Raw genomic sequence first — 57176 nt, forward strand, 5'->3', positions numbered from 1 at the left:
CGGCCATCGTCGACATCGCGCCGCAGGTCGGCATCCGCGAGACGCGCCGCATCCAAGGGCTCTATGCCTTGAGCGGCGAAGACATCCTCTCGTCGGCGCGCTTTGACGATGCCATCGGCATCAATGCCTGGCCGATGGAGCTGCATGCGGATGGCCGGATCGACTGGCAATTTCCGCACAACGTGGATGCGGCTGAAGGCCGCGCCTACAACGACCTGCCCTGGCGCATGCTGGTGCCGCAAGGTGTCGCCAACCTGCTAGTGGCCGGCCGCTGCGCCTCGATGACGCACGAAGGCCAGTCGGCCGCGCGAGCCAGCGGCGGCTGCTTTGTGATGGGCCAGGCAGCGGGTACGGCGGCGGCCATGCCGGGCGCCGGGCAGGCTTTTTCCGATACCGACGTGAAACAGCTGCAGCAGTTGCTCACGCGGGACGGCGTGTATTTCGATAACGACCTTTAAGCGGCGATCTTTAACCCCAGAGACTGGATATCCATCATGGACATGACGCCCCCACCCACCCCCGGTCAGCCCGCTGTACCCAACGGCGCTGCACGCAAGGCGTTTTACGACGCCATCTCCGCGCACAACATGACGCCGCTGTGGGAAGTGCTGCATGCGCTGGTGCCGCAGTCGCCCAGCACGCCTTGCCAGCCAGCGCTGTGGAAGTACGCCGACGTACGCCCTTTCCTGATGAAGTCGGGCGAACTGATCACCGCCGAAGAAGCGGTTCGCCGCGTACTGATCCTGGAGAACCCCGGCTTGCGCGGGCAGTCGTGCATCACGCAGTCGCTGTACGCAGGTCTGCAGGTCATCATGTCGGGTGAAGTAGCGCCGAGCCACCGCCACACGCAAAGCGCGCTGCGCTTCGTGGTGGAGGGCCATGGCGCCTTTACCGCTGTGGACGGCGAACGCACGCAGATGAAACCAGGCGACTTCATCATCACCCCAAGCTGGACCTGGCATGACCACGGCCACGAAGGCCGCGTGGAGTCCGATACACCGGTGGTCTGGCTGGACGGCCTGGATATCCCCATGCTGCGCTTTTTCGATGCCGGTTTCGCCGAAAACGGCACGGCCAAGCAGCAGGAAGTCACCAAGCCCCAAGGCATCAGCACCCACCGCTACGGCGCCAACATGCTGCCCATGCGCTATGACGCCCCGTTCGGCGAAACCTCACCGATCTTCAGCTATCCCTACGACCGCACGCGCGAGACCCTGCACCAGCTGGAAACCCATGGCGACACAGACGCCTGGGACGGCGTCAAGCTGCGCTATGTGAACCCGGCCACCGGCGGCTCGCCCATGCCCACCATGGCGACCTTCATGCAGCGCCTGCCGGCGGGCTTTGCAGGCAAGCCCTGGCGCCAGACTGACGGCGCCGTGTTCAGCGTGGTTGAGGGGTCGGGTTCCGTCATCATTGAGCGCGATGGGCACACCTCGACTTTTGAGTTTGGCCCGCGCGACCATTTTGTGATTCCGTCGTGGCACACTGCGCAATTGCGTTCCGCGCAAGGTTGTGTGCTGTTCAGTTTTTCAGACCGCCCGGTGCATCTGGCACTGGGCATACACAGAGAAGAAAGGTTGTCATGAGTTTTGTCATCACCCCACCGGCCGCGGTGTCCGTCCCTGTTGTCGGCACCAAAGACCGGTTTCCGGTCAACCGCATTTACTGCGTGGGCCGCAACTACGAAGAACACGCCAAGGAAATGGGCTTTACCGGCCGTGAGCCACCCTTCTTTTTCCTCAAGCCCGCGAATGCCGCTGTCGTGGTGGACGCCGGCGCCACAGGCACCATCCCCTACCCATCGCTCACCAAAAACCTGCACCATGAAATCGAGCTGGTAGTGGCCATTGGCACTGGCGGTAAAAACATCAAGGCGGCCGATGCGCAAAAGCACATCTACGGTTATGCCGTAGGCCTGGACATGACGCGCCGTGACCTGCAAGGCGAGATGAAAAAGCAGGGCCGCCCCTGGTGCATTGGCAAGGCCTATGACCACTCCGCGCCCATCGGCCCCATCACACCCGCCGCGCAGGCCGGCGACGTGACCAACGCCGAACTTTATATTCAGGTGAACGGCAAGGACCGCCAGCGCAGCAATGTCTCCAAGCTGATCTGGAACATTGCCGAAACCATTGAACACCTGTCGGCAGCATGGGAGCTGCAACCGGGCGACCTGATCTATACCGGCACGCCTGAAGGCGTCGCGGCCGTGGTCTCGGGCGACACCATGGTCGGCGGTGTGGCGGGGCTGGAAACACTCACCGTCAAAGTCATCTGAACACGGGGTTGGCAAGCGCATGTCACGGCGGGGCAGCTGCGCGATAACCGCGCAACTGCTTTAATCACCGCGCAAATCCCCCGTCTTACCCGGGGTAACCCGCCTGACTGCTTGCCTCCTCAATTCTGATAATCGGCTTACCCGGTTTTTGGGAGCTCCCAAATGCCAAGACCTGCTTTTTGGAGAGCCTTCTTGAAAATCCTGCAGTCCCTTGCGAAATTCTGCGCTGTGCTGGCGGGAGTTCTGCTCACGGTGATCACGCTCATGACCTGTGCCAGCCTGATCGGGCGCAACCTGCTGGGCGCGACCCTCGTCGGCGACTTCGAACTCACCGGTGTGGTCACCGGGGCCGCGATCGCGCTATTCATGCCCCTTTGCCAGATCAAACGCGGCAACATCATCGTCGACTTCTTCACCGCCAAACTGGGCGAAACCTCGAACGACAGGCTGGACCGTTTCGGTGCGTTGCTGTTGGGCCTGGTGTTTGCCCTGTTGGCCTGGCGCACGGTGCTGGGCGGCCTCAATTCCTACAACACGCACTCTGAAACCCAGATCCTGGGCTTTCCCGAATGGACGGTGTATGCCGCCATGGTTCCGCCCTTTGTGCTGACCTGCGTGATCGGTTTGTACCAATCCGCGTTCGGCTTCGGCGACACCCATGCACCGCACAATCCGCTGGACGAGCTGGAGGCACACGTATGAGCTCCATCACGCTCGCCCTGGTTATTTTCGGCATCATGCTGGCCTTCATGGCCGTGCGCGTGCCTATCGCAGTTGCCATGTTTGCCGCGGGCGCCATCGGTTACGTGATGCAGACCGGCTGGGGGCCGTTTTCCAGCTTCCTCAACACCCAGGCCTTCGCGCGCTTTGCCAGCTACGACCTGTCGGTGATTCCGCTCTTCATCCTGATGGGGCATTTCGCGACGCAGGGCGGTATCAGCCGCGCGCTATTCGGATTCGCGGCGGGTGTAATGGGTCGATTCAAAGGCGGTCTGGCCATGGCGTCCATCCTGGCTTGTGCGGCATTCGGCGCCATCTGCGGCTCCTCGGTGGCCACGGCCGCCACCATCACCGGCGTGGCACTGCCAGAGATGAAGCGCCACGGTTATTCAGGCCGGCTTGCCACGGGCACTCTGGCAGCCGGCGGCACCCTGGGCATCCTGATCCCCCCATCGGTGCCGCTGGTGATTTACGCCATCCTCACCGAGCAGAATATCGCCAAGCTGTTTGCGGCGGCCATGGTGCCGGGCATCATCGCGATGTTCGGCTACATGGTGGCCATTGCCATCTACGTGCGGCTGGTGCCCGGACAGGCGCCCGAGGTAGACAACGACAGGCCGCCGATGACGCTGGCCTCCGCGTTGGGCATACTGCCCATCGCCATCATCTTCCTGATTGTCTTCGGCGGTATTTACGGCGGCCTGTTCACGCCGACTGAAGGCGCCGCGGTGGGTGCCGCCGCCACTTTCGTAGCCGCCTTGCTCAAGCGCGAGATCACCTGGGCCAAATTCAAGCTGTGCTTTTATGCCACGGCGGAAAGCTCGGCCATGATCTTCCTGATCTTTATAGGTGCCGACCTCATGAACTCCGCCCTGGCCCTGACGCAGGTGCCTAACCAGCTCGCCGGCGTGGTTGGCGGCTGGGGACTGTCGCCGCTGATGGTTGTCACGGCCATCCTGCTGTTCTATGTCGTGCTGGGCGCGGTGATGGACGAGCTGTCCATGCTGCTGTTGACGATTCCTATCTTTTTCCCGATGGTGATGGGCCTGGATTTCGGCATGGCCAAGGAATCCACCGCGATCTGGTTCGGCATCATGGTGCTGATGACGGTCGGCTTTGGCATGCTGGCGCCGCCGGTGGGACTGAACGTCTATGTGGTCAATGGCCTGGCCAAAGACGTGCCTATCAGCGAAAGCTACAAAGGTGTCATGCCATTCCTCATCAGCGACACCATCCGCACCACCTTGCTGCTGCTGTTCCCGGGCATATCGCTGTGGCTGGTGAAATACATCAGCTAGGGTCTATGGCTAGGGCTTTCACCGCTTCTCAAACCCATCCGCTTGCCTTAAGTTAGTCAAATTGTTTATAGGAGACACGCCATGATTCAGCGACGAACCCTTCTCAAGACCAGCGCCGCCGCAGCCTTGGGCGCACCGGCGCTGTCGGGCCTGGCCCAGCAGGCCGTGACACTGAAGTTCCATACTTTCATGTCGCCCTCGTCCAATGTCTGGCTGGCCATGCACAAGCCCTGGATGGACAAGGTCGAAAAGGAATCCGGCGGCCGTATCAAGTTTGAAGGCTATCCGGCCATGCAGCTGGGCGGCACGCCGGTGCAGCTCTACGACCAGGCCAAGGACGGCGTGGTTGACGTGGTGTGGACATTGCCTGGCAACACGGCCGGCCGCTTCCCGCGCATCGAGGTGTTTGAATTGCCCTTCATGATGTCCAACGCCGAAGCAACTTCCAAGGCATTTTGGGAATACGTACAGACGGTTGCACCGGACGAATTCAAGGACACCCAGGTGCTGGCGCTGCAGGTGCACGGTCCCGGCGTGATCCACACGGTCGACAAGCCCGTCAAGTCGATTGCCGACATGCGCGGCCTCAAGCTGCGCGCGCCAACCCGCCAGGTCACCAAGCTCATGGGCGTGCTGGGCGCCACGCCTGTGGGCATGCCGCTGCCGCAGATTCCCGATGCACTGAGCAAGGGCACCATCACAGGCTGCGTGATTCCGTGGGAAGTGGTGCCTTCGGTAAAGGTCAACGAGCTCACCAAGTTCCATGCCGAGTTCGACCCCGCCGGCGGCAGCCTTTACACCACCACCTTTGTGATGGCCATGAACAAGGCGAAATACAACTCGCTCGCGCCCGACCTCAAGAAGGTCATCGACAACAACTCCGGCATGGCCACCTCGGCCTGGCTGGGCAAGGTGCAGCAGGGCAACGACGTTCCCGGCCGCAAGACCGCCAGCGACCGCGGCAACACGATCTACACCGTGAGCGCGGCCGAAGCCCAGGAATTCCGCCGCAAATCACGCACGGTGGAGGTCGAGTGGGTGGAAGACATGAACAAGAAGGGCTTTGACGGCAAGAAACTGCTGGACACGGCACGTAGCCTGATCGAAAAGCACACCAAGACAACGAAAGCCTGATCAACAGGCCGCGCCAGATGCGCATCCATGAAACCGGGCTTATGTCCGGTTTTTTTATGCTTCACCTATGTTCTTGTGCCTTTTCGGCCTTCAGCCCAATGAATACGGGCGCAACCAGCTCCTGATTTGATAGCGCGCCGCACCCAGGCAAAACCTGCACGACAGCCGGGTTACTGCAACTGCGGCGTCACTCATGGCGCGCCTGCATAAGAATCCACCCGGCACCCGTATGACGGGTGAGTCCGGTCCATCATTCCGTTTACCCCAAGGAAGTTCTTTCATGTCACGCATTTTGAAAACCCTGGCTGCCACCGTCCTGGCATCAAGCCTGAGCGCTTCTTTCACCCTGCCCGCTTTTGCGGCCGGCCCCATGGCCAAGACCCAGGCGCCCGGCTACTACCGCGTCATGCTGGGCGATTTTGAAGTCACCGCCCTGTCGGACGGTACCGTCAAGCTGCCCGTGAAAGACCTGCTCACCAACACAACGCCGGCGAAAGTCGGCGCGGCACTGAAGCGTTCATTTTTACCTGACGCAGTCGAGACATCAGTCAATGCCTACCTCATCAACACCGGCAGCAAGCTGGTGCTGATCGACACGGGTGCGTCCGGCCTCTTCGGCCCGACACTGGGCAGCCTGCACGCCAACCTCAAAGCCGCCGGCTACCAGCCCGAGCAGGTCGACGAGATTTACATCACCCACATGCACCCCGACCACGTGGGTGGCCTGGTGGTGAACGGCGCCATGGCGTTTCCGAATGCCGTGGTGCGTGTGGACAAGGCGGACGCCGACTTCTGGCTGGATGAAGCCAAAATGAACGCAGCGCCCAAGGAATCCCAGGGCTTTTTCCAGGGCGCCATGGCGTCCATCAAGCCCTATGCCTCGGCCGGCAAGCTCAAGACCTTTGAAGGCGCGACCGAGCTCGTGCCTGGCGTGAAGGCGCAACCCACGCACGGCCACACCGCCGGCCACAACGTCTACGTGGTGGAAAGCAAGGGCGAAAAGCTGATGCTATGGGGCGACCTGATGCATGTGGCGGCAGTCCAGTTCGACAACCCGGAGGTCACCATCAAGTTTGACTCTGAGTCGCCCCCAGCCGCCAAAGAGCGCGCCAAAGCCTACGCCGATGCCGCGAAAAACGGCTATCTGGTCGGCGCGGCGCATATCGCCTTCCCCGGCCTGGGCCACGTGCGCAAGGGCGCGGGCAAGGCTTACACCTGGGTACCAGTGAATTACTCGTCGCTGAAATAAGAAAATAAACAAAATACGCGTTAAGCCCAATAAAAACGGGCGCGAGCAGCTACTTTTTTGATAGCACGGCAGCAAGCCTGCCGTGCGCCCCGGCAGGCCTGGGCGGGCGCAAAGCCGCTACACTCATCCGATGCAACGTCCGCCCCTGAATCACTGCCGCGTCTGCGGAACCGCCGTGGCTTACCGCTTGCCGGATGACGGTGATACGAAAGAGCGGGCCGTCTGCCCGGCCTGCCACACGGTTCACTACGAAAACCCGCTCAATGTTGTCGGCACCGTGCCCAGCTGGGGCGAGGACGGCGCGCAAGTGCTGCTCTGCAAACGCAATATCGAGCCGCGCCGGGGCAAGTGGACCTTGCCCGCCGGCTTCATGGAACTGGGCGAAACCACTTCGCAGGGCGCAGCCCGTGAAACCGATGAGGAAGCCGGCGCCCAATACGAGATGCTGGGCCTTTTTACGGTCATGAACGTGGTGCGCGTCGGGCAGGTGCACATGTATTACCGGGCTCGGCTTTTGAGCACCGAATTCAATCCAGGCCATGAGACCATGGAGGCCAAACTGTTCACCGAGGCCGAAATTCCCTGGGACGAAATTGCATTCAAGACGGTCAAGCAGACACTGGAGCAGTACTTCGAAGACCGCCGCAAGGGTGCTTACGGCATCCATTCGTTTGATATCGAATGAAGGCCTTCAAGCCCTTGCCGGCCGTTACATTCTGCAGGCAGGGCGCCCGGTAGAATTTCTCTGTATCCGGCTGGTTCTCACCGCGGATTTCCCGCCCCTTCATCGGCCTTCCGGCAGTCTCTTTTTCTAACCTCTTCCCCGGATTTCATGTTCAATACCGCAATTTTTTTCCGCATTGCCGACGATTTTGTGCTTCCTCCGCTGGACGTGCTTGAGGAAATTTTCCAGTCACACCGTTTCGTTCCCTGCGGCGCAACAGAGCCTGAATCCAGTGGCTGGGTGCCGCCGCGCGGTAACAAAAGCACCGTACTGCTCGAAAGCGTGGGCCGCCAGTTAATCGCTCGCCTCTGCACCGAGCGCCGCCCCGTGCCTTCGTCCGCCATCAAGGCCGCGGTGGAAGAACGCATCGAGAAATACAAGGAAGAAACCGGCCGTGAGCGTGTGGGCGCCAAGATCAAGAAGGAGTTCAAGCAGGAAGTCATGCTGGACCTGCTGCCGCGCGCCTTCACCAAACGCTCGACCACCACCCTCTGGATCGACGTGGTCAACAAATTCCTGGTGGTTGACTCCGGCAACCTCACGGGCGCTGACAAGATCGTGAGTTACCTCGTGGAAGCGTTGAGCGAAGTGCCGGGTGCCCTGCCCGGCCTGAAAGCCAGCCCCATCCAGACGCAGATGTCGGCCGCTGCTGCCATGTCGCATTGGCTGTCGACGCGCGAAGCGCCCTACAACTTCACGGTAGACCGCGACTGCGAGCTCAAGACGCCGGACGACCAGAAATCCACGGTGCGCTACTCGCGCCACACGCTGGAGATCGACGAAGTGGCCCAGCACATTGCCGCCGGCAAACTGCCCACACAGCTGGCGATGACGTGGAACGAGCGCGTGTCTTTTGTGCTGACGGAAACCGCGCAGCTGAAAAAACTCAAGCTGCTCGATGTGGTGCTGGACGGCGTTCAGGAAAGCGGCAAGGACGACGACGGCTTTGACAGCGATGCGGCCATCATTACCGGCGAGCTGTCTTCGCTGATTCCGGACATGCTGGAGGCATTGGGTGGGGAACTCGCTGAGGGAGAAGTCACACCGCACCCGGCCACCTCGCCTGCTGCCGACCCGGTGCCAGAACCCGCGTAGCAAATACGGAGACAGGTCATGCCCCAACACATCGGTATCGTCGGCTGCTCCGCCGAAGGCGCTGCGCTCTGTTATCAAACCATTTGTGTGGAAGGCGCCAAGGCCCTGGGGCCACATGCCCATCCTGAAGTGTCGATGCATACGCCGTCGCTTTCCGACTACATGGCACGCATTTACCACAATGACTGGAATGGCGTGGGCGACATCATGCTCGCCTCCGCGCACAAGCTCGCAAAGGCCGGAGCTGACTTTCTTATCTGCCCGGACAACACCATTCACCAGGCTTTTGCTTATGTGCAGGAACGATCCCCCCTGCCCTGGCTTCATATTGCGGAAGTCGTTGCCGAAGAAGCGGCCAGGCGCGGGTTCCGGCGCATCGGCATCACCGGCACACGATGGCTCATCGATAGCGAGGTCTATCCCAACAAGCTCGCGGCGCGCGGACTGGAATACCTGCGGCCCGAGGATACGGAGCGCGACGAAATCAATCGCATCATCATGGACGAGCTGGTGTGCGGTGTCTTCAAGCCGGAAGCGATCGGGTATTTTCAGAAAGTCATTGACCGGATGAAAAGCAACGGCTGTGATGCCGTCGTCCTGGGCTGCACGGAAATTCCCCTGATCATGAGCGATTCCAATTCGCCCCTGCCGGCTCTGGACTCCACACGCCTGTTGGCGCGTGCGGCGCTTGTCAGGGCGACACAGGGCCGCGCGGCTTTCGCCTGATTGAAAAGATTCAGTGCTGGCCCGGCGTAGCCCGGAGCCGTGAAACGGTTGCCGGCAAGTCCTGCCAGGCCGGTTCCGAGGGCGCATAGCGGCCGCGCATATACGCAGCCAGCGCTGCAACCTGGGCATCATCCAGGCTGTGGCGAAAAGCCGGCATGAAACCGATGTCTTTGCTCACCGGTGACTGAATTCCCTCAAGGATCACCCGCACCAGGTTGTCGGGCCGCTCGCTGTGCAGCTTGCTGTTAAGGGCCAGCGGCACGTTCACCCCCAGCAGTCGCGGGCCGTCGCCATCGTGATGACACGATGCGCAAGCGCCACTGAACAGGCGCTGGCCAGGGCCCGGCAAGCTGAAAGCCGATTGCCGGGCGGACAAGACGACCAGTTCTTTGCGCTGGATGCTTTCGGTGTCAGCGATTGGCTCATTAAAGGCCGCCAGGTAAGTCGCCATTGCCTGAATATCTTCCTCTGGCAACGCGGCCAGTTGCTTGATCACAGGGGCCATCGGGCCCGCTGCGATGCCGTGTTGTGCTGAGTAGCCACTGCGCAAGTAGCGGTACAGCTCCGCAGAGGTCCATGGCACAGGCGCCCGAGACAGCGCTGTCAGTGCCGGGGCATCCCATCCGTCCACTACAGACCCGCTTAAAAAGGCTTTTCCGCTACGTTCAGCGCCTGCGGCATTGCGTGGCGTGTGGCAGGCGCCGCAATGGCCGAGGCCGTTAACCAGGTAGGCACCACGATTCCATTCGGCAGTCTGCGCCGGGTCGGCACGGTAAGGTGCCGGGTCATGAAACAGCGCGTTCCACCCGGCCATCAACGGCCGCACACTGAAGGGAAAGGCCAGCCGCGTGGCCGGTGGTTCTGATCGCACGGGAGGCTGGGCCATCAGGTAGGCATACAGCGCGGTCAGGTCTTCATCGCTGATCTTGGCGAACGCGGTATAGGGAAACGCGGGATACAAATAGTGGCCATCGCGGGAAATTCCTTCGCGCATGGCCCGCTGGAAAGCGCTGAAGGACCACAAGCCTATGCCGGTGTCCGCATCCGGCGTGAGGTTGGTGGTGACGATCTTTCCGAAAGGCGTATCCATGGCCCTGCCACCGGCGTTGGGGATGCCACCGGGTGCTGTATGGCACACCACACAATCGCCCGCGGCCGCGAGCTGCCGGCCGCGTTCCAGCGTTGCGGCGGTATACACGGATGCGCCGCTTTGCATAACCGGCGCGATGACCGACCGGCCGCCTGCCAGCGCCCACGCGATGCCCACAACGCCCGCTAGCAAGGCACCTGCGCGGGACCACCAGGCCATGCCTTTCGGCCATGCCGCGCCCTCAGGTACGGGATTGGGCAACCGGGCCGGAGCTGCCGGGGCGGCCGGCTCGGCCGCGAGCCCTGAATTGAGCGCGGCACGCACCACTTCCGGCGTGAAAGGCGGCTGGCGAAAACGCACGCCGGTGGCATCAAAAATGGCGTTGGCGATGGCTGCCGTACCCGGCACCGAAGACGACTCTCCGGCGCCAAGCGGTGGCTCACCGGGGCGCGCCATGGTCACGACCTCAATCACCGGCACGTCCCTGAAGTTCAGGATGGGATAGCTTCCCCACTCCAGGCTGGTCACCTGATTTGTTTTAGGCGACACCGTGACCTGCTCCGTGAGTGCACGGCTGGTCGTCTGCACCACGTTGCCATGGATCTGGTGCTGAACCCCGGCGGGGTTGATCAGCGTGCCGGCGTCATGCCCCACCACCACGCGCCGGACATGCACTTCGCCCGTCTTGCGATTCACTTCGACGTCAGCCACCCAGGCCGCCCACGCCGCGCCAAACCCCGGCCATTTGCTGTGCATGTAACGGGCATACGCAAAGCCCTGGCCACGCACGACGTCTTGTGGATCACCAGGCGCTGTTGGCTGCTGCTGCGGTGTCGTATGCGCCATCCAGCCGGCGCGCTCGGCCGTGGCGCGCACCAGCTCGGCAGCGCGCGGCTCTTTCAGGTACTGCAGGCGAAACTCCACCGGATCGACACCTGCTGCTGTTGCCAGCTCGTCGATGTAGGACTCATGCGCAAATGAATTGGGCAGTGCCGAAACACCGCGCAACCATGACGCCCGCAACAGCGGCGCCATGTCATTGACGGCGATGCGCATATTGGCGTAGTCGTAGGGCGGCCGGGCGGTACGGTCGCCCATTTCATAGGCTTGCGCGACCGGTTCGATGGTGCGCGTGAGCAAAAGCGCCAAAGTAGGAGCGCCGTTTGAAGGGTATGAGGTCTGGAAGTCATACGCAGCAACCGACCCGTCGGCATTCAGACCACCGTTCACCTGCATGAGCTGGGCTGCGCCTTTGGGTTCCCAAGCGTTTTCCTGCTCACGCGTCAGTTGTACACGCACGGGGCAGCCCGTGGCACGTGACAGCAGCGCGGCGTCTGCCGCCACGTCGTCGGCGCAGTTTCGCCCGTAGCAGCCCGCCGCCTCCATGCGGATCACGTCGATGGCGACATCGGCCAGACCGGTCAGGCGGGACAGGTCAGCCCGCAGCACGTGGGGGTTTTGGGTTCCTGCCCATACCGTCAGGCGCTCCTGCTTCCAGTCTGCCACGGCGCACGAGGGCCCAAGGGAGCCGTGCATCTGATAGGGCCAGACGTAGTTGCGCGCCAGGGCTTGCGCCGCGCCCGCCATCGCGACATCGACGTTGCCATCATCGACAAGCCTGCGCTGCGTGGCCGGGTTGTTGCAGATCGCCTGCTCGAGGTCATCCAGATTGGCGAGGCCAGGCCAGGGCTTCCAGCTGACACGCAATTCACGCAGCGCCTGTTCGGCGTGCTCTTCCCGCTCTGCGACGATGCCGACAAAGTCGCGGATCACCACCACCGCGCGAATGCCCGGAATGTGGGCAATCGATGATTCGTCCACCGATTCCAGCGTATTGCCGATGAAGTCGCCGTGGTCAGCCCCGGCATAAGGCGGGCGCACGACGCGGCCGTGCAGCATGCCGGGCACCCGCATGTCGTGCACAAATGTCAGCGCGCCGGTGGCTTTGGCCGGGATGTCCAGGCGCGCCGCGCTGGTGCCCACCAGGCGGTAGTCGGCAGCATCCTTGACGGGAGTGCCCGGCTCCAGCGAGAGATGTGCATGCTCATTGGCCAGCAAAGCGCCATACGTTACCGATTTATCTTCCTGCCCCACCACCGAAACCACGCCGTCGCGCACGACGAGCAAGGAAGGGTCTACCTGCAGTATGCCGGCTGCACGCGTCACCAGCCACGCGCGTGCTTGCGCCGCCGCGGCCCGCAAAGGGACCGCATGAATCTGGATGGATGCGCTGGCAATCGTCGCACCCTGGTTGGGCGCGCGTGTGGTGTCTCCCAGAACCATATTGACCTGCCCGAGCGCAACGTCCAGCTCTTCCGCCACGATCTGCGCCAGGGCCGTCCGTATACCGGTGCCAAGGTCTACATGGCCGTTCAGGGCCGTCACGCTGCCGTCATCCCACACGGCAACCAGTATTTCAACGCCCTCTTGCGGATTGGCGCTGACCAGTGCAGGTTGTCCACGGGCGGGTGGAGGCGCGGGCGGCGGCTCGCGGGTCACCAGCAAGACGCCGCTGGCCGCATGAAAATCGGCGCGTGTCAGGGGCGCATCGGCGCGACGCGTCATGGCGAGTTACCCCGGACAAGGCTTTGGCGCGTCAGCTCCGCCGCACGCAGCACAGCCCTCACGATCTCCAGGTGCGTGCCGCATCGGCAGAGATTGCCGGACAGCTCACGGCGTATGTCATCCTCGCCCGGATCGGGATTTCGCGCCAGCAATGCGACGGTCATCATGATCATGCCGTTCAGGCAGTAGCCGCACTGGGCGGCCTGCTCTTCTATAAACGCTTGCTGGACCGGATGAAGGGCCCCCAGCGTACCCAGCCCTTCAAGGGTGGTGATTTCTCGCCCTGCCATCCCGGACGCAGGAATAACGCAGGAACGTGCCGCCATACCATCGACCAGCACGGTACATGCGCCGCACTCACCCAGGCCGCAGCCATATTTCGGGCCATTCAGCGCGAAATCGTTACGCAGCACCGTCAGCAGGCTGGCCTGCTCCGCAACAGGCAGCGTACGCTCCAGCTGGTTAACGGACAGTGTGACGGTGCAACCCATATCTACCGAACCAAAATGCTGATGCAGCAAGACCTACACACTGAGATAGGCACGGCGCACTTCTTCATTGGCAGCAAGATCCGCCATGGATCCTTCAAAACGGATTTGTCCTTTCTCCAATACATACGCCCTGTCGGACACCAGTTCGGCGAAATGCATGTTTTGCTCAGACAGAAGAATGCTGACGCCGTGGGCCTTCAGCTCGAGGATCATGTTGGCCATTTGCTCCACAATGACGGGCGCCACGCCTTCAGAGGGCTCGTCAAGCAGAACCAGATAGGGATTGCCCATCAAGGTCCTGGCCACTGTCAGCATTTGCTGCTCGCCACCACTCATGCGGCCGCCGGGACGCGTAGGCATCTCACCCAGGTTGGGAAACAGCTTGAAGAGGCGTTCCGGCGTCCACAAGGGGGCCTCACTGCCGTCGGGCCAGCGGCGCGGCGCCTGCCGCCCTACTTCCAGGTTTTCGGTCACTGTCAGGTCGGTAAATATCCGCCGGTCTTCCGGCACAAAGCCCAGGCCCATCCGGGCCGCATGGTGTGGTTCACTGCTGGAGATGTCTTTACCGAGAAAAGCCACACTGCCGCGACGCTTGTCGAGCATCCCGATCAGCGACTTCAACGTGGTTGATTTGCCGGCGCCGTTGCGCCCCATCAGGGCGACGACTTCGCCGCGCCCGACAGCAAGGTTGACGCCAAACAGTATTTGTGCCGCGCCGTACCAGGCCGACAGGTCTTTCGCCTCCAGCAGAATATTGTTGCCGTTGCCCATCACGCTGTTTCCTTTTCAATGGCCTTTTTCTCGAAGGTCTTGCCACTGCCGAAATAGACTTCCTGGACTTTGGGGTGGTCGCGAATATCCTGCGGCTTGCCTTCCGCAATCAACCGGCCGCGCGCCAGTACGATCATGCGGTCAGCATAGGCAAACACCACGTCCATGCTGTGCTCGGTAAAAAGCACCGCCATGCCCCGGTCAATGACCAGTTGTTTGGTCAGCGCCATCAGGTCGTTTCGCTCCCTGGGTGCCATGCCGGCTGTCGGCTCATCCATGAGCAGCAACTTGGGGTTGCTGGCCATGGCCATGGCCAATTCCACACGTTTGACATCTCCATATGCCAGCACGCTGCAAGGGCGGTCAGCCTGCCCCTTCATGTTGACCTGCTCAAGCAGCGCCATGGCCTCGTCGCGCTTGTAATCTGCGGCACGGCGCCACATGGAAAACAACTTCCTGTCCGCAGACAGCAGGGTCATCTGGACGTTCTCCACGACCGTCAGGGAAGAAAAGGTTTCGGCGATCTGGAATGTCCGGCTGACACCGCGGCGCCAGATCTCCCGGGGCGCCAGGCCGATCAGCTCCCGGGAGTCCAGCTGGATAGAGCCTGCATCTGCGCGCAGCTGACCATTGACCATGTTGAATGTGGTTGACTTCCCGGCACCATTAGGCCCGATCAAAGCCAGCAATTCACCTGCCGCCAGCTCGAAGTTCACGCCATCGACAGCCCTGACACCGCCAAAGGCTTTTCCCAATCCTGAGACCTTCAGCAAGCTCATGACTTTTCTCCCGCAGTACGGTACCTGGCAATCAGCTGTTTGGCGAAGCCAGCAATTCCCTGGGGGAACAGCAGGACAAGAACCAGGATGATGGCGCCGAGCATGGCTCGCCAATAGTCGGTGTTTCGCGCCACGGTATCGTGCAGCCATGTGAACGTGACGGCCCCCACGACGGGCCCCAAAAGCGTCTGGATACCGCCCAGCAAAACCATCACCAGACCGTCGATCGACTTGCTGACGTGCAAGCTTTCAGGAGAGATGCTGCCCTTGGAAAAGGCATAAAGCGCTCCGGCCAATCCGGCAAATGAGCCTGCAATCACAAACGCAACCCATTGCAGGCGTTTGACATTCATGCCGATGGCATCGGAGCGCAACACCGAGTCACGTGCCGCACGCATGCCATAGCCAAACGGTGAATACAGCATCCGGTGCATCAGCAAAACGCCCCCGGCCGCCAGGACAAGGGTGAGGTAATAATAAATACGTTTGTCCGCCAGCCACTCAGAGGGCCATACGCCGGTCAATCCGTTGCTGCCGCCGGTGAACACGTCCCATTGATAACAAATCGCCCAGGTAATTTGCGCAAAGGCCAGCGTCAGCATGGCGAGGTAAACACCGGACAACCTGACGCAGAACCAGCCATAGACAAAAGCGCCCAGTGCCGCCACGAGGGGTGCGACGACCAGCGCCAGCTCCATGGGCATGTTCAGGCTGCGCACCAGCAGCGCGGCACCATAGGCCCCAAGACCGAAGTAAGCGGCATGCCCGAACGAATGCATCCCGGCGGGCCCCATGATGAAATGCAGGCTGCAGGCAAACAGCACGGCAACCAGCAAGTCAATCAGTAACACGGTGACGTAAGGGGACTGCGCCGCCAGCACAGGCATCAAAGCCAGAAGTGCCAGCAGGCCCGCACAACCCCAGGCATAAAAGCGGTGCGGCCGGCGCAGCGGTTCTTCAGCCATGCCGGCATGCCGGCTGGGTGCCTGGGGCCTGCCGAACAACCCCCAGGGACGGGCCACCAGGACAACAGCCATCACCACGAACTCCACCACCAGCGTCAGCTTGGAAAAAGAGATGCTGATACCCGCAATCTCGACCAGCCCCAGCCAGATGCAAATGGCCTTGAGTTCGGCAATCAGCAGTGCCGCCACATAGGCACCCGGGATGGAGCCCATGCCCCCGACCACCACCACCACAAACGCAGCACCGATGATGTTGAGATCCATGTCCAGGTTGGCAGGCTCGCGCGGTAGCTGAAGCGCGCCGCCAAGGCCCGCCAGAAGTGCGCCCAATGCAAAAACGGCTGTGAACAACCACGCCTGGTTCACACCCAGCGCGCTGACCATTTCGCGGTCCTGGGTGGCAGCCCGGACCAGGGTGCCCCAGCGGGTTTTGGTGAGCAGAAGCCAAAGCAGGCCCAGGACAACAGGTCCCGCGACGATCAGGAAAAGATCATAGGAAGGAAACTGACGTCCCAGGATCGACACAGAGCCTGTCAGGCCGGGCGCTCGGGGGCCCAGCAACTCCTCGGCGCCCCAAAACCACAACACGCCGTCCTTGATCACCAGGCCCAGTGCAAAGGTAGCAAGCAACTGAAAGAGTTCCGGTGCACGGTAAATACGGCGCAGCAACAAGACCTCGACCAGACCGCCGAGAACACCAACAGCCAAAGCGGCAATCAGCAAGGCAGGCCAGAAACCCAGGGTATTGCCGAGAGCACTGACCAATGAATAGGCAACGTAGATGCCCACCATGAAAAAAGATCCATGGGCAAAGTTGACAATCCGCGTAACACCAAAGATCAACGACAAACCAGCTGCCACGAGAAACAGCGACGATGCGCCGGCCAGGCCATTAAGCAACTGCACGATAAAGCCTGAGAAGCTCATGAAAAAACCTTTTTTCTGCGGGATAGCATGGCCAGCAAGTGCACCGCGGACACCATTGGCATGACGGCGTCACCGGAACTGCCGGCAAACCGCCATGGACGCATACGCGAAGCGCGGTGTCTGCCGCCGTCAATACTTGCCCGGTCTAGTCGGCAGCGCGCATTTTTTTCACTTCGGCGTTGCTCGGCTGGACTTTTGAACCATCGATATATCGATAGTCGACCATCACGCCCTTGCCTCCTTCATTTTTTGTGCGGCCCACATAGGCACCCATGGTGGACTGGTGGTCTTCCGGGCGAAAAACCACGGGGCCAAAGGGTGTTGTCACGTTCAGGCCGCGGAAAGCGGTAATCAGCTTTTCCGTATCGGTTGATTTGGCTTTTTTCATGCCTTCAGCCAGGGATTTGATGGCGCTATAGCCGACTACGGAACCCAGGCGCGGATAGTCTTTGTACTTGCCGTGATAAGCAAGAAAGAAAGCCTTGTGTTCGGGTGTCTGGATGCCGTACCACGGATAGCCGGTAACCACCCAGCCGTTGGGCGTTTCTTCCTTGAGTGGATCGAGATATTCAGGCTCGCCCGTCAACAGGCTGACGGCTTCACGCCCCTGAAACAGGCCGCGGGTATTGCCTTCACGAACAAACTTCGAGAGGTCGGCACCAAAAAGAACATTGAAGATGGCATCCGGCTTGGCGTCCGCCATGGCCTGTACAACACTTCCTGAGTCGACCTTGCCCAATGGAGGCGCCTGCTCGGCCACGAACTCCACATCGGGTTGCGCGGCCTTCAACAAGGTCTTGAACGTTGCTGCGGCTGACTGCCCATATTCGTAGTTGGGGTACACCACCGCCCATCGTTTTTTCTTCATCGCGGCGGCTTCCGGGACCAGCATGGCAACCTGCATATAGGTGGAGGTCCGCAAGCGGAATGTGTAGCGATTGCCGTTTTGCCAGACGATTTTGTCTGTCAGAGGCTCAGCCGCCAGAAAGAAGAACTTCTTCTGCTTGGCAAAATCGGTCAGCGCCAGACCGATATTGGAAAGGAAGGAACCCGTCAGCACGTCGACTTTTTCGCGCGAAACAAGCTCTTCGGCCGCACGAACCGCATCACCCGGGTTTGCGTTGTCGTCCCGAATAATGAGCTGGACCTTTTTGCCGTTAATGCCTCCGCCGGCATTGATCTCTTCAACAGCCAGTTCCATACCTTTCTTGTACGGTTCCAGGAAAGCCGGTTGGGCCTTGTAGCTGTTGATTTCCCCTATTTTTATGACGCCTTGGGCATGCGCGTTCACGAATGAGCTCATCAGCCCGAGGAAAGCGATGGTGCTCAGCATTTTGTGGTGCAGCTTCATAAGTACTCCTGGTTGTCTTGAATCAGATGAATGGCCATGGTGAGTTATTGACGATGAACGATAGATGGGCAACCGGAGCTACCTTAACCCATCCTCCCCCTTGATTTCACTGGTTTGAAGCCCACCCACACGCGGCAGGGGCCGGCCGCTGTCTGTGACAACAACAGCAACCACAATTTCATTGGCCCGCGGGGCATCGGAAATCCGTGCCTCCATGGCATCAAAGTGACTGCGCACAAATGCTGCGTCCTTATGTCCGAGCGGCACGTCAATGGCGGTGCCAAGGCCACCGCGTTTTTTGCTTGAAGGCACCAGTGCCGCGCCTTTTTCCACCGCCAGGCGCAGCGGTGCGCCCAGTTTGGGATGCAGGATCGCGGCAGCATGCTCGAGCTCGCCTGCCTCACCCACGATGGCGGCCTTGCCGTAGCTATGGGCCTGAGCCGGCGAAATCCCGAGGGCCTGCACGCATTTTTGCCCCAGCAACCCACCAAGCTCCTCACCAATGTCCATCAGTGCGTCGAGTTTTTCCGCGTACACCCCGGAAAAAGGATTCTCGATCACGGCCATCGCCAACGCCCTCCGTGTCGGCGGAGTGACGGTTTTCCCCATCTCGATATGCGTTTCGTCGATCTGCACAACAATTTTTCGAATCATGGCTACCATAGTGTTTCCTTGTCTCAGTGCGTGCTAAGTATCTGGTGCATTGGCTTTAACGCAAACCATCCCATTTGGCGATGGCGCTGGCGGCCAGGCCGCCTACCCGGGCATGAATGCGCGGCCCTGTGCTCATGACCAGGATAAAAACAATTTCGTCCGGCAAGGGGGCGCCCGGCACACGCACCTCCATCGCATCAAAATGGCTACGGACATAACTGGCATTGATGTGCGTCAAGGGAACATCAAGCGCCGTACCCGGCGCACCCACCTTTTTTGTGGAAGGAACAATGGACAAGGCGTTACCGGGCTGCCCGGTTTTTTCCTCGGCCTGTCCACGGGCATAAGCGTTGCGATCACCTTTCCAGCCGAGCAGCTCACGCATCGCATAACCGCCAGGCACATGCCAGAGCGCACCATGCTCCAGTTCCCCGGCCGCGCCCACAATCGCTCCTTTTCCGTAACCCTCAATATGTTCGGCTGGCACATCCATCGCGGCGCGCAAACGCTTAGCCATCTGGATACCCACGGGCTGAAGCTGGTCCATCATCGGCAGGATGTTGGGCTCATACCGCCCTGCAAACGGGTTGGTCAGCACCGCGCCAACTGCACCGCGGAGCAGGGGCACCGGCGCTACCGGACCGAATTCATGCCGTATCTGTTCCACGTGCGTAAAAATACGCCGGATTTCAATCATGGTGTGGGGTCCATTCATCTCATTAAGCAAATACCGAACCAGCCGGCACCGCAGCACTGTGATTTTGCAATCGTTGCGGTGTTTTATCAGAGGTGGTCATCAGCTGGTTTTGACAAACCAGCGCGGCCGACCAGATCAATCCCGCCGCTTGCAGAGCCTGGGCGCGTTCAAGCCCGGCGCACAGTGCACGCCGAACCGTCTCCGCCTCCAGCAACGGCACGTCAACTGTCACCAGCATTTCGCCAAGGTCGGTGTCGTCCTTCAGGTCACAAGCTCTGCCCCGTTTGATCCGCACGTCGGCAACATCGACCGCATTCGCAATCATGGTGGCTGCGGCATCCGCTTGCGCGGCGGTACGCGCGAGGACCGTGACGCTGTCGGCAATACCCAGCGAAAAGCTTCGCCCCCTCCAACCACTGGTAGCGACGCCGCGAACTGGAAGCGCGCCGGAAACCTCGAATTGCCCGTCGATATGGACGCCCGCCAATACCTCGTTCACATCGAGGCGCGCCAGATCTGCATACAGGCCAATGCGCACCGATTGCGCAGGCATCAAATGCAGGGCAATGTCGCCGCCATTGTTGACCCAGGCGCGGTCTATCCCGCTAGTGGCATAACAGGCGACCAGCTCTTGCGCGACCGCACCTGCAACGGCCGCCATCGGGGTGATGAAATCACGCCGATAAGGGTGGCATGCATTCCACATGCGCCGGGCAATGCCCCCTTCCAGATGGCACTCATCCAGTACCGGCTGCCGCAGAAAATGAAGTTCCCCGACCAGCTCGCCGAGGATACTGCGGAAACGCTCCCATGCTTTGGCATGAGCGGCCTCAACCGCAGCCGGCCTTCCATGGGCCCCAATGACGATATCCATCGGCCCGTGCTGGAAATGCCAGCGCCCATCGGGAAGTTGCATGCGTTGAGGGTTCATGTGCAAGCGCCTCAGCCCAATAAGGGAGGACGCGCCAGAGGCCAGGGGTTGGCGGAAGGCAGCTTGGCCCATTCCAGGGCTACAGGTGCACCCTCGTTGTGCCAGGCACCGCGACGCAACACATCCTCCAGCGTGCGCACATAGTCCATGTGCCCGCCCAGCGCGCGATAGTCGTCAAGCTTCATGCTGAACTCAATGGGGGCCACGATGGCCGGCGTAGGAACGGTTCCGAAACTGTTGTCCGGCATACGCATGACATCGGCCATAACGGTGATTCCTCCACCGGGCCAGATGTAGGCAGGAGCCCCACCGCAGGTCACATTGACCAGGGAATTTTTGATGGCGCGCGTCAGCAAAACCGGATTTTCAGTGACGCCAGCCCGCAGGCTGCCGCCGGCTCCGGCAAGGAAAAGCACCGTCGCCAGCGAGGGCTCGCAGTTTTCACCGATACGCTCAACGACATGGCGTACTTCCGCCGGCATCTCTTGCTCCACGGGAACGAGTTCCTCATTGAGCACATACCAGCTTGCATGCTCACCGGTAGTGGATGTCATCAACAAGCGCAGGCCCGGCCAGGCGACGTTCCCGTCCCATGCCTCAATGATGGACAGGGGATCGGCGATATCCGTCCCACCCCAGCCCGTTCCGGGATTGGCCACCTGAAAATATCGACCCGGCGTGGACTTTCGTCCGCGCATGCGGATACCTGACGCACGCATATCGAGACAACGCCCCGCCTGATGCTCGGTCAGGACACCCGTAATGTGGTCATCGACCACCACCACCTCATCGAGCTTACCGAATAGCTGTTTCGCAAAAATCCCGATGGTGGCGGAACCACAACCTACACGCATACGTTGTTCCTCAATGCCGTTCACGACAGGTGCATGTCCTGCCTGAATCAGTATCTGGGAACCACCATCAATCGTGAACTCCACGGCCTGCTTGTTGCCGAGCGCCTGCATCATCTCGACCGTGACACGGCCCTCTTTCTTGCTGCCTCCCGTCAGGTGGTGCACCCCCCCCAGGGACAACATCTGCGAACCATACTCGGCCGTTGTCACATGCCCTATTACCTCTCCCTTGCAGCGCACATTGGCCTGCTCGGCACCCACGAAGCGGTCGGTATCTATCTTCACCTTGAAGCTGCAGTAGCTGAAGATGCCTTCCGTGACCACGGTGACCAGATCAACACCGGCCGCTTTCGACGAAACAATGAATGGCGCCGGCTTATAGTCGGGATAGGTCGTTGATGAACCCACACCCGTGACAAAGACTTCGTCAGCCAGCAGAAGATCGCCGCTCCACGAAACCGCTGGCGCACCATCCATGCAACCAGACAAATTCTCCGGCGCGGAAAGTCCGGCATCTGCGCGCGCCGCAAACGGCACAATATGCGCGCCCTCGCCCGACAGCGTGCGGCGCAACAGCAACACCGGGTCGACCCGGACAAGCATTCCGCCTTGGTTGGCATACCGATCGCAGGCTCCACTGCGACCCTCGGATATCTGACACAAGACTGGGCAGGCGTTGCACTCGATTTTCTCGCTGTTCATTCGCTCGTTTCGCGGCCGGGCTTTTTCCAAAACTTGCGGAAACGTCAGAGCGTCCATACCTGGCAGGCCGTCCGTCTTTGTATGTTCAGTCATCGTGCTCGTCCTTCCGCCGCCCTCACCATCCTGGGGCAAATTCACCAATGTAGTGCTCACTTAATTTACATGTTGCATTCACTACATGTAAGATTCAATGTAGCGCATACGGATTTCCCACGCAATAGTATTTACACGGCCGCCGTAAACTTATTCAAAAATTTCGTTCGCACTGAATTTAAATGTTGTGTTCACTACATTAGTGTGGCACATTCCCTCTGTAGCAGCGTCGTTTGGCCAGCACGTGCATACCATCGGCCGCGCAATGGAAAAATCGACTCATAAACCGGAAAATCCTGGCCGGGAAGCTACAAGACACCACCGCAACCGCTCCAATTCATAACCGTCACTCCCAGATAACACCATGAGCGCTTTCAATGAAGAAACCGTGTTGTCCGTCCATCACTGGACTGATCGCCTGTTTACCTTTACCACCACACGCGACGCCTCACTGCGCTTTAGCAACGGTCACTTCACCATGATCGGGTTAAGGGTCAACGACAAGCCTTTGCTGCGCGCCTACAGCATCGTGAGCCCCAATCATGAAGAGCATCTCGAATTTCTCAGCATCAAGGTTGCGGAAGGTCCCCTGACGTCGCGGCTGCAGCACATCAAGGTCGGCGACAAAATCATCGTTGGACGCAAGCCAACCGGCACACTGGTAATTGATTACCTGCTGCCGGGTAAACGGCTTTACCTGCTCTCGACCGGCACGGGCCTGGCGCCATTCATGAGCATCATCCGGGACCCGGAGACTTACGAACGGTTTGAACAGATCGTGCTGGTCCATGGCGTGCGCCAGGCAGACGAGCTGGCCTATCACGACCTGGTTGTGGACCACTTGCCCCAACATGAGTTTCTCGGTGAGCTGATCTCCAGGCAGTTGCTGTACTACCCTACCGTTACGCGGGAGGCGTACCGCAACATGGGCCGCGTCACTGACCTGATCGAAAGCGGGAAGATGTTGACCGACCTGCAGTTACCGGCACTGGATCCGGCGCATGACCGTGTGATGATCTGCGGCAGCCCCGCGATGCTCAAGGACCTCAAGCACATGCTCGAAGGCAAGGGCTTCATCGAGGGCAATACATCCAAGCCGGGAGATTTTGTGATCGAACGCGCCTTTGCCGAACAGTAAGGATGGCCTGGCGTTTGCTTTCAGCTCATTGCATTGCCGTGGGAAATTGCTCCTCACACCTTCTCGCCTGATCACGCACAAACCGCGACTGGATACTTCTACATGACAGCGAAGACGGCCAAAACCATCAAGCCGCGCACTGCCACAACCAAACGCACGGTCGCCAAGCGACCCGGCGTACGGGAGCAAGCCGCGCAGACCACGCGCGACAACATTCTGCGTGCAGCCACCCGCGTCTTCGCGCGCTATGGGTATGACGGCGGCAGCATAGAGAAAATATCCAGGTCGGCGAAGTCATTCGATCGCATGATTTACTACTACTTCGGCAGCAAGGAAGGCTTGTTTATCGAAGTGCTGGAAGACATGTACCGCCGCATGAATGATGCCGAGCTCGAGTTGTCACTGGACATCGACCACCCGGTGGAGTCCCTGACGGACGTGATTTGCTTTGTGGTGTCCTACTACAGCAAAAATCCGGAATTCATTACGCTGCTCAATACGGAAAACCTGCACCGCGGCAAGCACATTGCCAAATCCCAGCGCGCCCGGGATTACTCGTCTCCCGCCATCGCTATCATCCGGCAATTGCTGGAAAGCGGTGTGCGCAAGAAAATTTTCCGGGCAGATATCTCCGCCCGCAATGTCTACCTGCTGATTGCCGCCACAGGCTACTTCTACATTTCGAACCGCCACACGCTGTCAGCCTTCCTCGGCGAAGATCTGCAGACGCCCGAGGCACTGGCGCATTGGCAGTCCTTCATCATCAGCACCGTGCTGCGCACTGTCATGTTGAATCCTTGATCTCAACCCCACGCATTTGAAAGGCCACCCATGGCAGAAGCTGCATCAAGCGGAAAATCAGGAAAGGTTGTCATCAGGAACATCGGCCTGCTGCTCTCCGGAGACATCGACCAGCCTATCCTGGAGGCGGACACCATCGTTGTGAACGACGGCCTCATCGTAGCTATCGGAAAGGCCAAGGACTGTGACATGGCGCATGCGCAGACCGTGATTGACGCGCACCAGACTTGCGTGGCACCTGGTTTGATCGACAGCCATGTACATCCGGTTTTTGGCGACTGGACACCACGCCAGAACCAGATCGGCTGGATTGACTCCACCATGCACGGCGGCGTCACCACCATGATTTCCGCCGGCGAGGTTCACTTGCCAGGGCGTCCCAAGGATATCGTGGGCCTCAAGGCGCTGGCCATAACCGCGCAACGGGCGTTCGACAACTTCCGCCCGGGCGGCGTCAAGGTACTGGCCGGTGCACCCATCATCGAAAAAGGCATGATTGAACAGGATTTCAAGGACCTTGCCGATGCCGGCGTAACCTTGCTCGGCGAAGTGGGCCTGGGTTCAGTCAAGGCGGGCTACGAAGCCAAGGAGATGGTGGGTTGGGCAAGGAAATACGGCATCCAGAGCACCATTCACACCGGCGGCCCTTCCATTCCCGGTTCAGGCCTGATTGACAAAGACGTGGTGCTGGAAGCCGACGCCGATGTCATCGGCCATATCAACGGCGGTCACACGGCACTGTCGGAACAACATGTTTGCGAGCTCTGTGAGAAATCATCGCGCGCGATTGAAATTGTCCATAACGGCAATGAAAAAGTCGCAATTGCAGCCGCGCAGGCGGCACTACAGCTCAAGTGCCCGCACCGCGTCATCCTTGGCACCGACGGACCGGCCGGGTCCGGCGTCCAGCCGCTGGGTGTGCTGCGCCTTATCGCTCTCCTTTCCAGCTTGGGCAATATCCCGGCGGAACTGGTTTTTTGCTTTGCCACGGGTAACACCGCGCGCATCCGTAAACTCAATTGCGGTTTGATAGAAACAGGCCGTGATGCTGATCTGGTCTTCATGGACAAAGCCCAGCACTCCGCGGGACTCAACCTGCTGGACAGCGTGCAACGCGGGGATATTCCCGGCGTTGGCATGGTGATGATTGATGGGTTGATCCGCTGCGGCCGCAGCCGCAACACCCCGCCAGCTACGCAGATTCCCAGCATTGTTCCGGCTTGATCCACAGGCGCTTGCTTCCCATTAGCCTCATCCCGACACACGACGGCATCGAGCTAAAAATTAGCTGGCCTGATCCCAGGCGGGTCGACCGGATTTCAACAAATATTCGACTCGAAACAAAAAAGCCGGTTAGCGTTAGCTAACCGGCTATCTGTTGGTTTTATTGGTCGGTGTGAAAGGATTCGAACCTTCGACCCCTTGCACCCCATGCAAGTGCGCTACCAGGCTGCGCCACACACCGACAAGCCTTTTATTATAGCGTGCCGAAAATGCTTCTCAGTGCCCGGCGCTGAGGAGATCACGAATTTCAAACAACTCGCGCCGTACCAATTGCAGTCGTTGCTGGGCCGCGCTGCCGCTGGGCAAATCCGCACCCTCCGGCTCGCTGTCTTCAAAGTCCGAGTGATCACTGGAATCCTCGAAATCCTCCAGCAGGGACTCACCGCCTTCCAGCACTTCTACGCCGTCAAGCATGACTTCACCATTACGGCGCTTGTCGCGTTCGGTTTGGACAATTTCCTGAAGCTTGTTGCGTGCGCCGCTGATGGTGAAGCCCTGGTCATAGAGCAAATCACGGATCCGGCGGATCATCAGCACCTCATGGTGCTGGTAGTAGCGGCGGTTGCCACGCCTTTTCATCGGGCGTAGCTGCGTGAACTCTTGCTCCCAATAACGGAGCACGTGAGGTTTGACGCCGCACAAATCACTGACTTCACCGATGGTGAAATAGCGTTTCGCGGGAATGGGTGGGAGCGTTTTCTCCAATTAAATCAATGCGCTAAGGAGGAAACCTCTAAATCTACTCTAAGTCGAAACTTAGCGCAAAGAGTTGCGCCGGTTTTTTGGCATGTGTTGTTCCGTCACACAGGTGACATTTAATTACAAACACCTACCCGGATACGTAAACCCGGCGGACGAAGCCACCAGGTTTAGTACTTATTCGGCAACAGTTTCGCCCTGGATCTGGTCTTTGAGCTTGTGGCTGGCATGAAATGTCACCACCCTGCGAGCCTCGATGGGAATGGCTTCTCCGGTGCGGGGGTTGCGGCCGGGGCGAGGTGCTTTGGTGCGAATCTGGAAATTGCCAAATCCGGAAATTTTCACGTCATTTCCGTCAACGAGGCTGTCCGAGATCAAGTCGAAAAACGCGTCAATCATGTCCTTTGATTCGCGCTTGTTGAGCCCGATCTGTTCAAACAGCAACTCGGCCAGATGCGCCTTTGTCAGCGCCGGGGTTTCCAGGCTTTCTACAGAAAAATCCATGCAACGGTACTCCTGGCGACTTTTATTGTGAGCGGTATTCGTGAAAGGTCAGGCCCGCAAGCGGGCACCCAGCTGACCTTGCAGATTGTCGAGCACCGACTGAACGGCCGCCTCAATCTCCTCGTCTGTCAGTGTAGCGGCGCCGCTCGAAAGCACCAAGCGCACCGCCAGGCTTTTTTCGCCGAGCTGCATGTTCGCGCTTGCCTGCTGCGGCCTATAGACGTCAAACAGCGTCGCCCCCTTGAGCAAGCCTCTCGTATTGGCGCCATGGATGGCCGACATCAGCGCGGCATGGCTGACGCCCTCCGCCACGATGACGGCGATATCGCGCTCTACCGGCTGTAGCTTGCTGACCGGCTTGAACTCGGGCACCGACCGTTGCAGCACGGCATCCAGTTCCAGCTCAAACAGGAGCGGCGCCTGGGCCAGGTCGTAGCCCTGGCGCCACTGCGGGTGCAGTTCGCCCACAAAGCCGATCAACTTGCCGCCTACAGACACGCTCGCGCAGCGGCCGGGGTGCATGGCGGGGTGCGCCGCAGGCGCAAAGACAGCCTGAAGCGGCGCGAGCAAAGCTTCCACGTCGCCCTTGATGTCGAAAAAATCCACACCCTTGTCAGGCTGGCTCCAGTTCAGTGCCGCCCGCGGGCCATAGGCCAAGCCAGCCACACGCATGGGCTGGTTAAAGCCGGCCACAGTGGTATCGGTGTTCTGGACATCTGCGTCACGCAGGAAAATGCGGCCCAGTTCAAACACGTTCACGCGGGGCGCCTTGCGGTCCAGGTTGAACTTGAGCACCTGCAGGAGCGACCCCACCAGCGAAGAGCGCATCACGCTCATCTGGCTGGCGATCGGGTTGAGCAGCTTGATGGGACTGGCGTTGCCAGCAAGCTCGTGCTCCCAACGCTCCTCCACAAAGCTGAAGTTGATGGTTTCCTGGTAGCCCAGCGAGGCCAGCGCGCGGCGCACGGCGAAGGGGCTGCGCTCTGCCTCGGCGCGCAACCTGGCCGTGATGGGAGCCAGCGGCGGCGTTTCGGGCAGCTGGTTGTAGCCCACCATGCGCACCACTTCCTCAATCAGGTCTTCTTCGATTTGCAGGTCAAAGCGGTAGCTGGGCGGCGTCACCGTCAGCGTGCCCTCACCTTGCGTCACAGCCAGGCCGAGGCGCTGGAGCGCATCGAGGCATTGAACCTGTGTGAGCGGCATGCCGATCACCTTGGCCGCGCGCGCAACGCGCAAGGTGACTGGCGACGCCTTGGGCACATTGACCTGCTGGTCGTCCATCGGGCCGCACGCCGTATCGGCGGTGCCGCAGATATCAATGATCAGCTGAGTGATGCGCTCAATGTGCTCCACCGTCTGGCCAGGATCTACACCGCGTTCAAAGCGATGGCCCGCGTCGGTCGAGAAGTTATAGCGGCGCGAGCGGCCGGCAATGGCTTTCGGCCACCAGAAGGCGGCTTCGACGTAGACGTGTTTCGTGTCGTCAGACACCGAGGTCGCATCGCCGCCCATGATGCCGGCGAGCGACTCGACCTGCGCGTTGTCGGCAATCACGCCGACCTTTTCGTCAACCGTCACGGTATTGCCGTTAAGCAGCTTGAGCGTCTCGCCGGGCTTGCCCCAGCGGACATCGAGCCCGCCATGGATTTTTTCGAGGTCAAAGATGTGCGAGGGACGGCCCAGCTCGAACATCACGTAGTTGGAGATGTCCACCAGCGCCGTCACACTACGCTGGCCGCAGCGCGCCAGGCGATCGACCATCCATTGGGGTGTGATGGCTTTTGTATTGACGTTGCGCACCACGCGGCCGGAAAAGCGTCCGCACAAATCGGGCGCACTGATCTTGATCGGCAGCTTCGTGGCGTCAGTAGCGGTCACTGCGGGAATGACTGGCGTCTTCAGCGGTGCGCCCGTGAGCGCAGCAACTTCGCGCGCAACACCGTAGACGCTCAGGCAATGCGCCAGGTTGGGCGTGAGCTTGAGCGTGAACAAGGTGTCGTCAAGCTTCAGATGCTCACGAATGTCCTGGCCCAGCGGCGCATCGGCCGCCAGTTCGAGCAGGCCGCCGTGATCTTCAGAGAGCTTGAGTTCACGCGCGGAGCAGAGCATGCCCTGGCTTTCGACACCGCGCAGCTTGCCGACCTTGATCAGGAAGGGCTTGCCGTCTTCACCAGGCGGTAGCTCGGCGCCGACAAGGGCACACGGCACTTTGATGCCAACGCGGGCGTTGGGCGCACCGCAAACGATATTGAGCAGGCTGCCCTGCCCCACGTCGACCTGACAGATGCGCAGGCGATCCGCATCCGGATGCTGGACGGCTTCCTTGATTTCGCCAACGACGATCTTGGTGAAGGGCGGCGCCACCGGTTTGAGTTCTTCGACCTCCAGGCCGGCCATGGTGAGCGTGTCGGCGAGCTGCTGGGTCGTCAAAGGCGGGTTGCAGAATTCGCGCAACCAGGATTCTGGGAATTGCATGGTCTAACCTTGTTTTTTTGTTCTTGTTATTTCAGGACTGAAACTGGGAGAGGAAGCGAATGTCGCCGTCGAAGAAGAGACGCAGGTCGTTGACGCCGTAGCGCAGCATGGTCAGGCGGTCAGGTCCCATGCCGAAGGCAAAGCCGATGTATTTCTCGGGGTCCAGCCCCATGTTGCGCACCACGTTCGGGTGCACCTGGCCAGAGCCGGCCACTTCCAGCCAGCGGCCGGCGAGTGGGCCAGTCTGGAACTGGATGTCGATTTCAGCACTGGGTTCGGTGAAAGGGAAAAAGCTGGGGCGGAAGCGCAGCACCAGGTCGTCGCTTTCAAAGAAGGTGCGGCAAAAATCGGTAAAAACAAACTTGAGATCCTTGAAGCTCACGTTCTCGCCTATCCACAGGCCTTCGCACTGATGGAACATGGGCGAGTGGGTCGCGTCGCTATCCACGCGGTAGGTGCGGCCCGGCGCGATGACGCGGATCTCGGGCATGCGGCCACCGGCATCGATCAGGGCGCGGTGCTTTTTGACGTGCTGCACCGCGTAGCGGATCTGCATGGGGCTGGTGTGGGTGCGCAGCAAATTGGGCGCAGCCTCGGTGCCGCCCTCGACATAAAACGTGTCATGCATCGAACGCGCCGGATGGTCCTCCGGCGTGTTGAGCGCGGTGAAATTGAACCAGTCCGTCTCGATTTCAGGGCCTTGGGCCACATCGAAACCCATCGAGCCAAAAATACCTTCAATGCGCTCCAGCGTCAGCGACACCGGATGCAATCCGCCCTGCGTGTGCTGACGGCCGGGCAGGCTCACGTCGAGCGCTTCCGCCTTGAGCTGCTTTTGCAGTTCGGCGTCGGCCAGCGCCTGCCGGCGCTCGGTCAACGCGGTTTCAATCGCCTGCTTGGCGAGGTTGATAGCGGCGCCACGGGACTTCTTCTCTTCGACGCTGAGCGCTGCCATGCCTTTCATCAACTCCGTGACGCGGCCGGTTTTTCCCAGGAACTGCGCCTTGGCGTTTTCCAGGTCGGCGGGCGTGTTCGCCTGCGTAAAACTGGCCTGGGCGCTGCTAACCAATTCTTGGAGGGCATCGGGTTGAGTCATACGTTCTCTTGTTCGAAATACAAAACAGCGAAGGCGCTTTCAGCAGCACTTTTGTTCCGTGAGTACTGCAGTAAGGGCCATGAAAAAGGGCCAGAGCCTTTTCAAGCCCCAGCCCTTTATTTTCGTGCGCAAGCAGCTATTGATTTAATAGCACCAACACTGCCCGGCTTGAAAATCAGGCAGCCAGCTTGGCTTTCACCTGTTCAACGATGGCGCCGAAAGCAGCGCTGTCATGAATGGCCATATCGGACAGAACCTTGCGGTCGATCTCGATGCCGGCTTTCTTCAGGCCGTTAGCAAACTGGCTGTAGGTCAAGCCGAAGGAACGGCTTGCCGCATTGATACGGGCGATCCACAACTGGCGGAACACGCGCTTCTTGGTACGGCGGTCACGGTAGGCATATTGCCCAGCCTTCATTACCGCTTCTTTGGCGATACGGAAGACATTGCCGCGGCGGCCGCGGAAACCTTTTGCAAGGGCTAAAACTTTTTTGTGGCGGGCGCGAGCCGTTACACCACGTTTGACGCGAGGCATGTGTGTACTCCTTGTTCGTCGTTAATTAAATGCCCTGGCCTGGGAGCATCTGTGCCATGTGACCCATATTGGTCTCATGGACAGTCACTGCACCGCGCAGATGGCGTTTGTTTTTGGTGGTCTTCTTGGTCAGGATGTGACGTTTGAAGGCTTGGCCGCGCTTGACGGTACCACCCGGACGAACGCGGAAACGCTTTTTAGCGCCGCTCTTGGTCTTCATTTTGGGCATGTGAATGCTCCTTTTCATTTGTGCTCGTGAGGCGCTGCGAACCTTCCGCAGACTTGATGGCCCCGAGACACTTGTTAAGCGGGAAATCTTTCGACTTCCCGCTGATCGCAAAAGGTTTGACCCTTCTGCTTTTGGAAAGCTGGCTTGCACCTGCTTTCACAGGAACGCCGCAAAGCGCCCCTTATCTTTATCCACTGTCCGCCAGCCTCAGGCTGCGGACTGTGCCGGAGTGGTCTCGGCTGCCGGCTTGGCAGCACCCGGTTTTTTACGGCCCGGCGCGATCATCATGACCATCTGCCTGCCTTCAAGCTTGGGGAACTGCTCCACCACAATCAAATCGGCCAACTCATCACGAATACGCGCCAGCAGGGCCAAGCCCAGTTCCTGGTGCGTGATTTCGCGACCACGAAAACGCAAAGTAATCTTGCATTTGTCGCCTTCTTCCAAGAAGCGCTTGATGTTGCGCAACTTGATGTTGTAGTCCCCATCGTCAGTGCCGGGCCGGAATTTGATTTCCTTGATCTCGATCACTTTTTGCTTGGACTTCGCTTCCGCCGCCTTCTTCTGCTCGGCGTACTTGAACTTGCCGTAATCCATCAACCGGCACACCGGTGGAACCGCTGTGGGGGAGATTTCGACGAGGTCCACATCGGCCTCACCCGCAAGGCGCAAAGCCTCGGTGATGCTGACAATGCCCAGCGGCTCATTGTCTGGCCCACTCAGACGTACTTCAGGGGCCATGATTTCACGGTTCAAGCGGTGCTTGCGTTCTTCACGGTGACGGCGGTCACGAAATTCAGTAGCGATGGTTCTATCCTTTAACTCTTGCTATAAAAGCTATAGCTGCTTGCGCCCGTCCTGTAAGGACGACAGGCCAAATTCATCAACAATTTTGTTAAAAATCAGGCTTTTTTCGCGATGTCGGAAGCGATCGTTTCAGCGAAGGCTTCGAGAGGCATCACTCCAAGGTCTTTGTTACCCCGGGCGCGCACTGCAACGGCACCTGCCGCTTTCTCCTTGTCGCCTACGACAAGGATATACGGCAGCTTTTTCATCGAGTGCTCCCGTATTTTATACGTAATTTTCTCGTTGCGCAGGTCCAGATTGACCCTAAGCCCTTGATTTTGCAGTGTTTTGGCAACTTCCCGGGCATATTCAGCCTGGGAATCGGTGATATTGAGCACCGAAACCTGCTCGGGAGCCAGCCAGGTCGGCAGCGCGCCGGCATGCTCTTCGATCAAAATCCCGATAAAACGCTCCAGGCTGCCCACAATCGCGCGATGCAGCATCACAGGCCGGTGACGGGCGCCGTCCTCACCCACATATTCGGCGTCCAGACGCTCCGGCATCGAAAAATCAACCTGCATGGTGCCGCACTGCCATTGGCGGCCAATTGCGTCTTTCAGCGTGTATTCGATCTTCGGGCCGTAAAAAGCGCCGTCGCCGGGGGCAATCTCAAACTCGCAACCGGACGCGCGCAGGCTTTCCATCAACGCGTTCTCTGCCTTGTCCCAGCTTTCGTCCGAGCCGATGCGGGCCTCCGGTCGCGTGGCGACCTTGTAGATGATGTTCTTGAAGCCGAAATCTGTGTACACCTTCTGCAGCAAGGTCGTGTAGTCCACACATTCCTTCAGGATCTGATCTTCGGTGCAGAAAATGTGGCCGTCGTCCTGCGTGAAGCCGCGCACGCGCATGATGCCGTGCAGCCCGCCCGAAGGCTCATTGCGGTGGCACTGGCCGAACTCGCCGTAGCGCAGCGGGAGGTCGCGGTAGCTTTTGATGCCCTGCTTGAAGATCAGGATGTGGCCGGGGCAGTTCATGGGCTTGAGCGCATATTCGCGCTTTTCGCTCTCGGTCGTGAACATGTTGTCGCGGTATTTGTCCCAATGGCCGGTTTTTTCCCACAGCGTCTTGTCGATGATCTGGGGACCCTTGACCTCCTGGTAGCCGTTGTCCTGGTAGACCTTGCGCATGTATTGCTCAACGCCCTGCCAGACTGTCCAGCCCTTGGGGTGCCAGAACACCAGGCCAGGGGCATGGTCATCAATGTGGAACAGGTCCAGTTCCTTGCCGAGCTTGCGGTGGTCGCGCTTTTCAGCTTCCTCGAGCATCGTCAAATACTGCTGCAGTTCATCCTTGGTGGCCCAGGCCGTGCCGTAAACGCGCTGGAGCATTTCATTGCGGTGATCGCCGCGCCAGTAGGCGCCGGCCACCTTCATGAGCTTGAAAAACTTCAGCTTGCCCGTGCTGGGCACGTGGGGGCCCCGGCAAAGATCTTCAAAAGCGCCTTCACGGTAGAGCGACACATCCTCATTGGCGGGAATGCTCGCAATGATTTCAGCCTTGTAATGCTCGCCTATGCTCTTGAAATGCGCCACGGCTTCATCGCGCGGCAGCACCCGGCGCGTCACTGGCTCATCCTTGGCCGCAAGTTCCGTCATGCGCTTTTCGATCGCCACCAGGTCTTCCGGCGTGAACGGGCGCTTGTAGGAAAAATCGTAGAAAAAACCGTTTTCAATCACCGGGCCTATGGTGACCTGCGCATCCGGGAACAGTTCCTTGACGGCGTAGGCCAGCAAGTGGGCTGTGGAATGGCGGATCATGTCCAGGCCGTCGGCATCCTTGGCTGTGATGATGGAAACCGAGCTGTCCTTGTCGATGAGGTAGCTGGTGTCGACCACCTTGCCGTCAACTTTGCCGCCCAGGGCCGCTTTGGCCAGGCCGGTACCGATTGATGCAGCGACTTCAGCCACCGTGATGGCCTGGGGGTATTCGCGCTTGGAAGCATCGGGGAGCGTGATTTGAATCATGGGAATAACTTTTATAAGCAGGCTGGAACCAGAAAAACAAAAAAGCGCGGAACCTGCCGCGCTTTGATGGGGGATATGGATTTAAGCTATGAAATCAGTAGCTAACAATCACCAAGGGGTGCGGACTAGCGCCCTGGATGACTCCAGAAAACGGACGAGGGCGTAGTTCGCGGTGTCATAACCCGAACGATCCTTCCTGTTTCCAGCTTGATTGATTGCATGCGGCTATTTTACGGCAGCTTGCAGATGGCTCGCCGGCCACCTATTTGCCTCTCGCCGCAAAGCCCTATTGCGGTGAGGCCGGCGGCAAAAATCCCAGGCCAAGGCAACGCGGACATTCGGTGATCACCGTTTGTTTTTCGACTTCAAAATGCTCATTGATGTTTTCGCTTTCAATGCGCAGTTCGCCGGTGCCATTGCAATCGGGACAGGGAACACGCTTGAAACCCACGGTTAATTCCGACACGGCAACCTCCTCCGGTTAATGAAGCACATCTTGTGTTTTGTGTAACAAACTGCACTCTACGCTAAAAACCGCCCGTAAAAAAGCCCGGACAGGCCCTAGGACCTGTCCGGGCTGAAAAGCTGCGCCATAAGGGCGCGAGCGTCTGGGTAATCGTCGGTCAGGTGAGATCAGTGGAACTGCTCTTCTTCGGTAGAGCCGGTCAGCGCGGTCACGCTGGATTTGCCGCCCTGGATCGCGGTGGTCACTTCATCAAAGTAACCAGTGCCGACTTCCTGCTGGTGCGACACAAAGGTGTAGCCGCGGTCGCGTGCTGCGAATTCAGGCTCCTGCACCTTCTCGATGTAAGCCGTCATGCCGCGCTTGACGTAGTCTTGCGACAGGTCGTACATGTTGTACCACATGGAGTGAATACCGGCGAGCGTGATGAACTGGTACTTGTATCCCATGGCGCCGAGTTCGCGCTGGAACTTGGCGATGGTGGCATCGTCGAGGTTCTTCTTCCAGTTGAAAGACGGTGAGCAGTTGTAGGCCAGCATCTTGCCCGGGTGAACCTTGTGCACGGCATCAGCGAATTTCTTCGCGAAGTCGAGGTCAGGCGTGCCGGTTTCACACCACACCAGGTCCGCGTAGTGGGCATAGGCGTTGGCACGGGCTACAGCCTGCTCAAGACCCTTGCGCGTCTTGTAGAAACCTTCGGCAGTGCGTTCGCCGGTCAGGAAAGGCTTGTCGATCTCGTCGTAGTCGGAAGTCAGCAAATCAGCGGCTTCGGCATCGGTGCGGGCAATCACCAGCGTGGGCACGCCGCAGACGTCGGCCGCCATACGCGCAGCGATCAGCTTCTGGCAGGACTCACGGGTGGGCAGCAATACCTTGCCGCCCATGTGGCCGCACTTCTTGACGGAAGCCAATTGGTCTTCCCAGTGCACGCCACCTGCGCCAGACTTGATCATGGCCTTCATCAGTTCGAAGGCATTCAGGACACCGCCGAAACCGGCTTCAGCATCCGCCACGATGGGTGCGAAGTAATCGATGTAGTCTTTGTCGCCGGCATCAATGCCTTTGGAGTGCTGAATTTCGTCGGCACGGCGGAAAGTGTTGTTGATGGTTTCAACGACCTTGGGCACCGAGTCCACCGGGTACAGGGACTGGTCCGGGTACATCGCGGAGTAGCTGTTGTTGTCGGCCGCAACCTGCCACCCCGACAGGTAGATGGCTTTGACGCCAGCCTTGACCTGCTGCATGGCTTGGCCGCCGGTCAGGGCGCCCAGGCAGTTCACATAAGGCTCGTTGTGCAGGAGGTCCCACAATTTTTCAGCACCGCGGCRGGCCAGCGTGTGTTCGATCGGGAAGGATCCGCGCAGGCGCACGACGTCGGCGGCGCTATAGCCGCGCTTGATGCCTTTCCAGCGCGGGTTGGTGGCCCAGTCTTTTTCCAGAGCGGAAATTTGCTGGTCGCGGCTCAATTGTTCGGTCAGGGTTTGCGGCATGGTGGGCTCCGTAGGTTGAAATAAGGAAGTGGCGAATTCGATGGATCAACTTTAAGTCTTCTACAAGACCTTGTGAAGATCTTATGTCTTATATAAGACAAAAATAAAAACCAATAAAATCAACAGTATTTGCTAAATTTATCGTCATGCAAAATTCAATCTCTCATATTGAGAAATAATTTTGCACTGCAGCATTTATAAATTCCACATTGCGGAATCAATTTATTGAATGATGAAATACTAAAGGCAACTGGCATCGGGCCAGGAGCGCACCTCGGCCCTGACATTTCTCTCGAGGCCCTCGACGCTCTGCGAGACTCAGCTAGCGCCGCCAGTTCGATGCAACACCCAATCGCCCAGCGTAATCACCGGTTTGCCGTGAATCCGTTCGGGAGCGATCTCATAGAGGAAACACACCAGTTCCCGCGCGCGCTCCGGTTGGCCAGGCCCGGATACCGGCTCAAGCTGCACCGCCACCTCGCGCTTGGTGTATTCACCGGTCTGCTGCGGCCACACCTCCTCGATTTCGTCCAGCACACGCTCCAGCTCGGGCGCCACGGCATACACCTCTCCCTGAACGGTGCCCGGGCCGGTCAGCGTCAGGCCCGGATAGCTACCCAGGTGGTGCATCACGCCTGCCACGCTGGCTCGCCCTATCCAGCGGGGTTGCGGCTTCAAATGGTTGATGTCACGCTGCTCACCCTTGCGCAGGGTGCCGTAAACAAAAACATAACGTACAGGAGATTGAGGCATTGTTTGAGTGTCGTCGCCAGAGTCGTCATCGGATTGTGGGCTGTCCAGGCTGCGTGGAACCGGCAATGCCCCTCTTAAATTAAGGCATGATTTCAACCTCTGCCAGGCCGTTCCCGGCCGGCACAACCGCAGGCCCCCGCACTGGCCCGCACCACAGGAGCCTCCAGTTTAATGAACCGAATCGTGGCCTACGCCTGCCTGGCGCTCAGCATGTCGCTCGTTGGCAGCTATGTGGCACTTTCCAAACCCCTCGTCATCGCCTTCCCCGTCTTTCTGCTGGCCTGGCTGCGCTTTGGCATCGGTGGCACCGCCATGCTGCACTGGCTGAAAAAACCGGCAGGCGAAGTCCCCATGAGCCGGCAAACCGGCCGACTGCTGTTCCTTGAATCCTTTCTGGGCAATTTCCTGTTTTCCATCTGCATGCTGTTCGGCGTGAGCATGACCAGCGCGGTTGCGGCCGGTGTGATCATGGCTTCCATTCCGGCAGCCGTTGCGCTGATGAGCTGGTTCTTCCTGCGGGAACGCATCGGTGCGCGCGTGTGGGGCGCTGTAGCCTGCGCGGTGGTCGGCATTGGCCTTGTTTCGCTATCAAAAAATGAGCTGGTTGCGCCCGTCAGCATTGGTCCGGAGGCCGATTTGGCACACAGAAATGCCTGGCTGGGCAATTTGCTGCTGGTGGGCGCGGTTTTATGCGAGGCGGCCTACGCCGTGATCGGCAAGAAGCTGACCGGCGTACTCAGCCCCAAACGCATCACCGCACTGATCAACCTCTGGGGCTTTGCCCTCGTCACCCCTTTCGGCCTCTGGATGGCCTGGGGATTTGACTTTGGCAAGGTGACGCCCTCCGCCTGGCTGTTGTTGCTGTTTTATTCGCTGGCAGCCAGCGTTTGGACGGTCTGGCTCTGGATGACCGGGCTCAGGAAGATTCCGGCGAATCAGGCCGGCGTTTTCACCGTATTGCTGCCCGTCAGCGCCGCAGCGGTCGGCGTCATTGTTTTGGGAGAAAAGCTCAATGGCACCCAGATCGGCGCTTTTGCCATCGCGCTGACCGGCGTCTTGCTGGCTACTTTGCCCGGGCGGGGTCCGGGAAAGCCTGTTCCGGTCGAGCCGCCGCACTGATTTCGCGGTCCAGCCGCTTTTGCCGGCGCATCACGGCGATGCTGTAGGCAATGATGCCCAACGACACCACCGTGATCAAAATCGTGGCTGCTGCGTAAATCGACGGGTTCACACCGCGGCGGGCGTAGCTGAAGATCACCTGCGGCAAGGTCGTCACGCCGGGCCCTGACAAGAATTCGGAGATCACCACGTCGTCAAACGACAGTGTGAAGGTGAGCAGCCAGGCCGACACCAGCGCCGGCGCAATGCTGGGCAAAGTCACCAAAAAGAACACCTGCATGGGCCGGCAGCCCAGGTCCATGGCGGCCTCTTCAAGGGTGCGGTCCATTTCACTGAGGCGTGACTGGATGACCACTGTGGCGTAGGCCATGCCCAACAGCGTGTGCCCCGTCACGATGGTGATGAAGCCCCGGTCCGGCCAGCCGATGGTGCGTTGCACCGCCACCATCAGCAGCAGCAAGGCCAGGCCAATGATGACCTCGGGCATGACCAGGGGTGCGTTGACCAACCCATAGAACAGCGTACGCCCGGTAAAGCGCAAATAGCGCACCAGTACAAAGGCAGCAAAGCTGCCGAGCACCACCGACAGCGTGCCGGTGATCAGCGCCACCTTGAGCGACAGAAAAAAGCCTTCCACCAACCGTGAGTCCGAAAGCAGCGCCTCATACCAGCGCGTTGAAAAGCCGGTGAAAACACCGTCTTGCCGGGTGCTGTTGAATGAAAAGACGATGAGAAAAATCAACGGGATATAGAGGAAAAGGTACACCAGCCCCATCCAGATCCGGCCTACGTTGCCTTCTACCAGGCGCAGGAAGGTTCTCATGGCTTCTTTCATCTCAGTGGCGTCCTTGCGCGCCACGGTCGCTGCTGGAGCGGTAATAAAAAGCCAGCGGTACCAGGATCAGAAGGATCATCACCACGGCCAGCGCGGATGCGCGCGGCCAGTTGTTGCTGCTGAACATCTCGTCCCACACGACGCGGCCGATCATGATATTTTCAGCGCCCCCCAGCAGCGACGGAATCACGAACTCGCCGACGCTGGGGATAAAAACCAGCATCGAGCCGGCGATGATCCCGGACTTGCTGAGCGGAACAGTGATCAGCCAGAAAGCCTTCCAGGCGCTGGCGCCCAGATCGTGGGCAGCCTCCAGCAGACGAAAGTCCATCTTCACCAGGTTGGCGTAAAGCGGCAGGATCATGAAGGGGCAGTACACATAGGTCATACCCACCAGCATGGAAACGTCGGTGTAAAGCATCACCATCGGCTCCTGGATGATGCCCAGGGATAGCAGCAAGTTGTTAAGTACGCCCTGGTCGGCCAGGATGCCCTTCCACGCGTACACGCGCAGCAGGAAGGACGTCCAGAACGGCAGCATGACCAGCATCAGCAAGGCCGGCCGGATCGCCGGCCGCGACCGGGCAATGAAGTACGCAAACGGATAGCCAATCAGCAGGCACGACAGCGTCGTCAGCACCGCGTACTTCAGCGAAGTCTTGTACGCCTCCATGTAGATGGTGTTGCCAAAACCGCCTGCGGTATCGGCCGCTTTGTCGATGAAGATGGACGCATAGTTGTTGTAGCGCAGCATGACGTGCCAGGAGCCCTGTACCGTCTCGATCAGCGGCGCAAACGGGTCCACACCATTGCCCATGTCCGTGACGCTGATCCGCAGCAGGATCATGAAAGGCAACACAAAGAACAGCAGCAGCCAGACATAAGGCACGCCGATCACGAAGCGCCGCCCCACGTTGAGTTGAAGCCAGGAAGGGATTCTCATCGCACAGGTGTTGTTATGGACCGGCTACTGCGTCAATACCACGGGCGCCGAATCGTCCCACCAGAAGAAAACCCGGTCATCCCAGGTGATCAGGGAGCTCTCATGGCGTGTCGTGTTGGTCTCGGTGATTTTCACCGTACGGCCGTTGGCGGTTTCCACAATAAAGGTGTTGTAGCTGCCGAAATAGGCGATTTCACGGACCTTCCCGCTGAACAGGTTGGCATCCACATCAGGCCGGGTTTTCGCGATGTGGATCTTCTCCGGACGCACGGCGATGGCCGCGGACATCCCGAGCGTTCCGCTGATACCGTGGCCCACGTTCACTACACCCTGGTCGGTCGTGACTTCACAGCGGTCCGCCTCGTCTAGCGTGAGTTCACCTTCAAACATGTTCACGTTGCCGATAAAGTCGGCCACAAACCTGCAATTGGGATGCTCGTAGATCTCCTTGGGCGTGCCCACCTGCAGCACGCGGCCATGGCTCATGACGGCGATACGGGAGGCCATGGCCATGGCTTCTTCCTGGTCGTGCGTCACCATGACGCAGGTCACGCCCACGGATTCAAGAATGTTGACCAGCTCGAACTGCGTGCGTTCGCGCAGCTTTTTGTCGAGCGCGCCCAGCGGTTCATCCAGCAACAGCAGCTGCGGCCGCTTGGCCAGGCTGCGCGCCAGAGCCACGCGTTGCTGCTGTCCGCCCGAGAGCTGGTGTGGTTTGCGTTTGGCAAAGGTCTCCAGCTGGACCAGCTTGAGCATTTCCTGCACGCGAGCTTCGATTTCGCCCTTGGGCATGCCTTCGCGCTTGAGCCCGAAGGCAATGTTGTCCCACACCGTCAGATGGGGGAAAAGCGCGTACGACTGGAACATCATGTTGATGGGCCGTTCGTAGGGCGGAAATGACGCGATGTCCACACCGTCCAGGATGACCGAACCTTCAGTGGGTTTTTCAAAACCCGCCAGCATGCGCAGCAAGGTCGACTTGCCGCAACCCGAGCTGCCGAGCAGCGCGAAGATTTCGCCCTTGTGAATCGACAGGGACACATCGTCCACCGCCGCCACGCCATCAAAGCGTTTGACCAACTGCTCAGTCCGCAAAAATCCGTCACCGGCCGGGAGGGGTAGATTCATGAACAGGGGTTCTCACCAAGAAAAAAGCTGCGCACACAACACATTGCATGCACAGCCGGGGTCACACTGAAATCAGCGCTTGCCAGAGATCAGTAAAACGTCACTTGCCTTTTTTGAAGGCAGTGAACACGTTGCTCATGGATTCACGCGCTTCGTTGCTGAAGCTGGCCGGAGACACCATTTTTTTCAGGTTGTCCGCATCGGGAAATACCGCCTTGTCCTTGGCGATCTCGGGCTTGACGTTGGCCAGGCTGGCCTTGTTGGCGGTGGCGTAACCCAGCTCGTTGGTCAGAGATGCAGATACCTCGGGACGCAGCGAGTAGTTAATGAAAGCCAGCGCGTTGTTCGGGTGCTTGGCATCCTTCGGAATGGCCAGCGTGTCAAAGAAGATCAGGCCGCCGGTGCTGGGCAACAGGGCCTCGACGTCGTTGCCGCTCTTGTTTTCAAGGGCGCGGGCGCGGGCGATGTTGATGTCGCCGGCCCAGGCCAGGGCCACGCAGGCCTTGCCGCCGGCCAGGTCATCAATCATGGTGCTGGAGAACATGCGGATGTGTGGACGCACCTTGGCCAGCATTTCAGCGGCTGCCTTGTGGTCGGCCGGGTCGTTCGAATAGGCGTTTTTGCCCAGGTAGTGCATGGCGGGCGGCAGCACTTCGGTCGGCGAATCCAGGTAGGCAATACCGCAGGACTTGAGCTTGGCGGTGTAGACCGGGTTGAACACCAGGTCCCATGCGTTTTCAGGCATGGGGGTGGAGCCCAGAGCCTTGGTCACTTTGGCCTTGTTGATGCCAACAGTGGTGAAGCTCCAGGCCCAGGGGACGAGGTAGGCATTGCCCGGGTCGATGGTGCCCAGCTTTTCCATGATGGCCGGGTCGAGGTTGCCGTAGTTGGCGACCTTGGATTTATCGAGCTTTGCCAGCAGGCCGCCGTCGATTTGCGGCTTGGCGAATACGGCGCCCGGCACCACGATGTCGTAGCCGGTATTGCCTGCCACCAGCTTGGCGTGCAGGGCTTCGTTGTTTTCAAAGGTCTGGTAGTTGACCTTGATGCCGGTTTCTTTTTCGAAGTTGGCAATCATGTCCTTGGCGACATAGTCGGGCCAGTTGTAGACATTGAGCACCTTTTCTTCGGCGGGGGCAGCGGCCGGGGCGCTGGCGGCAGGGGCCGGAGTGGCGGCGACAGGCGCCTCCTCTTTTTTGCCGCAACCGGCAAGCACTGCCAGCAGGATGGTTGAAAACGCCAGATACCCAAGATGCTTTTTCATAATGTCCGCAACTCCTCTTAAAACTTGGAAGTGAAACCAGGAAACTCAAGCAAAAATCAGACCGGAGCAATTGTATAAGAGGGCTAGGGCCGCGGGAACTTTTTCTCCCCCGGGCTTGCCTCCACGGCAGCCCGGCATCTGGGCCAATTCGCCTACAGCCAGATACGCCCAGGGACGGCTGCCCAAATGGCCTGCGCTGCATACGCTAAGGGCAACTCCCTTACTTTCAGCTCAGGAGAAACCCATGGGACTTACCCAGTGGTTAGGCCAAGCCGCCATGAAGCCCTTTGCCCGCGCGTTGCCCGCCATGGGCGACACCGAGCGGGCCGCACTCGAAGCGGGCACAGTCGGTTTCGAAGGCCGGTTGTTCGCGGGAACGCCCGATTTTGATGCGCTGCTCGCGGCCGGCCCCAATGTACTGACCGCCAGGGAGCAAGCTTTCCTGGATAACGAAGTCCGTGCACTATGCGCCCTGCTGGACGATTTCGCCATCGACCAGGCGGGCGACCTGCCAGCCGAAGTCTGGGCTTTCATGCGCGGCAGGCGCTTCTTCGGAATGATCATCCCCGAGGAATGGGGTGGCCTCGGGTTCAGCCACTTCGCCCATGCCACGGTAGTGACGCGCATCGCCACACTCAATATTTCTGCCGCAGTCACCGTCATGGTGCCCAATTCGCTGGGTCCGGCCGAACTGCTGCTGCGCTACGGCACAGCGGCGCAAAAAGAGCACTACCTGCCACGCCTCGCCGATGGCCGCGACCTGCCCTGCTTCGGGTTGACCTCGCCCTATGCAGGCTCGGATGCCGCGTCCATCCCAGACAGGGGTGTTCTCACCGAGCGGGAGATCGACGGCGTCATGGTGCGCGGCTTCAGCGTGAATTTCTCCAAGCGCTACATCACGCTGGCGCCGGTCGCCACCGTGGTGGGCCTGGCCTTCAACGCGGTGGACGAAACCCTGCCCGAAGGCCAGCGCAACCTGGGTATCACCTGCGCGCTGATTCCGGTGCCGCAGCCCGGCATGCAAATCGGCAGGCGCCATCGGCCCATGGACGCCGCCTTCATGAATGGCCCCATCGAAGGCCGGGAAGTCTTCATCCCCATGGACTGGATCATCGGCGGCGAGCAGCAGGTCGGCCAGGGGTGGCGCATGCTGATGGAATGCCTGGCGGCGGGGCGAGCCATTTCCTTGCCGGCGCTTGGCTCGGCCATGCAGCAAACTGCGCTCTTCGTGGCCAACGGTTACGGCCAGGTGCGAGAGCAATTCGGGTTGCCTATTGGCCGCTTCGACGCGATCGCCGGCGTGATTGCGGAGATGGCCTGCGAGCTGTATGCAACCGATGCGGCACGCCGCTACACCGCTGCCGTGCTCGACAAAGGAGAGCAGCCCAGCGTGGCCAGCGCCATCCTGAAAGTGCACCTGACCGAGGCCGGCCGGCGCGCCGTCAACCTCGGCATGGACATCCTGGGCGGCAAGGGGATCATCCAGGGGCCATCCAACCTGCTGTCGGTGGCTTACCGCGGCGCGCCTATTGCCATCACCGTGGAAGGCGCCAACATCCTGACCCGCTCGCTGATCATTTTTGGGCAAGGCGCGGTGCGCTGCCACCCCTACGTGATGAAGGAAATGCAAGCCGTGCAGGGCAACGATGCGCAGGCGCTGGGGAAAGCGCTGATCGGCCATGGCGGGCACGTGCTGCGTAACTTCTGGCACAGCATCGCCGGTGCACCCCTGCGAGGCTCGCCTCCCACGGGCCTGGAAAAAGAAGCCCGACTGATCGCCCGCCTGAGCAGCCAGTACGCACTGACCTGCGACCTGGCCATGGGTCTCCTGGGCGGCAAGCTCAAGCGCATGGAGCTGCTGTCGGCCCGGCTGGGCGATGTGCTGGCCCATCTCTACATGGCCAGCGCCAGCCTCTGGCGTTATGCCTTCGAAAAGGATGCGGACATGCTGCCGGTGGCGCGCGCCGCCATCCGCGTGCAACTCGACGAAGCTGGCGATGCGCTGGAAGCGCTCTACGCCAACTTTCCTTCGCCCCTCAGGCGTGTAGTGGGTGCGATGGTGCTGAATGGCAGCACGCGCCTGGCACCGCTACGCGATGTTCAGTTGCTGGAGCTGGCCAAACTCCTGCGCACCAGCCCCGCTGTCGTCAAGCGCCTGTGCCCTGACCTGGCCACACCGACCAGCGGCGGGCTGCGCGACCTGATGGATGCGCTGGATCTGGCAACGCAGCTCGGCGAAGAAACCGTGGCGCTGAACAAGGCCGTGCGCAGCAATCAGTCCATGGAGCGCGCCGCGAAAGCCTCAAGCCGCCCGGACCTGGCGTTGGCTTATTTGCGCGCCGCCGACAAGGTGATCCAGGTCGACGACTTTGCGCCTTAGAACCTGTTCTTAAGCCGCGGCCCGGGTAAACAACCCCTTGTACTGCTCACGCAGCAAATTCTTCTGTACCTTGCCCATGGTGTTGCGCGGCAATTCGCTGACCACAAAGCAGTGCTTGGGAATCTTGAAGTTGGCCAGCTTCGATTTCAGTTCGCCCACAATCCTGCTGCCCTCGAGCACGACGCCCGGCTTGGCGATCACGACGGCCACGCCGACCTCGCCGAAATCCGGGTGCGGCACACCGACCAGCGCGCTTTCAGCCACGCCAGGCATGTCGTTGATATAGCCTTCGATTTCGGCGGGATAGACGTTGTAGCCGCCGCTGATGATGAGGTCCTTGCTGCGGCCCACAATGACGATGTAGCCGCGCTCGTCGATCTTGCCCACGTCGCCGGTCTTGAAGTAGCCGTCTGCGGTGAACTCTTCTTTGGTCTTCTCCGGCATGCGCCAATAGCCCTTGAAAATATTCGGGCCCTTGACCTGGATGCCGCCGATCTCACCGGCCGGCAATGAGTCGCCGCCTTCGTCCTGCACACGCAGGCTGACACCCGGCAGCGCAAAGCCCACCGTACCACCGCGCCGCTCGGCGCCCTGGTAGGGGTTGGACGTGAGCATCACGGTTTCCGACATGCCGTAGCGTTCCAGAATTGTGTGGCCGGTGCGCTCTTTCCACTCGTTGAAGGTCTCGATCAGCAAAGGCGCCGAGCCCGCCACAAAGAGCCGCATGTTGCGGCAGGCTTCGCGGGTCAGCCCCGGCTCGGCCAACAGGCGCACATACAGCGTGGGAACGCCCATGAACACCGTGGCTTCGGGCAGCTTTTTCACCACCAGCTTGGGGTCAAATTTGGCCAGCCAGATCATCTTGCTGCCGTTGATCAGTGCCCCATGAATGGCAACGAAGAGGCCGTGCACATGAAAAATCGGCAGGGCATGGATCAGCACATCGCCTTTTTTCCAGCCCCAGGCCTCTTTGAGCACCAGCGCATTGCTCAGCATGTTTCCGTGGGAAAGCATGGCGCCCTTGCTGCGGCCCGTGGTACCGCTGGTGTAGAGGATGGCGGCCAGGTCGTCCGCCTGCCGTGCCACCACTTCATGCTGGTCGCTGCAATGCGCCGCGCGATCCAGCAGCGAGCCTGTGCGGTCATCGTCCAGCGTGAAGACGTTTTGTGTGCCGGCCTTGAAGGCGATCTTGCTGACCCAGCCAAAATTCTTGCTGCTGCAGACCATGACGGAAGGTTCGGCGTTACCGACGAAGTATTCGATCTCGGCGCTTTGGTAGGCAGTGTTGAGCGGCAAAAATACATAGCCCGCGCGCAGTGTCGCCAGGTAGAGCATCATGGCTTCCACCGACTTCTCAACCTGCACCGCCACCCTGGCCCCTTCAGGTAACCCCAGCGAAGCCAGCAGGTTGGCCATCATCGCCGTGCCGCGTTCGAGGTCGCGCCACGAATAGCAAAGGCCGTTGTCGGTTTCGACGGCGACTTCATTGAGCGAAGAAGGAAACGCGGCTCGAAGCGCTGCAAACAGGTTATGGTTTTTCATGGGTCAGGCTGGCTATGGTTGGAATTTCGGCCGCCCGGCGATCAAACCGGGGTGGGCGTTTTTCAGTGAAAGCGGCAATACCTTCGCGGTGCTCGGCAGAAGGTGCATAACGGTAGGCCGTTGCTATCAAATCAGTAGCTGGTTGCACAGATCCAGTGGGCGCCAGAGCCCTGAATGCCTGTTTATTCAGGCGGGCGGCGCCAGGCGCAAGGGCGCAGGTGCGATCCACGCAAGCCATGACCAGGGCCCCGACGTCCTGGCCAGGCGCAACCTGGTTGAGAAAGCCGCGCTGCTTCATCTCGGCGGCCCCCAGAACGGCAGCCGAAAGCAGCATCTCCCGAGCGGTCAGCTCTCCGGCGGCGCGCATCACCAGCGCAGCCTCGCGCGGCGCCATCGGGAAGCCGAGCTTCGCGATGGGCGCACCAAACCTTGCCGTGTCGCCGGCAATGCGGATATCGCAGCAACTGGCAATTTCAACGCCGGCGCCCATACAGTTGCCTTCGATCTGCGCGACGATGGGGACGTCGCAGTCCAGCATGGCCTGCAAGCCGCCCCATACATCGTCTTCATGAAACGCGCGCAGGCCCGCTTCTTCAAAGCGAAAGCCGGCGTATTCGGAAATGTCGCCGCCCGCACAAAACTGCCCGCCCTCTCCCCGCACCAGCACGCAACACAACGCTGCGCTTTGCTGGATGCGCTCAAACACCGCACGCAACTCGCGCCACATGGCGCGAGACATGGCATTGAGCTTGCCGGGATGGGACAGCGTCACAAAGGCAACGGGGCCCTTCACTTCCAGTAAAACGGCACCGGTCATTCACACATCATTCGAGTTTGGCGCCGGAGGCTTTCACCACGGCTGACCAGCGTTTGACCTCGCTACTCACGAACGCGCCGAATTGCTGCGGCGTGAGATTGCCGAAGTCCGCGCCGTTGTTGGCCCAGATGGCTTTGAGCTCGTCGGTGGTGGCGGCTTTGCGCAGATCTTCAACGATGCGCGCCTGCACGTCTGCCGGCGTGCCCTTGGGCGCCCACATGCCGTACCAGGTGGTCACGGTGTAGTTGGGCAGGCCGAGTTCGCCGGCACAAGGCACATCCGGGAAAGCCGGGTTGCGTTTCGTGCCCGACACCATGAGCGCCTTGATCCGGCCGCCCTTGATATGGTTGGCGGAAGAACCCAGGCCGTCAAACATCATGTCGACATTGCCGGAAATCAAATCCTGCAGGGCCGGGCCCGCGCCGCGGTAGGGAATGTGGGTGATGAAGGTCTTGGTCTGCTGCTTGAACAACTCCCCAGCCAGGTGGTGCGAAGTGCCCGCGCCGGCCGAGCCGTAGTTGTACTTGCCCGGCGCCTTGCGCACGGCTTCAAGGTAGGCCTTGAAGTCGGTGAACGGCAAGTTGCGGGGGTTGACCACGAGCACCTGCGGCACGTTGGCCATCAGGGCCAGTGGCGCAAAATCTTTCTCGATGTCGTAGTCCAGCTTGGGATACATCGAGGGCGCGATGGTATGGTGCACTGCGCCCATGAAGAGCGTATAACCGTCGGGCTGGGCCCTGGCAGCGATACTGGCCCCCAGCGTGCCGCCGGCGCCGCCGCGGTTGTCGATGATGAGCTGCTTGCCTGTGAGTTTGGCGAACTGCGCCGAAAGGGGCCGTGCGAATGCATCGGTACCGCCGCCGGCTGGAAACGGCACGATCATCGTCACTGGCTTGGTGGGCCAGGCTGACTGCGCATGCAACAGGGGTGATGCGGCTGCGGCACTGGCCGCAGCGATGCGCAGGACGTCGCGCCGGTTGATTGAATTCATGGTTTGTCTCCTTTGGTGGGTTTTACTACGGGATGATATTCGTTAAAAATCGCCTTCAGCGCAGCACCGCGCTGGCTTCGGCAACCTTGATTAAGCGCACCGCGTCTTCGGCCAGCAGGAAACCCTGGACCTGCGCTTTCTCGGCGGCTTTACGTACGGCGGCCACATAGCCCTCGTGCGAGCCGTAGCGCTCCTGTAGCGACAGGCGCGGGTCGCCGTTGGCACTGCGCTCCTGCGCCGTGCGTGCAAAGGGCACCATGCCGCCCACGTAATTGCAGATCTGCCCCTGGTGGAACGGCCGGGCGCCGCCCGCCGTGATGTTCCAGCCCAGGTAGGTGCCCAGCGGCGCTTCCAGCAGCACCACCGGCACGCCGCCCAGCTCATTGCCGTCGGCATCCACACGCGGCGCCAGCATGGGCAGCACCCGGCGGATGGGTGGCGGCGCATTGGATGCCACGCCCGAGCCATCGGCAGGGTTGAACGCGGGGCCCCAGTCATAGTCGAGCACCGGCATGATGAAGTCTGGCTCGGGCACCGTGGGGCGCAACTGCGGCAGCGTGGGAAAACCGATGCCTTCCTTGGCAGCCAGCGCCAGCGTGCCGCGCGGCTCGCCCGCACGCGGCGCCAGGGTAGGCCAGCGGCTGGGCGGTGGCTCGGTGCCGCGCATCACCCAGTTACGAAAGTGCACGCGCAGCGCGTTCACGGTTTCGGTATGCGGCACCGGGTTGGCAGGCAATACACCCGTGCCGAAATTGTTGCCTGGGCAACTGGCGCCCGCAATAGGCAGGCCCGCGCCCGGCAGGCTGGTGTCGAAGCCCCCTGCCCCACCGCCGTGGCTGGAGCTGGCAATGTAATAGCGCCGCACGTTGTCAGGCAGAGGCAGGTCGACCCTGGCATCGGTACCCACCCATTCGGGTGTAAGTTTCAAGGCCCAGACCTCGGCCGAGCCAAAGTGCTCGACGATTTTCGGGCAGGTCTTGCTGGCTTCGCAACGATCAAGAATGCCGGCAGGCGGCCCACCGCGCACCGGGTCGGCCGCGCGTGCCCACCACTGCGGCCCTTCACTGCCCGCCTGGTACAGCTCCAGCACGCCATCGGGCTGCGCCCAGCGAAAGTTCAGCGCGATGCGCCGGCCCGCAATGATGGGCCAGAGGCCGTCATGCACCTGGCGCCCGGCTTCGTCCTGGTTAAAGCCCAGGTGCAGCCAGCCACGCAGAAAGTTGCCGGACTGCGAGACGCCCCGGCCAATACTGTGGGTCACCACCCCAGCCACCGGGTTCGGTGTGCCGGCGTCATCGGCCCTGGCCGTCTTGAAGAACACCCCCATATCGCGCCAGGCGGCAAAGCCCACGCCCAGCAGGTAAGGATCGGCGGCCTTGAACACCACCTGGTAAAGCTTGCTGGCATCGAAGCCGTTCTTCAGGCAGATCTGCGTGGCATCAGGTACGCCGGGAAAAGGGTTTGCCGCATCGCATTTTGCCCAGGCCCAGTCGGTAGAAGGAATCACTGACTCGCCGGTCACATCGCCGCGGGTGGATTCAGCCGTGCGCGAAACCAGGCGCGACTGGCGCGTGTCCAGGCTCATGGGCCTGTACGGAACAGGATTTGTTTGCACAACCAGCGGTTGCGAACCCGGGCCGGTGCGATTGACGATGCGGCCAAACACCTCACCGGTGACGGGCGAACCATCGGCGTTTCTTGCCACCGGCACCTTGAGCCAGTGCGGAAGCTCGACCGCAGCAGTGGCCCGCACCATGGTGGCGCCGGCGTTGTCGCCCTGCCAGGCGCTTGTGAGGTCGATGTCACCCAGCGCACGCTCCTGCACCACATTAGGCCGGCGCAAACCACGGTTGGGCACCTCATGCCACATCAGGCCGCTGGCCCTGGACGAATCAACCGGCTTGGTCAACACAAAGGTGGCCACGTAACGCACCTTGCCATCGGCCTCTTTGCCCAGTTCAATGTCCTGGATGATGGCATTGCCAGGCGCCTTGGGGTCCAGCTCGCCGAACGCGCGGCCGGCAATCTGCTCAAAGGCCACGCCACCCGACAGGTCCGCCGCCAGGGGAACGGTTTCGTCAATCACGATCCGCGTGACGCGGGCCTGGACGGAATGTCCCAGCAAAAACACGGCAGCCAGCGACGCAAGCGCCAGCCTTCCCATCAGGTGAACGGGTCTCATGTCTGTCTCCTTCGTTTTTTTCTGTCTACATCTGTCTACTGCTCGTCTGCAACTGCAACAACTACAAAAGCGATTCAATAGCGCCGGAAACTGCCACCTTTCCTTGGGCTAGCAAGGCGCGATGCTTGTCCAGGCGCTTGAGGTCATAGAGATAATTGACCATCAGGCCGTAGGATTGCCTGAGCCCTTTGGGCGTCGGGTCGCCCGCCCAGTTGATGCGTTCCACGCGCGCCCCGTTGCCCAGATGAAAGCGTGCTACCGGGTCCAGCGGCTTGCCCTCTTCCAGGGCCCGGCCCAGGTAATGGGCGGCGCAGTGCAGCAGCATCTTTCGCACCGGCGACTTTTCGGTGAGGGCCAGTGGGTTTTCTGCGGCGGTCAGCAGGTGCCCTGCAGTGGGCGGCTCAAACCCCACCGCCCGTCCCAACGCGGCAAGCTCCTTGTCTCCCAGCGTTTCCAGCATGGCAGCCGCGTTCTTGCCCAGCCAGCTGCGAAACCCCGGAATAGGCGAAAGGGTGGCAAAGGTCTTTAGCTTGGGAAACTCCTCTTTCAGGGTCTCCACCACGCGCTTGATCAGTGAATCGCCAAAGCTCACGCCGCGCAGGCCGGCTTGCGTATTGCTGATGGAATAAAAAATCGCAGTGGTCGCACGGCTCAGATCCGAGGGCGCAGCCAGCTCATCGAGCAAAGGCATGATGTCGCCTGCAATCGTCTCGACCATCGCGACCTCGACAAAAATCAACGGCACCTCTGGAAGACGCGGGTGGAAGAAGCCGTAGCAGCGACGGTCACTGTCCAGCCGGTTTTTGACGTCGGCCCATCCCTTGATGTCATGGACCGCTTCATACTTGATCAGCTTTTCGATCAGTGATGCCGGTGAATCCCACGTGATGCGGCGCAGGTCAAGGAAACCGACATCGAACCATGTCGAGAACATGTATTCCATTTCGACATCCAGGGCCAGCAAGCGCTTGTCGGCCTTGAGGCTGGGCTGCATGTCGGCACGCATCTCGACCAGGAACTGGATGCCGCCCGGATAGACGCTGAAGCGTTGCAGCAGACGCCGGCGCGGCGAGACTGTGGCACGGCGGTAACGCACCTCGGCCACGGCCTCTTCGGGTGTGCCCACGGCAGCCGCAAACTGCGCCTGCGCAGCCTTGACCTTCTGCGGATTGGCGACGAACTGCTCACTCATCAGCATCCACAGGTCGCGCCGGCGAGCCGGGGTGGCGCCCTGGTACCAGGCCGCAATGGCCATGGCGCGCCGGCCGCCTTCCACCTCACTCACGCGTGGGTCGATGATGGCCTGCAGCTCCTGCAAGGTGCGGCGAAGTACGCGCGGCGACAGCGCTTCATCTTTGTGGCTCAAAGTTGCCTGAAGCCTCTCGTGCGTGCTTCGCGCAGGCAACTCGACGCTCGTTGCTATCTTTTTTGTAGCTGCTTGCGCACGGTCTGCTTGCCCTGCAGCCGTTTTTTCCGTAAGGCTTTTCTCGCCTGCCGTGAGCCGCGAAACATTGCGGCTGAGCCAGTCTGCGGCGCTCATGAGGCCACCCTGGAGCGCTGGCTGCGGGAAAGGTCACGCAGCGCTTCGCGCTGGCGCGTCAGGTGGGTGCGCATGGCGGCTTCGGCACCTTCGCTGTCACGGCTTTTGAGGGCCGCAAACACCGTCATGTGTTCGGACAGGCTTTGCGCCAGCCGCCCTGGCGCGTGCAACTGCTGGAGCCGCGCCAGCTTCAATATTTTTCGCAGGTCGGCAATCGCCTGCGCGAGCCAGCGGTTGTTGGCCAGCAGGATGATGGCCTCGTGAATAGCGAAATTGGTCGCGTAATAGTCATTGATCCGCCCGGCTTTGGCGTGGCCGTTAAGCCGCTCATGCAGGGTAGTGAGCGCAGCCAGATCGGCGTCGGTGGCATTGCGTGCCGCCTCATAGGCGCAGCGCCCCTCCAGCAAGGCGATGACCGGGAAAATGTCGTCCAGGTCTTGCTCGGTTACCTCATTGACAAAGCACCCCCGCCGGGGTTCGTGGCGCAGCAGCCCTTCCGAGGTCAGTACCTTGAGCGCCTCGCGCAGTGGCGTGCGGGAGATTTCCAGGCGCTCGCACAGCGCGACCTCATCCAGAAAACTCCCGGGCGCCAGCTGGCCCGCAAAGATCTGCTCCCGCAGGGTATTGGCGACCTCTTGATGCAATGAACTCTGGACCAGACGCATGACAGACCCCTTGACCGGCTGACGCAATGAACCCAATACACGAGAGTTCCACCCGAACCTTGCAGTTATGGTGGCTCAGCATGCCCCGAAACCCCACCTTGTTGCCATATAGCTACCCCAGGTAGCCTTTGAGCCTTCAGAGAATTTCGGTGGTAATTTCAAGTAATTACACGTAATTATGAAAGTAAAAAAGCATCCGGGCAAGCGACCTGTGCCCGAAAACGACAGGGGGAAACCCTCACTCCCGAAGCGAGAGGATCAGGGCGCCCGGCAGTCTTGTCGCCCGGAGCCATCGCCACTCAATAGCTGCCTGCGATGGATTTTCGGGGTTGACCCTGCCGGGAAGCCCACACCCAGAGCCAGACACCCGCTGCGATCATGGGCACGCAAAGCCATTGGCCCATGCTCATGCCCAGGGCGAGGATGCCCAGAAAGTCGTCGGGCTCACGGAAAAACTCGGCGATGAAACGAAATACGCCGTAGCCGACCAGGAAGGCCCCTGAGACCTGCCCCACCTTACGCGGCTTGCGCGCGTACAGCCAGAGCAGTACGAACAGCAACAAACCCTCCATCAGGAATTGATAGAGTTGTGAGGGGTGACGCGGCTGCATGGCGCCGCTGCCCGGAAATACCATGCCCCAGGGCAAAGCAGGGTCGCTGAAGCGCCCCCAGAGTTCGCCGTTAATGAAGTTGCCGACACGCCCCGCCGCCAACCCCGTTGGAACACAAGGCGCCACAAAATCCATCACCTGCAGCCACGGCCGCTGGCGCGAGCGCGCAAACCACCATTGCGAGGCCAGGACACCCAGCATCCCGCCGTGAAAGCTCATGCCGCCCTGCCACACAAAAAAGATCTCAAGCGGATGCGACAGGTAGTAACCGGGTTTGTAAAAAAGGCAGTAGCCGAGCCGCCCCCCGATCACCACCCCCATGACGCCCAGGAACAGGATGTCTTCAATGTCCCTGCGCGACCAGGCGCCGGGGCCAGTGATGGACGCATAGGGCTCGTGGCGAAGGCGCCGCGTGGCCAGGAAGAAGAAGAGGCCAAAAGCCGCCAGATATGTCAGGCCATACCAATGGATGGCCAGGGGACCCAACTGCAGGGCAACCGGGTTGATTTGCGGATGAATAAGCATGGGCCGTATTTTTGCATGCGGGGCTCGTAGGAGGGGGCTTACAGCGAGTCCGCCCGATTAAACTGGGAGCACCGCCGTACGTGGATCACACCATGCGTCATTTATTCTGTTTTACCGTTGTTTCAGGCTTGGGTTTGTTGTGCATGCAACCCGCTGTGGCGCAGGTCTACCAGTGCCTTGATTCAGCCGGCAAAAAGGTGTTTTCGCAAACACCCTGCGCTACCGGCAGTGGTAATAGTGAAAAACTCATCGTCCGCGCACCAGCCCCTGCGGCGGCACCCAAGGATTGGGCAGCCGAAAACGCAGCGGCAAATGCACGCGCCACTTCGGGCAGCACCAATTCGGGCACGACCTCCCAGCCCTGGCCGTTAGCAGGGCTGCGCAAGGGCACGCCCACGACTGCACCGACCTCCGACAAAAAGATCATTGCGGATTGCGAAGCCAACCACGGCGCCCGCTGCAGCAGTGCCGGCGAAATAGCCCAACGAAGAATGGAGCAGCGCGAACTCACCCCAGTAGAAAAGCAGCAGCAGCAAAACGCGGTGGCGGCGCGCCGGCAACGCGAACGGGAAGAAGCCCTTGAGCGGTCTATGCGCCGATGAAGGCGATAAAGCGAGCAAGCGCCGGGTTGGCGCTGGCCCGCGGCCAGACCAGACTGGTCTCACAACCAGGCACCACGGCCGAAGCGCCCCGCACACCGCTACGCCTGGACGGCCTGCCAGCAGGCAGGCTGCGATACACCACGCCAGGGCGCTGAAACTGCCGCACGCTCTCGGGAACCCAGGCCACGCCGAGCCCGGCGGATACCAGGTTCACGATGGTCTGCATCTGGATGGCTTCCTGGGCAACCTGCGGCAATTGCCCTGCGGCGTGATACATCGCAAAAATCGCGTCATAGAGTGACGGAACGATTCGCCGCGGAAAGATCACTAAAGGCTCGCCCAGCAGATCAGCGAGCGCAAGCGTAGCCTTGCTTGCCAGCAAGTGCTGCCCCGGTAGCGCCACCACCAGCGGGTCCTGGCTGATGCGCCGGCAGGCCAGGCCTGGCGGCGCGAAACCAGGGGAATGCAACATGAAGCCCGCGTCGATCTCTCCGCGCTCAAAAGCCAGCAGCTGCACGTCGCCGGTCGCCTCTATCAATTCCAGCTGTACCTTGGGGTATTTTTCGCGAAAGGCCAGCACCCAACGCGGCAACAACTCAAAACCGACCGTAGACACAAAAGCCAGCCGCAAGCGCCCGGCCTCGCCGTCCGCGCTGGCGCGCGCATATGCTGGAAGAGCCAGCGCACGTGTCAGCAGGTCACGCGCTTCGGGCACCAGGGCAGCACCTGCCGTCGTGAGCTGCACGCTGCGCTTGGTGCGGTCGAACAATCTGAGGCCCAAATGTGCCTCCAGCTGCGCAATGGCCTGCGTGAGCGGCGGCTGGGTCATGTTGAGGCTTTTGGCAGCGCGGCCGAAGTGAAGCTCCCCGGCCACGGCCAGAAACTGACGCCACAGGCGAAGCTCGATCAAGGGCGATTTACGGGAAGCCATGCCCGTGGTGCCGAGAATATCTTTCATATGCCATACATATTAATAGATGATGAATAATGGATTGGAAAGAATCAATCAAAGCACGCATACTCTATTTCTCCCGATGCATGCCCAAGGTCAAGCACGGGCAAGCCAAAGTAGCCAACACCAACGAGACACCCCATGGAAACCAAAACCGTCAACATCGTTGCCAACCCACGCAGCAGGAACATCACCGAGGGCAAATCGCGCGCGCCCAACCGCTCCATGTACTACGCCATGGGCTACGAGGCCGACGATTTCAAGAAACCCATGATCGGCGTGGCCAATGGGCACAGCACGATCACGCCCTGCAACAGCGGCCTGCAAAAACTGGCCGACGCGGCAATTGCCGGCATCGAGGAAGCTGGCGGCAACGCGCAGGTATTCGGCACCCCCACGATTTCCGACGGCATGGCCATGGGCACCGAGGGCATGAAGTACTCCCTCGTGAGCCGCGAAGTGATCTCCGACTGCATCGAGACCTGCGTGCAGGGTCAGTGGATGGACGGCGTGCTGGTAGTTGGTGGCTGCGACAAGAACATGCCCGGTGGCCTGATGGGCATGCTGCGCGCCAACGTGCCGGCGATCTACGTCTATGGCGGCACCATCCTGCCGGGCACCTACAAAGGCAAAGACCTCAACATCGTCAGCGTGTTTGAAGCTGTGGGCGAAAACGCCGCCGGCCGCATGAGCGACGAAGACCTGCTGCAGATCGAGCGCCGCGCCATTCCGGGCACCGGCAGCTGCGGCGGCATGTACACGGCCAACACCATGTCCAGCGCTTTTGAAGCACTCGGAATTTCGCTGCCCTACTCCAGCACCATGGCCAATCCGCATGACGAGAAAATGAACTCGGCCAAAGAGTCGGCCAAGGTTCTGGTTGAAGCGATCAAGAAGGACATCAAGCCGCGTGACATCGTCACCAAGAAGTCGATTGAAAACGCGGTCGCCGTGATCATGGCAACCGGCGGCTCCACCAACGCTGTGCTGCACTTCCTGGCCATCGCCCACACGGCCGGTGTCGAGTGGTCGATTGATGATTTCGAGCGCGTGCGCCAGCGTACGCCAGTACTGTGCGATTTGAAGCCCTCCGGCAAATACCTCGCCGTGGATCTGCACCGCGCCGGCGGTATTCCACAGGTCATGAAAACACTGCTGGCCGCCGGCCTGCTGCATGGCGATTGCCTGACGATCTCCGGTCAGACCATCGCCGAGACGCTCAAGGATGTGCCTGAAGTTCCGCGCGCAGACCAGGACGTGATCCGCCCCATCGACAAACCCATGTACGCCCAGGGCCACCTGGCCATCCTGAAGGGCAATCTCTCACCCGAAGGCTGCGTGGCCAAGATCACCGGCCTGAAAAACCCGGTCATGACCGGCCCGGCCCGCGTGTTTGATGACGAGCAGTCAGCGCTGGCAGCCATCCTGGCCGGCAAGATCAAGGCCGGCGATGTGATGGTGCTGCGTTATCTCGGCCCCAAGGGCGGCCCCGGCATGCCTGAGATGCTGGCCCCCACCGGCGCGCTGATCGGTGCCGGCCTGGGCGAGAGCGTGGGCCTGATCACCGACGGCCGCTTCTCGGGCGGCACATGGGGCATGGTGGTTGGCCACGTTGCACCCGAGGCCGCCGCCGGCGGCAATATCGCCTTCATCAATGAAGGCGATTCGATCACCATCGATTCGAAGCAACTCCTGTTACAGCTGAATATCAGTGACGCCGAATTGGCCAAACGCAAGGTCGGCTGGAAAGCCCCAGCGCCACGCTATACCCGCGGTGTGCAGGCCAAGTTTGCTTTTAATGCATCAAGCGCCAGCAAGGGTGCGGTGCTAGACGACTATTGAGTTGATCCACTGAAAAGCAAAGAGCCCGTGAAGTTACAGATTTCACGGGCTCTTTGCTTTGAGACCAGCTGCCAGTTGCAAAAACCGGGTAAATTGACTGGCGTATCAGCTGGTTGTGCGGTATCGGGCTATTTCTTTTTCTTCGCCGAAAGCATACCCATGGCGTCGCGCTGTTTGTCAATGCGGTCTTGCCTGCGTTTGTCCATCTTGTCCACTTCCCTGCGCTTGGTATAGCCCGATGCATCCGCCCACCACCACCAGAGGGCTGCAAGCACGAATGGAGAAAGCACAATCCACCAGCTTAATGTGGCAACGGGCCCGATTTCGAGATACTTCAGTGCCAACGCAACAATTCCAACCAATAGAAAAAACATCTGTAACTCCTCTGAATGTGTGGTGGTCTGGCCGGGTCAACCCTTGAAACCCGGTCAACCGGCACCACTACAATGACGTTAATTGACTGTAACCGAATCCATAACTCCCCACGAGGACAATCCATGAAACGCATTCTTTCGGTCATCGCTTCCATGGCTGCAGTTTTTGCAGTATCAACCCCTGCACTGGCGGATTTGCAACTGGCAACCGCGAAAAACTGCATGGCTTGCCACGCCGTTGACAAGAAACTGGTTGGGCCCTCCTACAAGGATGTCGCAGCCAAATATGCAGGGCAAAAAGACGCAGCCGACAAGCTGGCCGCCAAAGTCATCAAGGGTGGTTCAGGCGTCTGGGGCCCGGTGCCCATGCCAGCCAACGCCCAGGTTAGCCCAGACGAAGCCAAAAAGCTGGTCGCCTGGATCCTGACCCAGAAATAACCGAGGGCTTTAGGCCCATAAAAAAAGCCCGTCAATGACGGGCTTTTTTTAT

General features: G+C 60.2%; 52 protein-coding genes and 1 tRNA gene (1 of these 53 only partly in view). 18 read left to right on the top strand and 35 right to left on the bottom strand.

The genetic code is table 11. The features are described from left to right. The 10 genes from AC1D11_RS08285 to AC1D11_RS08330 form a co-directional block, all read left to right on the top strand. On the top strand, nucleotides 1–458 hold the 3' portion of the coding sequence (locus AC1D11_RS08285) for an FAD-dependent oxidoreductase (RefSeq protein ID WP_477646465.1). Its footprint begins 901 nt before the window's first position; 458 of the gene's 1359 nt are visible here — the last part of the coding sequence; the start codon falls outside the window, past its left edge; its stop codon occupies nucleotides 456–458. 36 nt (nucleotides 459–494) lie between these two features. Next, entirely contained in the window at nucleotides 495–1589 is a 1095-nt protein-coding gene (gene gtdA / locus AC1D11_RS08290) for a gentisate 1,2-dioxygenase (protein ID WP_477646464.1), read from the top strand. Beyond that, nucleotides 1586–2281 carry a fumarylacetoacetate hydrolase family protein gene (locus AC1D11_RS08295; protein ID WP_477646463.1) on the top strand — a complete coding sequence of 232 codons (696 nt, stop codon included), beginning with the start codon at nucleotides 1586–1588 and terminating at the stop codon, nucleotides 2279–2281. Before gtdA ends, AC1D11_RS08295 begins: the two co-directional genes overlap by 4 nt. Before the next feature lie 192 nt (nucleotides 2282–2473). Further along, entirely contained in the window at nucleotides 2474–2983 is a 510-nt protein-coding gene (locus AC1D11_RS08300; RefSeq protein ID WP_477646462.1) for a TRAP transporter small permease, read from the top strand. Then, nucleotides 2980–4299 (top strand): TRAP transporter large permease, encoded by a 1320-nt coding sequence (locus tag AC1D11_RS08305; RefSeq protein ID WP_477651067.1) that lies wholly within the window; start codon nucleotides 2980–2982, stop codon nucleotides 4297–4299. The genes AC1D11_RS08300 and AC1D11_RS08305 overlap by 4 nt, the downstream gene beginning before the upstream one ends. Nucleotides 4300–4380: 81 nt before the next feature. Beyond that, nucleotides 4381–5433 (top strand): TRAP transporter substrate-binding protein, encoded by a 1053-nt coding sequence (locus tag AC1D11_RS08310; protein WP_477646460.1) that lies wholly within the window; start codon nucleotides 4381–4383, stop codon nucleotides 5431–5433. A gap of 280 nt (nucleotides 5434–5713) precedes the next feature. Then, entirely contained in the window at nucleotides 5714–6682 is a 969-nt protein-coding gene (locus tag AC1D11_RS08315) for an MBL fold metallo-hydrolase (protein ID WP_477646459.1), read from the top strand. Nucleotides 6683–6812: 130 nt separating this feature from the next. After that, on the top strand, nucleotides 6813–7367 hold the full coding sequence (locus tag AC1D11_RS08320; RefSeq protein WP_477646458.1) for an NUDIX hydrolase: 555 nt from the start codon (nucleotides 6813–6815) through the stop codon (nucleotides 7365–7367). 147 nt (nucleotides 7368–7514) lie between these two features. Next, a complete protein-coding gene (locus tag AC1D11_RS08325) occupies nucleotides 7515–8501 on the top strand; it encodes a recombination-associated protein RdgC (protein WP_477646457.1) in 987 nt (328 codons plus the stop codon). Between the two features lie 18 nt (nucleotides 8502–8519). Then, the gene (locus tag AC1D11_RS08330; protein ID WP_477646456.1) at nucleotides 8520–9227 is read left to right on the top strand and encodes an aspartate/glutamate racemase family protein; all 708 of its coding nucleotides are present in this window, start codon (nucleotides 8520–8522) and stop codon (nucleotides 9225–9227) included. Between the two features lie 10 nt (nucleotides 9228–9237). On the opposite strand, the gene AC1D11_RS08335 is transcribed toward AC1D11_RS08330, so the two are convergent. From AC1D11_RS08335 to AC1D11_RS08380, 10 genes are all read right to left on the bottom strand, one after another. Next, on the bottom strand, nucleotides 9238–12882 hold the full coding sequence (locus tag AC1D11_RS08335) for a molybdopterin cofactor-binding domain-containing protein (protein WP_477646455.1): 3645 nt from the start codon (nucleotides 12880–12882) through the stop codon (nucleotides 9238–9240). After that, a complete protein-coding gene (locus AC1D11_RS08340) occupies nucleotides 12879–13373 on the bottom strand; it encodes a (2Fe-2S)-binding protein (protein WP_477646454.1) in 495 nt (164 codons plus the stop codon). Before AC1D11_RS08340 ends, AC1D11_RS08335 begins: the two co-directional genes overlap by 4 nt. Nucleotides 13374–13406: 33 nt before the next feature. Then, the gene (locus AC1D11_RS08345) at nucleotides 13407–14144 is read right to left on the bottom strand and encodes an ABC transporter ATP-binding protein (RefSeq protein WP_477646605.1); all 738 of its coding nucleotides are present in this window, start codon (nucleotides 14142–14144) and stop codon (nucleotides 13407–13409) included. Then, nucleotides 14144–14923 (bottom strand): ABC transporter ATP-binding protein, encoded by a 780-nt coding sequence (locus AC1D11_RS08350; protein WP_477646453.1) that lies wholly within the window; start codon nucleotides 14921–14923, stop codon nucleotides 14144–14146. Before AC1D11_RS08350 ends, AC1D11_RS08345 begins: the two co-directional genes overlap by 1 nt. Continuing rightward, entirely contained in the window at nucleotides 14920–16815 is a 1896-nt protein-coding gene (locus tag AC1D11_RS08355; protein ID WP_477646452.1) for an ABC transporter permease, read from the bottom strand. The genes AC1D11_RS08350 and AC1D11_RS08355 overlap by 4 nt, the downstream gene beginning before the upstream one ends. A 145-nt stretch (nucleotides 16816–16960) precedes the next feature. Beyond that, on the bottom strand, nucleotides 16961–18148 hold the full coding sequence (locus AC1D11_RS08360) for an ABC transporter substrate-binding protein (protein WP_477651095.1): 1188 nt from the start codon (nucleotides 18146–18148) through the stop codon (nucleotides 16961–16963). A 96-nt stretch (nucleotides 18149–18244) separates the two neighbouring features. Further along, the gene (locus AC1D11_RS08365) at nucleotides 18245–18829 is read right to left on the bottom strand and encodes an amino acid synthesis family protein (RefSeq protein ID WP_477651065.1); all 585 of its coding nucleotides are present in this window, start codon (nucleotides 18827–18829) and stop codon (nucleotides 18245–18247) included. A 46-nt stretch (nucleotides 18830–18875) separates the two neighbouring features. Further along, entirely contained in the window at nucleotides 18876–19517 is a 642-nt protein-coding gene (locus tag AC1D11_RS08370) for an amino acid synthesis family protein (RefSeq protein WP_477646450.1), read from the bottom strand. Between the two features lie 22 nt (nucleotides 19518–19539). Continuing rightward, nucleotides 19540–20448 (bottom strand): UPF0280 family protein, encoded by a 909-nt coding sequence (locus AC1D11_RS08375; RefSeq protein WP_477646449.1) that lies wholly within the window; start codon nucleotides 20446–20448, stop codon nucleotides 19540–19542. Nucleotides 20449–20459: 11 nt separating this feature from the next. Beyond that, nucleotides 20460–22097 carry a 6-hydroxynicotinate reductase gene (locus tag AC1D11_RS08380; protein ID WP_477646448.1) on the bottom strand — a complete coding sequence of 546 codons (1638 nt, stop codon included), beginning with the start codon at nucleotides 22095–22097 and terminating at the stop codon, nucleotides 20460–20462. Between the two features lie 364 nt (nucleotides 22098–22461). On the opposite strand from AC1D11_RS08380, the gene AC1D11_RS08385 reads away from it, so the two are divergent. The 3 genes from AC1D11_RS08385 to AC1D11_RS08395 all read left to right on the top strand — a co-directional run bounded on the left by AC1D11_RS08385 (nucleotide 22462) and on the right by AC1D11_RS08395 (nucleotide 25260). After that, nucleotides 22462–23235 (top strand): ferredoxin--NADP reductase, encoded by a 774-nt coding sequence (locus AC1D11_RS08385; protein ID WP_477646447.1) that lies wholly within the window; start codon nucleotides 22462–22464, stop codon nucleotides 23233–23235. A gap of 102 nt (nucleotides 23236–23337) precedes the next feature. After that, the gene (locus AC1D11_RS08390; RefSeq protein ID WP_477646446.1) at nucleotides 23338–24036 is read left to right on the top strand and encodes a TetR family transcriptional regulator; all 699 of its coding nucleotides are present in this window, start codon (nucleotides 23338–23340) and stop codon (nucleotides 24034–24036) included. A gap of 30 nt (nucleotides 24037–24066) precedes the next feature. Continuing rightward, nucleotides 24067–25260: an amidohydrolase family protein gene (locus AC1D11_RS08395; RefSeq protein ID WP_477646445.1), complete on the top strand. Its 1194-nt coding sequence runs from the start codon at nucleotides 24067–24069 to the stop codon at nucleotides 25258–25260. Between the two features lie 164 nt (nucleotides 25261–25424). On the opposite strand, the gene AC1D11_RS08400 is transcribed toward AC1D11_RS08395, so the two are convergent. The 12 genes from AC1D11_RS08400 to AC1D11_RS08455 form a co-directional block, all read right to left on the bottom strand. Then, nucleotides 25425–25501 (bottom strand) — tRNA-Pro (locus tag AC1D11_RS08400). Nucleotides 25502–25536: 35 nt separating this feature from the next. Further along, a complete protein-coding gene (locus AC1D11_RS08405; RefSeq protein ID WP_457280349.1) occupies nucleotides 25537–26025 on the bottom strand; it encodes a MerR family transcriptional regulator in 489 nt (162 codons plus the stop codon). 171 nt (nucleotides 26026–26196) lie between these two features. Further along, entirely contained in the window at nucleotides 26197–26523 is a 327-nt protein-coding gene (locus tag AC1D11_RS08410) for an integration host factor subunit alpha (RefSeq protein WP_457280348.1), read from the bottom strand. Nucleotides 26524–26571: 48 nt separating this feature from the next. After that, the gene (gene pheT, locus AC1D11_RS08415; RefSeq protein ID WP_477646444.1) at nucleotides 26572–28998 is read right to left on the bottom strand and encodes a phenylalanine--tRNA ligase subunit beta; all 2427 of its coding nucleotides are present in this window, start codon (nucleotides 28996–28998) and stop codon (nucleotides 26572–26574) included. A gap of 31 nt (nucleotides 28999–29029) precedes the next feature. Next, entirely contained in the window at nucleotides 29030–30094 is a 1065-nt protein-coding gene (pheS, locus tag AC1D11_RS08420) for a phenylalanine--tRNA ligase subunit alpha (RefSeq protein WP_477651063.1), read from the bottom strand. A 175-nt stretch (nucleotides 30095–30269) separates the two neighbouring features. Continuing rightward, nucleotides 30270–30629 (bottom strand): 50S ribosomal protein L20, encoded by a 360-nt coding sequence (rplT, locus tag AC1D11_RS08425; RefSeq protein WP_348046678.1) that lies wholly within the window; start codon nucleotides 30627–30629, stop codon nucleotides 30270–30272. A gap of 25 nt (nucleotides 30630–30654) precedes the next feature. Beyond that, on the bottom strand, nucleotides 30655–30858 hold the full coding sequence (gene rpmI / locus AC1D11_RS08430; RefSeq protein WP_007870723.1) for a 50S ribosomal protein L35: 204 nt from the start codon (nucleotides 30856–30858) through the stop codon (nucleotides 30655–30657). Between the two features lie 207 nt (nucleotides 30859–31065). Then, nucleotides 31066–31665 carry a translation initiation factor IF-3 gene (gene infC, locus AC1D11_RS08435; protein WP_477651094.1) on the bottom strand — a complete coding sequence of 200 codons (600 nt, stop codon included), beginning with the start codon at nucleotides 31663–31665 and terminating at the stop codon, nucleotides 31066–31068. A 95-nt stretch (nucleotides 31666–31760) separates the two neighbouring features. Then, complete coding sequence (gene thrS, locus AC1D11_RS08440; RefSeq protein ID WP_477650538.1) at nucleotides 31761–33668, bottom strand: threonine--tRNA ligase; 1908 nt, start codon at nucleotides 33666–33668, stop codon at nucleotides 31761–31763. A 286-nt stretch (nucleotides 33669–33954) separates the two neighbouring features. Continuing rightward, nucleotides 33955–34134 carry a hypothetical protein gene (locus AC1D11_RS08445; RefSeq protein WP_431095808.1) on the bottom strand — a complete coding sequence of 60 codons (180 nt, stop codon included), beginning with the start codon at nucleotides 34132–34134 and terminating at the stop codon, nucleotides 33955–33957. 167 nt (nucleotides 34135–34301) lie between these two features. After that, a complete protein-coding gene (aceA, locus tag AC1D11_RS08450; protein ID WP_477651439.1) occupies nucleotides 34302–35621 on the bottom strand; it encodes an isocitrate lyase in 1320 nt (439 codons plus the stop codon). Between the two features lie 318 nt (nucleotides 35622–35939). Further along, nucleotides 35940–36374: a gamma-glutamylcyclotransferase family protein gene (locus AC1D11_RS08455; protein WP_477650545.1), complete on the bottom strand. Its 435-nt coding sequence runs from the start codon at nucleotides 36372–36374 to the stop codon at nucleotides 35940–35942. Between the two features lie 171 nt (nucleotides 36375–36545). Here AC1D11_RS08455 and AC1D11_RS08460 point away from each other — a divergent pair, with 171 nt between their 5' ends. After that, a complete protein-coding gene (locus tag AC1D11_RS08460) occupies nucleotides 36546–37493 on the top strand; it encodes a DMT family transporter (protein WP_477650544.1) in 948 nt (315 codons plus the stop codon). Here the strand turns inward: AC1D11_RS08460 and AC1D11_RS08465 are convergent. The 4 genes from AC1D11_RS08465 to AC1D11_RS08480 form a co-directional block, all read right to left on the bottom strand. Continuing rightward, a complete protein-coding gene (locus AC1D11_RS08465; RefSeq protein WP_477651061.1) occupies nucleotides 37438–38316 on the bottom strand; it encodes an ABC transporter permease in 879 nt (292 codons plus the stop codon). The two genes, AC1D11_RS08460 and AC1D11_RS08465, sit on opposite strands and share 56 nt — an antisense overlap. 13 nt (nucleotides 38317–38329) lie before the next feature. Next, complete coding sequence (locus AC1D11_RS08470) at nucleotides 38330–39271, bottom strand: ABC transporter permease subunit (protein WP_477649767.1); 942 nt, start codon at nucleotides 39269–39271, stop codon at nucleotides 38330–38332. 24 nt (nucleotides 39272–39295) lie between these two features. Beyond that, nucleotides 39296–40399: an ABC transporter ATP-binding protein gene (locus tag AC1D11_RS08475; RefSeq protein ID WP_477651060.1), complete on the bottom strand. Its 1104-nt coding sequence runs from the start codon at nucleotides 40397–40399 to the stop codon at nucleotides 39296–39298. Nucleotides 40400–40499: 100 nt separating this feature from the next. After that, a complete protein-coding gene (locus AC1D11_RS08480) occupies nucleotides 40500–41663 on the bottom strand; it encodes an extracellular solute-binding protein (protein ID WP_477651059.1) in 1164 nt (387 codons plus the stop codon). Between the two features lie 244 nt (nucleotides 41664–41907). Here AC1D11_RS08480 and AC1D11_RS08485 point away from each other — a divergent pair, with 244 nt between their 5' ends. Next, the gene (locus tag AC1D11_RS08485; RefSeq protein WP_477649764.1) at nucleotides 41908–44043 is read left to right on the top strand and encodes an acyl-CoA dehydrogenase; all 2136 of its coding nucleotides are present in this window, start codon (nucleotides 41908–41910) and stop codon (nucleotides 44041–44043) included. Nucleotides 44044–44052: 9 nt separating this feature from the next. Here AC1D11_RS08485 and AC1D11_RS08490 read toward each other — a convergent pair whose 3' ends face one another. From AC1D11_RS08490 to lgt, 7 genes are all read right to left on the bottom strand, one after another. Continuing rightward, nucleotides 44053–45585, bottom strand: a complete 1533-nt coding sequence (locus AC1D11_RS08490) for a malonate--CoA ligase (protein ID WP_477651058.1) — start codon at nucleotides 45583–45585, stop codon at nucleotides 44053–44055. Then, on the bottom strand, nucleotides 45572–46402 hold the full coding sequence (locus AC1D11_RS08495) for an enoyl-CoA hydratase/isomerase family protein (protein WP_477649762.1): 831 nt from the start codon (nucleotides 46400–46402) through the stop codon (nucleotides 45572–45574). The genes AC1D11_RS08490 and AC1D11_RS08495 overlap by 14 nt, the downstream gene beginning before the upstream one ends. Nucleotides 46403–46409: 7 nt before the next feature. Beyond that, the gene (locus AC1D11_RS08500) at nucleotides 46410–47393 is read right to left on the bottom strand and encodes a Bug family tripartite tricarboxylate transporter substrate binding protein (protein ID WP_477649761.1); all 984 of its coding nucleotides are present in this window, start codon (nucleotides 47391–47393) and stop codon (nucleotides 46410–46412) included. Nucleotides 47394–47448: 55 nt separating this feature from the next. Then, nucleotides 47449–49575: an alpha/beta hydrolase domain-containing protein gene (locus AC1D11_RS08505; protein WP_477649760.1), complete on the bottom strand. Its 2127-nt coding sequence runs from the start codon at nucleotides 49573–49575 to the stop codon at nucleotides 47449–47451. A gap of 61 nt (nucleotides 49576–49636) precedes the next feature. Further along, nucleotides 49637–51115, bottom strand: a complete 1479-nt coding sequence (locus AC1D11_RS08510) for a malonyl-CoA decarboxylase domain-containing protein (protein ID WP_477649759.1) — start codon at nucleotides 51113–51115, stop codon at nucleotides 49637–49639. After that, nucleotides 51112–51780: a GntR family transcriptional regulator gene (locus tag AC1D11_RS08515; RefSeq protein WP_477649758.1), complete on the bottom strand. Its 669-nt coding sequence runs from the start codon at nucleotides 51778–51780 to the stop codon at nucleotides 51112–51114. The genes AC1D11_RS08510 and AC1D11_RS08515 overlap by 4 nt, the downstream gene beginning before the upstream one ends. A 299-nt stretch (nucleotides 51781–52079) precedes the next feature. Beyond that, nucleotides 52080–52916 (bottom strand): prolipoprotein diacylglyceryl transferase, encoded by an 837-nt coding sequence (lgt, locus tag AC1D11_RS08520; RefSeq protein ID WP_477649757.1) that lies wholly within the window; start codon nucleotides 52914–52916, stop codon nucleotides 52080–52082. 92 nt (nucleotides 52917–53008) lie between these two features. On the opposite strand from lgt, the gene AC1D11_RS08525 reads away from it, so the two are divergent. Then, entirely contained in the window at nucleotides 53009–53518 is a 510-nt protein-coding gene (locus AC1D11_RS08525; protein WP_477649756.1) for a DUF4124 domain-containing protein, read from the top strand. Here the strand turns inward: AC1D11_RS08525 and AC1D11_RS08530 are convergent. Then, nucleotides 53505–54476 (bottom strand): LysR family transcriptional regulator, encoded by a 972-nt coding sequence (locus AC1D11_RS08530; RefSeq protein WP_477651056.1) that lies wholly within the window; start codon nucleotides 54474–54476, stop codon nucleotides 53505–53507. The two genes, AC1D11_RS08525 and AC1D11_RS08530, sit on opposite strands and share 14 nt — an antisense overlap. Nucleotides 54477–54611: 135 nt before the next feature. Here AC1D11_RS08530 and ilvD point away from each other — a divergent pair, with 135 nt between their 5' ends. Then, nucleotides 54612–56312 carry a dihydroxy-acid dehydratase gene (gene ilvD, locus AC1D11_RS08535; RefSeq protein WP_477651055.1) on the top strand — a complete coding sequence of 567 codons (1701 nt, stop codon included), beginning with the start codon at nucleotides 54612–54614 and terminating at the stop codon, nucleotides 56310–56312. Between the two features lie 128 nt (nucleotides 56313–56440). On the opposite strand, the gene AC1D11_RS08540 is transcribed toward ilvD, so the two are convergent. Further along, nucleotides 56441–56686, bottom strand: coding sequence for a TIGR04438 family Trp-rich protein (locus AC1D11_RS08540; protein WP_477649753.1), 246 nt, complete (start codon nucleotides 56684–56686; stop codon nucleotides 56441–56443). 123 nt (nucleotides 56687–56809) lie between these two features. Here AC1D11_RS08540 and AC1D11_RS08545 point away from each other — a divergent pair, with 123 nt between their 5' ends. Beyond that, entirely contained in the window at nucleotides 56810–57124 is a 315-nt protein-coding gene (locus AC1D11_RS08545) for a c-type cytochrome (protein ID WP_457280326.1), read from the top strand. The last annotated feature ends 52 nt before the right edge of the window (nucleotides 57125–57176 follow it).

The sequence above is a fragment of the Polaromonas sp. P1_E11 genome (genome assembly GCF_056405995.1).

Excerpts from the sequence above, each read along its gene's own strand:
- AC1D11_RS08335 (WP_477646455.1), bottom strand. The coding sequence starts at position 12,882 with ATGACGCGTCGCGCCGATGCGCCCCTGACACGCGCCGATTTTCATGCG.
- rpmI (WP_007870723.1), bottom strand. The coding sequence starts at position 30,858 with ATGCCCAAAATGAAGACCAAGAGCGGCGCTAAAAAGCGTTTCCGCGTT.
- AC1D11_RS08485 (WP_477649764.1), top strand. The coding sequence starts at position 41,908 with ATGGGACTTACCCAGTGGTTAGGCCAAGCCGCCATGAAGCCCTTTGCC.
- AC1D11_RS08360 (WP_477651095.1), bottom strand. The coding sequence starts at position 18,148 with ATGCTGAGCACCATCGCTTTCCTCGGGCTGATGAGCTCATTCGTGAAC.
- AC1D11_RS08545 (WP_457280326.1), top strand. The coding sequence starts at position 56,810 with ATGAAACGCATTCTTTCGGTCATCGCTTCCATGGCTGCAGTTTTTGCA.
- AC1D11_RS08310 (WP_477646460.1), top strand. The coding sequence starts at position 4,381 with ATGATTCAGCGACGAACCCTTCTCAAGACCAGCGCCGCCGCAGCCTTG.
- pheT (WP_477646444.1), bottom strand. The coding sequence starts at position 28,998 with ATGCAATTCCCAGAATCCTGGTTGCGCGAATTCTGCAACCCGCCTTTG.
- AC1D11_RS08480 (WP_477651059.1), bottom strand. The coding sequence starts at position 41,663 with ATGAAAAAGCATCTTGGGTATCTGGCGTTTTCAACCATCCTGCTGGCA.
- lgt (WP_477649757.1), bottom strand. The coding sequence starts at position 52,916 with ATGCTTATTCATCCGCAAATCAACCCGGTTGCCCTGCAGTTGGGTCCC.
- AC1D11_RS08370 (WP_477646450.1), bottom strand. The coding sequence starts at position 19,517 with ATGATTGAAATCCGGCGTATTTTTACGCACGTGGAACAGATACGGCAT.
- AC1D11_RS08385 (WP_477646447.1), top strand. The coding sequence starts at position 22,462 with ATGAGCGCTTTCAATGAAGAAACCGTGTTGTCCGTCCATCACTGGACT.
- AC1D11_RS08460 (WP_477650544.1), top strand. The coding sequence starts at position 36,546 with ATGAACCGAATCGTGGCCTACGCCTGCCTGGCGCTCAGCATGTCGCTC.
- AC1D11_RS08470 (WP_477649767.1), bottom strand. The coding sequence starts at position 39,271 with ATGAGAATCCCTTCCTGGCTTCAACTCAACGTGGGGCGGCGCTTCGTG.
- AC1D11_RS08355 (WP_477646452.1), bottom strand. The coding sequence starts at position 16,815 with ATGAGCTTCTCAGGCTTTATCGTGCAGTTGCTTAATGGCCTGGCCGGC.
- AC1D11_RS08345 (WP_477646605.1), bottom strand. The coding sequence starts at position 14,144 with ATGGGCAACGGCAACAATATTCTGCTGGAGGCGAAAGACCTGTCGGCC.
- AC1D11_RS08320 (WP_477646458.1), top strand. The coding sequence starts at position 6,813 with ATGCAACGTCCGCCCCTGAATCACTGCCGCGTCTGCGGAACCGCCGTG.
- AC1D11_RS08305 (WP_477651067.1), top strand. The coding sequence starts at position 2,980 with ATGAGCTCCATCACGCTCGCCCTGGTTATTTTCGGCATCATGCTGGCC.
- AC1D11_RS08490 (WP_477651058.1), bottom strand. The coding sequence starts at position 45,585 with ATGAAAAACCATAACCTGTTTGCAGCGCTTCGAGCCGCGTTTCCTTCT.
- AC1D11_RS08465 (WP_477651061.1), bottom strand. The coding sequence starts at position 38,316 with ATGAGAACCTTCCTGCGCCTGGTAGAAGGCAACGTAGGCCGGATCTGG.
- AC1D11_RS08350 (WP_477646453.1), bottom strand. The coding sequence starts at position 14,923 with ATGAGCTTGCTGAAGGTCTCAGGATTGGGAAAAGCCTTTGGCGGTGTC.
- AC1D11_RS08295 (WP_477646463.1), top strand. The coding sequence starts at position 1,586 with ATGAGTTTTGTCATCACCCCACCGGCCGCGGTGTCCGTCCCTGTTGTC.
- AC1D11_RS08365 (WP_477651065.1), bottom strand. The coding sequence starts at position 18,829 with ATGGTAGCCATGATTCGAAAAATTGTTGTGCAGATCGACGAAACGCAT.
- AC1D11_RS08340 (WP_477646454.1), bottom strand. The coding sequence starts at position 13,373 with ATGGGTTGCACCGTCACACTGTCCGTTAACCAGCTGGAGCGTACGCTG.
- gtdA (WP_477646464.1), top strand. The coding sequence starts at position 495 with ATGGACATGACGCCCCCACCCACCCCCGGTCAGCCCGCTGTACCCAAC.
- AC1D11_RS08525 (WP_477649756.1), top strand. The coding sequence starts at position 53,009 with ATGCGTCATTTATTCTGTTTTACCGTTGTTTCAGGCTTGGGTTTGTTG.
- AC1D11_RS08330 (WP_477646456.1), top strand. The coding sequence starts at position 8,520 with ATGCCCCAACACATCGGTATCGTCGGCTGCTCCGCCGAAGGCGCTGCG.
- AC1D11_RS08510 (WP_477649759.1), bottom strand. The coding sequence starts at position 51,115 with ATGAGCGCCGCAGACTGGCTCAGCCGCAATGTTTCGCGGCTCACGGCA.
- AC1D11_RS08380 (WP_477646448.1), bottom strand. The coding sequence starts at position 22,097 with ATGACTGAACATACAAAGACGGACGGCCTGCCAGGTATGGACGCTCTG.
- AC1D11_RS08505 (WP_477649760.1), bottom strand. The coding sequence starts at position 49,575 with ATGAGACCCGTTCACCTGATGGGAAGGCTGGCGCTTGCGTCGCTGGCT.
- AC1D11_RS08455 (WP_477650545.1), bottom strand. The coding sequence starts at position 36,374 with ATGCCTCAATCTCCTGTACGTTATGTTTTTGTTTACGGCACCCTGCGC.
- AC1D11_RS08495 (WP_477649762.1), bottom strand. The coding sequence starts at position 46,402 with ATGACCGGTGCCGTTTTACTGGAAGTGAAGGGCCCCGTTGCCTTTGTG.
- AC1D11_RS08325 (WP_477646457.1), top strand. The coding sequence starts at position 7,515 with ATGTTCAATACCGCAATTTTTTTCCGCATTGCCGACGATTTTGTGCTT.
- ilvD (WP_477651055.1), top strand. The coding sequence starts at position 54,612 with ATGGAAACCAAAACCGTCAACATCGTTGCCAACCCACGCAGCAGGAAC.
- pheS (WP_477651063.1), bottom strand. The coding sequence starts at position 30,094 with ATGACTCAACCCGATGCCCTCCAAGAATTGGTTAGCAGCGCCCAGGCC.
- AC1D11_RS08475 (WP_477651060.1), bottom strand. The coding sequence starts at position 40,399 with ATGAATCTACCCCTCCCGGCCGGTGACGGATTTTTGCGGACTGAGCAG.
- rplT (WP_348046678.1), bottom strand. The coding sequence starts at position 30,629 with ATGCCTCGCGTCAAACGTGGTGTAACGGCTCGCGCCCGCCACAAAAAA.
- AC1D11_RS08515 (WP_477649758.1), bottom strand. The coding sequence starts at position 51,780 with ATGCGTCTGGTCCAGAGTTCATTGCATCAAGAGGTCGCCAATACCCTG.
- AC1D11_RS08410 (WP_457280348.1), bottom strand. The coding sequence starts at position 26,523 with ATGGATTTTTCTGTAGAAAGCCTGGAAACCCCGGCGCTGACAAAGGCG.
- thrS (WP_477650538.1), bottom strand. The coding sequence starts at position 33,668 with ATGATTCAAATCACGCTCCCCGATGCTTCCAAGCGCGAATACCCCCAG.
- AC1D11_RS08500 (WP_477649761.1), bottom strand. The coding sequence starts at position 47,393 with ATGAATTCAATCAACCGGCGCGACGTCCTGCGCATCGCTGCGGCCAGT.
- AC1D11_RS08315 (WP_477646459.1), top strand. The coding sequence starts at position 5,714 with ATGTCACGCATTTTGAAAACCCTGGCTGCCACCGTCCTGGCATCAAGC.
- AC1D11_RS08390 (WP_477646446.1), top strand. The coding sequence starts at position 23,338 with ATGACAGCGAAGACGGCCAAAACCATCAAGCCGCGCACTGCCACAACC.
- AC1D11_RS08540 (WP_477649753.1), bottom strand. The coding sequence starts at position 56,686 with ATGTTTTTTCTATTGGTTGGAATTGTTGCGTTGGCACTGAAGTATCTC.
- AC1D11_RS08395 (WP_477646445.1), top strand. The coding sequence starts at position 24,067 with ATGGCAGAAGCTGCATCAAGCGGAAAATCAGGAAAGGTTGTCATCAGG.
- AC1D11_RS08375 (WP_477646449.1), bottom strand. The coding sequence starts at position 20,448 with ATGAACCCTCAACGCATGCAACTTCCCGATGGGCGCTGGCATTTCCAG.
- AC1D11_RS08530 (WP_477651056.1), bottom strand. The coding sequence starts at position 54,476 with ATGAAAGATATTCTCGGCACCACGGGCATGGCTTCCCGTAAATCGCCC.